The sequence below is a fragment of the Streptomyces sp. NPDC003035 genome (assembly GCF_042888285.1).
In the GTDB taxonomy this organism is placed as follows: domain Bacteria; phylum Actinomycetota; class Actinomycetes; order Streptomycetales; family Streptomycetaceae; genus Streptomyces.
This window is the reverse complement of the sequence record NZ_JBIAPJ010000006.1, coordinates 539,977-586,829: the sequence shown is the minus strand read 5'-3', so window position 1 is coordinate 586,829 and position 46,853 is coordinate 539,977. Positions and strand designations below refer to the sequence as shown.

The following is a 46,853-nucleotide window of genomic DNA, read 5'->3' as shown; positions in this document are numbered from 1 at the left end:
GGTACTGCAGGGGGGACCCTGTGGGAGAGTAGGACGCCGCCGAACAATCATTGTGGGAAAGCCCCGCACCTTATGGTGCGGGGCTTTTCTGCGTTCTGGATCAGTAGATACGGAATTGTGGGCTCCCTAGCGGGAGCCCACAGTCGTTTTCAGAGGCGGCCGGCCGCTTTCAGGGCGAGGTACGCGTCCGCCAGTGCGGGCGCGAGGTTGTCGGGGCCGGCGTCGACGACCGTGACGCCGTGGCGGCGGAGCTGTTCTGCCGTGCGGTCGCGCTGGGCCTGGGCCTGGATGGCGGCGGCGGCCTCGTAGACGCCGTCGATCGTGCCGCGGCGCGCTGCCATATCGGCCGTGTGCGGGTCGGCGACGGATGCCAGGAGGACCGTGTGGCGCTGAGTGAGCTGAGGGAGGACCGGGAGGAGACCCTCCTCGATCGGGGCCGCGTCGAGGCTCGTCAGCAGGACGAGGAGCGAGCGGCGAGGGGCCCGCGCCAGTGCGGTGGCCGCCAGGGAACGGGCGTCCGTCTCCACGAGCTCGGGCTCGATCGTGGCCAGGGCGTCGACCACGGCGGGCAGGACGTCCGCCGCCGAGCGGCCCTGGACCTGGGTGCGCAGGCGGCGGTCGTAGGCCAGGAGATCGACGCGGTCGCCGGCGCGAGAGGCCAGGGCCGTGAGGAGCAGAGCCGCGTCCATCGCGGCGTCGAGGCGCGGGACGTCTCCGACCCGTCCTGCGGAGGTGCGACCTGTGTCGAGCACGATCAGGATGTGGCGGTCACGCTCGGGGCGCCAGGTGCGCACGGCGACCGTGGTCTGGCGTGCCGTGGCCCGCCAGTCGATGGAGCGGGTGTCGTCACCCGGGACGTACTCGCGGAGGCTGTCGAATTCGGTGCCTTCGCCGCGGGTGAGGACGCTGGTGCGGCCGTCGAGTTCGCGGAGGCGCGCAAGGCGGGAGGGGAGGTGCTTTCGGCTCGTGAACGGCGGCAGCACCCGGACTGTCCACGGAACGTCGTGGTTGCCCTGTCGGGCGGCCAGGCCGAGGGGGCCGTAGGAGCGGACGGTGACGCGCTCGGCTTGGCGGTCACCGCGGCGGGTGGGGCGGAGGGATGTGGTGATCCGACGGCGTTCGCCCGCGGGCACGGTGAGCTTGTGCCGGGAGGCGGCCCGGTCGGTGCCCGGCAGCCAGCTGCTGGGCGGCCAGGCGTCGCGGAGCTGGGCGCGCAGGCGGCGCCGGGAGGTGTTGGTGACGGTGAGCTGAACGTCCGCCCCGTCACCCAGTCGAACTGTTGTGTCACCGCTTCGGGTGAACTGCAGCGTTCGCACTGGCGCGGCCATCGCGTAGTCGCACAGAATTGCGAGTGAGAGGGGCGCGTTCACCGCGAGCATCCCCGTCCAACTGGGGGCGAGGATGCCTACGGGAAGCGATCCGAGGGCGGCGAGCAGCGCGGTTCGTCCGGTGAGGGCCATGGGGCGCCGTTCTCAGCGGGGTACGGGGACGTGGGCGAGGATCGAGTTGATGACGGAGTCGGCGGTGACTCCTTCCATCTCGGCCTCGGGCCGTAGCTGGATGCGATGACGCAGGGTGGGCAGGGCCAGGGCCTTCACATCGTCCGGGGTGACGTAGTCCCGGCCGGTGAGCCAGGCCCAGGCGCGGGCGGTGGAAAGCAGGGCGGTGGCACCTCGGGGGGAGACCCCGAGGGTGAGTGAGGGGGATTCACGCGTGGCACGACAGATATCGACGACATAGCCGGCGATCTCGGGGGAGACCGAGGTCTTGGCGACGGCGGCACGGGCCGCCTCGAGGTCGGCGGGGCTCGCGACCGGACGGACACCGGCGGCCTGGAGGTCGCGGGGGTTGAAGCCGTTCGCGTGGCGGGTCAGGACGCTGATCTCGTCCTCGCGGGAGGGCAGCGGGACGGTCAGCTTGAGCAGGAAGCGGTCGAGCTGGGCCTCGGGGAGGGGATAGGTGCCCTCGTACTCGACCGGATTCTGGGTCGCGGCGACCATGAACGGATCGGGCAGCGGGCGAGGCGTGCCGTCCACGGTGACCTGGCGCTCCTCCATCGCCTCCAGGAGCGAGGACTGGGTCTTGGGAGGGGTGCGGTTGATCTCGTCGGCGAGCAGCAGGTTGGTGAAGACGGGACCGGGCTGGAAGGAGAACTCAGCGGTACGGGCGTCGTAGACCAGGGAACCGGTGACGTCGCTCGGCATCAGGTCAGGGGTGAACTGGACTCGCTTGGTGTCGAGTTCGAGGGTGGCGGCGAGCGCGCGGACGAGCAGCGTCTTGGCGACACCGGGGACACCTTCGAGGAGGACGTGGCCCCGGCAGAGCAGGGCGACGACGAGTCCGGTGACGGCGGGGTCCTGGCCGACCACCGCCTTCGCGATCTCGGTGCGCAGGGCCTCCAGGGAGGCGCGGGCGCTGTCCGAGTTCGTAGCGGTCTCGGGGGTCGGGGCGCTCATGAGGTGCGTACCTCTCTTTCGAGGGCGTCGAGGTGGTCTGCCAGGCGGATGAGGGCGGCGTCGTCGGCGGGAGCCGGGCCGAAGAGCAGCTCCCGGGGGGCTGCGGCGGACTCGGGGAGTCGGGCCGACAGCGCGGGGAGCAGGGTCTCGGGTGAGTGGGCGTCCTGGGCGGCGACACCCAGGAGCGGGGCGATCCGGCTGCGGGTCGCGCTGCGCAGCACGGCGGCAGCGCGGTCGCGTGCGTTCGCCTTGCGGTAGAGGCGGGCGCGGCCCTCGGTGGCTTCGGAGGCCCGGATGGCGACCGGGAGTCGTTCGGTCACGAGAGGGCCGAGGCGCCTGGCTCGCCAGATGGCGGCGAGGACGGCGGCGAGGGCGAGTTGGAGGGAGCCCCACAGCCATCCGGAGGGGACGAGCGAGAGGAAGCTGTCGGCGGCACTGGGGGACTCGCCCTCGGGGTCGCTCTCGGTGAGGGATGTGTCGGAGAGGGAGGGGAGGTACCAGACCAGATGAGTGCGGGAGCCGAGGAGTTGCAGGGCGAGGGAGGCGTTGCCCTGCTTGTCGAGACGCTCGTTGTAGAGGATGTCGGCGGAGCCGAGGAGCACGGTGTCGCCGCCGCCGGAGGCCGGGAGTTTGAGCAGGGTCGGCCGTCCGTCGCTGAGGTAGCAGGCGTCGGCCGAGTCGATCTCGGTGGCGTATCGCTCGCCGCCGATGTCGACGCTGCCGGCGCGGACGGCTTCGGGCAGAGAACACTGCGGTTCGCGGGCCTTCACCGCGGTGCCGGCGGCGTCGGTGACGCCGGGGGCCAGAGTGGCGAGGGATGCGCCGCCCGCGCCGAGGAGAACGGTGCGGCCGGGGGACGCCGTCATGGCCCTGTGGAGCGCGGATTGCTGATGGAGGGTCAGCAGGTCCGGGGTGGTGACCAGGAGCGTGCTGTCGGCTCCGGTGGCGGCGGTGACCTCGTCGAGGGTGGTGACCACCTGGACGGTGACGCCCTGGGCCTTGAGGAGCTCGGCGACGGCCCGGCTGCCGTTGGGGTCGGCGGAGCGGGGGTCCAGGCGGCCGTGGTGGTCGGCGGAGCGCACGGTCGCCAGGACGATGCCGCCGATCAGGATCAGGCCGAGGATGAGGAGTACCCCACGGGCCCGGGTCCAGATCTGGCGGGGGGTCAGAGAGGCGGAGGTGGTGCTGGCGCGCGTCCGGTTCATTCGGCTGCCCCGGCGGGGGTGGGATCGAGGGTGGGCCTGGTCCGCTCCAGGGACACGTCCAGCTCCTCGATGCGGCGGTATGCGGATGCGTCGGCCGTGCGGCCGCCGTATGTGACGTCGTCGAAGGAACGGGCGGCGGCGCGGAGTTCGTCCGTGTGCGAGGGCAGGGAACGGCCTGCCTCGGCGGCGGCCTCGTCGGCGGTACGGCCGGGGCGCGGGTCGAGGAGGGTGCGCTCCTCGAGGGAGCGGACGATCGCCCGCATCCGTTCCTGGACCGCTTGGTTCCAGCGACCGGCGGAGGCGTGCCGGGTGGCCGCGGCACGGTGTTGGTCGGCGGTGCGGGGGCCGTCCGCGAACAGCGAGTCCCCTGTGGTGGGGGTTCGCTGCGGAGTGCCGAGTCGCCACCAGATCGCGCCGACCAGGGCGAGCACGACCACGAGGATCACGAGAAGCCCGAGCAGGCCGCCGGGGGTCGCCCCCGAAGCCGTGTCGAAGAGGTTGCCGACCCACTCCCAGAAGCGGTCGAGGCCGCGTTCGAGCAGGCTGGGGTCGTTCTCGTGGTACATCGGCTTGGACAGTTCCCGCTCCGCCGCCTCCCGGGCGGGGACGCGGGGGATGTCCACCGGTACGTCGTCGGCGTACCGGACCGGCAGCCGCGCCGTGGTCGTGCCCCCCGTGGTCCGCACCCTGTCAGCTCCCGGTGGCCTGGTCGCCGGGTGCGGGGCCGTAGCCGGGGAGGCCGGCGGCACGGGCGAGTTCGAGGTCCAGGGCCTCGCGGCGGATGCGCTGGTCCACGTAGAGAAGGACGGTCACGCCGGCGGAGATCGGGTAGGTGATCGCGTTGGTGATGACACCGCCGATGCCGGTGATGACCAGGAACGACCAGCCGTACTCGGGGGTGGAGCCGGAGAGCAGACCGCTGAAGCCGTTGCCGTCGGCACCGATCGCGATGATCGCGAACGGGATCGCGATGATCATCGCCACGAGGAAGAGCAACAGCTGCGTCAGCAGCGTGATGCCGAAGATGCGCCACCAGGAGCCCTGGACGAGCTTGGCCGAGCGCTTCATCGACTGGACGATCCCCTGCCGCTCCAGCATCAGGGCGGGCGAGGACAGGCTGAAGCGGACCATCAGCCAGACGACCACGACCAGACCGGCGAGAGCGCCGAGGGCGACGAGCGCGCCGCCGGCCTCGTCACCGATCAGGAGTCCGGGCACCATGGCGACGAACACGATGGCCGCGCTCATCGCCGGGAGCAGCAGGGTCAGCCCCAGCAGCCGGGGCAGGCGCGGCCGGGCTTCCTGCCAGGCGGCACTCAGCGACACCGGGCGGCCCAGGACCGCGCGGCTGATGACCACGGTGAGGAGAGCGGCGCTCACCAGGGTGGCCATCAGGAGGATGAGGATCGCGGGGATCGAGCCGATCAGTGTCGCCTGCAGGGACTCGCCGAGCTGCGCCACCGCCTCGTCCGGGGAGGCGTCCGGGTTGATCTCGGGCGGCGTCGGAACCAGGAAGCGCTGGACGAGGATGTCGGCGACCTGCGAGATGACGGCGACGGTGACCGTGATGGTCAGCACCGTCCGCCAGTAGGTACGCATCGTCGACACGGCGCCGTCGAGGATCTCGCCCATGCCCAGCGGACGCAACGGGATCACGCCCGGCTTGGCGGCCGGCGGCTTGCCCCAGTTTCCGTGCTGGGGCGGACCGCCCCAGCCCTGGCCGGTCCGAGGCGCGGGGGCCTGGCCGGGGACCGGGGCCGTCGGCGGGGACCACTGTCCGGCGGGCGGCTGGTCCTTGGACCACTGGGGGGCGGAGCCGTTCGCGTCACCGGGCGTCGCGGGCCGGGGAACCCCGGATCCGTCCTGGCCGTCGGAGGGAGCAGATCCGGGCGAGGTCCAGCCCGGAGTGTCGTTCACGGTCGTCCACCTCGAGGAATGGTCGCGGGGCCGGCTCGGCGAGCCGGCACGGTCACAGGGGCCGGTCGCCTGTCCGGGCGGCGGGCCGTGAGCCATCGTGCCACGAGGGGCCCGCCGGTGGGCGGGGGCCGGTATCTCCATTCTCGCCTTCATTGTGGGCGCTCCAGGGGGCAGACTGGGCGGATGCCTGATCAGTGCGCACAAACCGCAGCGGCGGCGGGCAGAGCAAGGACGAACTCTCCGGATCATGACCGGGGCTGTGGAGGGGCTGTGTGGCAGGTCACGGCAGGTAACGATTGGCTAATGGGATGATGTCGATATGAAGGGACGCGTTCTTGTCGTCGACGACGACACCGCACTGGCCGAGATGCTCGGCATCGTGCTGCGGGGTGAGGGGTTCGAGCCGTCGTTCGTAGCGGACGGTGACAAGGCGCTCGCCGCATTCCGTGAGGCCAAGCCGGACCTGGTGCTGCTGGACCTCATGCTGCCCGGAAGGGACGGCATCGAGGTATGCCGGCTCATCAGGGCCGAGTCCGGTGTGCCCATCGTCATGCTGACGGCCAAGAGCGACACCGTCGACGTGGTGGTGGGGCTCGAGTCCGGGGCCGACGACTACATCGTCAAGCCGTTCAAGCCGAAGGAGCTCGTCGCCCGTATCCGGGCGCGGCTGCGGAGGTCGGAGGAGCCGGCGCCGGAGCAGCTCTCCATCGGCGATCTGGTCATCGACGTGGCCGGTCACTCGGTGAAGCGGGAGGGGCAGTCCATCGCCCTGACGCCGCTCGAGTTCGACCTGCTCGTCGCGCTGGCCCGCAAGCCGTGGCAGGTGTTCACCCGTGAGGTCCTGCTCGAGCAGGTCTGGGGCTACCGGCACGCGGCCGACACCCGGCTGGTGAACGTGCATGTCCAGCGGCTGCGCTCGAAGGTCGAGAAGGACCCGGAGCGCCCGGAGATCGTGGTGACCGTCCGTGGTGTCGGTTACAAGGCGGGGCCGAGCTGACATGAGCGCAGGCAGTACTGCTCCGAAGCCCGGGGAGCCGGGAGTCCGGTCGGGGCGGACTGCCGGACCGAGGCGGGGGGGCTCGCGATTCGGCCGTCTGCTCCGTGGCGGACGGCTGCTCGAGGACGGGGCGCCGGGTGGACCGGTGCTCCGGCTCTTCGCCCGCTGGGTGCGCCGTCCGCTGCTGCCCGCCGTACGGCTGTGGCGGCGCAACATCCAGCTGCGGGTCGTCGCGGGCACCCTGCTGATGTCGCTCGGGGTGGTGCTGCTGCTCGGCCTGGTCGTCATAGGCCAGGTCCGTAACGGTCTGCGCGACGCCAAGGAGCAGGCCGCCCAGAGTCAGGCCGCAGGTGGTTTCTCGGCCGCCCAGGACAAGGCGGCGACCACCCCCTACGTGCCCGGTGGGCAGGACGGCGGACGGGCCGGCGCCTCGTTGACGTGGCGCTCCACGCTGGTGGAACAGCTCGCCAGTGGTGGCCAGAGCGCGTTCAACGTGGTCGCGCTCTCGCTGGAGGACTCGGACGGGCCGGCGAGCCGGGGCGCCCGTGCCTCCGGTGAGGTCGACCCGGCCACGAGCATCCCCGACGACCTGCGGCGCTATGTGGCCCAGGGCGCGGGCACCTTCCAGACGTACACCCGCATCCACTACACCAACGGCAAGGAGTCCGAGGCCGGGCTCGTGGTGGGCAAGCGGTTGAACGACGCCGAGGGGACCCAGTACGAGCTGTACTACCTCTTCCCGCTGACGCACGAGGAGGACTCCCTCGCCCTGGTGAAGGGCACGCTGGCGACGGCCGGGCTGTTCGTGGTCGTGCTGCTCGGTGCCATCGCCTGGCTGGTGGTGCGCCAGATCGTCACGCCGGTGCGGATGGCGGCGGGGATCGCCGAGCGGCTCTCGGCGGGCCGTCTCCAGGAGCGGATGAAGGTCACCGGCGAGGACGACATCGCCCGGCTCGGTGAGGCCTTCAACAAGATGGCGCAGAACCTGCAGCTGAAGATCCAGCAGCTGGAGGAGCTCTCGCGGATGCAGCGGCGGTTCGTCTCGGACGTGTCGCACGAGCTGCGCACACCGCTGACGACCGTACGGATGGCGGCGGACGTCATTCATGAGGCGCGCGTCGACTTCGACCCGGTCACCGCGCGCTCCGCCGAGCTGCTGGGCGACCAGCTCGACCGCTTCGAGTCGCTGCTCTCCGATCTTTTGGAGATCAGCCGCTTCGACGCGGGGGCCGCGGCGCTGGAGGCCGAGCCGATAGACCTGCGTCAGGTCGTTCGGCGGGTCATCGGCGGCGCGGAGCCGCTCGCCGAGCGCAAGGGCGGCCGGATCGTGGTCGTCGGCGACGAGCAGCCGGTCGTGGCCGAGGCGGACGCCCGCCGGGTCGAGCGGGTGCTGCGCAATCTCGTCGTCAATGCCGTGGAGCACGGTGAGGGCAAGGACGTGATCGTGAAGCTGGCCGCCGCGGGCGGCGCCGTCGCGGTCGCCGTGCGGGACTACGGCGTAGGACTCAAGCCGGGCGAGGCGACCCGGGTCTTCAACCGGTTCTGGCGGGCGGACCCGGCACGCGCGCGTACCACCGGTGGTACGGGCCTGGGCCTGTCGATCGCGGTGGAGGACGCCCGGCTGCACGGCGGCTGGCTGCAGGCGTGGGGCGAGCCCGGTGGCGGTTCGCAGTTCCGGCTGACCCTGCCGCGAACGGCGGACGAGCCCTTGCGCGGATCCCCGATCCCGCTGGAGCCGGAGGACTCACGGCGTAACCGTGAGCAGGCGGCGGCCGAGGCGGCCGTCGGGCGGGGGCCGGAGAGCGGGGCCCGCCGGGTGACCGTGCCGGTGCAGCCCGCGGGGGACCGGGCCGCGCTGCCCGTACCGCCGCGGATGCCCGCGGTGCCGCGGGCCACGGCGGATCCGACGGCCCTGCCGGGCAGTGGTGCGCGGGTGGTCGCCCGGTCGGCGGCCGAGGCCGACAACGGTGAGGCGATGGCGTCGGCGAACGCCGAGGGGGAGGACGGAACAGGTGAGCGCTGACTCCCGAGGACAGCGGTCGTCCGGTGCCCTGCGGGCAGGTGTGCTGTTCGCCTGCGGCGGTCTGCTGGCGACGGGCTGCGCGACGATGCCCGACAGCGGGGACGTACGGAGTGTGAAGGCGTCCAACCCGGGCGACTCGCAGGTCCGGGTGTATGCCGTGCAGCCGCGGGAGAACGCGGAGCCGGACGAGATCGTCGACGGCTTTCTGGAGGCCATGACCAGTGACGACCCCGGTTTCGCCACCGCGAAGAAGTATCTGACGAAGCAGGCCGCGCGCACCTGGAAGCCGGGGCAGAGCATCACCGTGCTCACCACGGCGCCGGACCGTGAGCAGGCCGACCAGCTCCCGGATTCGGAGAGCCAGGGGCGGTCGTACCCGATCCGCGGGCGGCAGATCGCCACGGTGGACGCCCGGCACGCGTACCAGCCGATGAGCCCTGCCGAGTACAAGGACTTCATCCACGTGGTGCAGCAGCCCTCCGCGGACGGCAAGGGCAAGGAGTGGCGCATCGACCACCTGCCGCCGGGTCTGGTGCTCAGTGAGGCCGACTTCCAGCGCAACTACCGCTCCGTCAACAAGTACTACTTCGCCTCGGGCCAGGAGTGGGTCGTCGCCGACCCGGTGTACATCCGGCAGCGGCAGGACCCGGTGACCCGGATGGATCCGGTGACCCAGACCGTCAAGGCCCTGCTCGAGGGTCCGACGAACTGGCTCAAGCCCGCCGTGGATTCACGCTTCCCCTCCGGTACGGAGCTGAAGGAGGGCGTCACCTCGCTCGCGACGGACGACCAGTCCACGCTGAAGGTGCCGCTCAACGCGAAGGCCGATCTGGTGGGTGGGGAGGTCTGCCGTCGGATGGCCGCTCAGTTGCTGTTCACGCTGGGCGGTCTGACGTCCGTACGGGTCGAGCAGGTGGAGCTCCAGCGGGGTTCCGACGGTGGCCGGCTCTGTGTGCTGTCCAAGGCACAGGCGGAGGACTTCGCCCCGGTGCACGACACGGGCAGGGCGGAGAACCCCTTCTTCGTCGACGAGCACGGCATGTTGAAGACGCTGCCGGTCGGCGGTAAGGAGGACGCGGAGGCGGACGCGACGCTGGGGCCGTTCGGCAAGGGCGAGATGCCGCTGCGGTCGGTCGCGGTGGACCGTGAGGAGAGCCGGGCGGCCGGGGTCGACAAGAACGGGCGCGAGCTGCGCGTGGCGTCGATCCTTTCCGACGGCGAGCTGCCTCCCCCGCTCGTGACGAGCGGTGCGGCGCGGCCCGAGGACCGGTTGTCCACGCCGAGCTGGGACGGCCGGGGCGATCTGTGGGTGGCGGACCGCGATCCGGTGAAGCCGCGGCTGTGGATGATCCCGGGCGGTGACGGGGAGCCCGTCGAGGTCCGGGCGCCCTGGCTCGCGGACGGCGGCCGGGTCGAGTCGCTGCGGGTCTCCGCGGACGGTGTGCGGATCGCTCTGCTGCTCAAGGACAAGGACGGCCGCACCACCCTGAAGATCGGCCGGGTGGAGCGGGAGGGCGGCGGGACGCGGACCACCGTGTCGGTGGTGGACCTGCAGCCCGTGGCGCCGCGGATGGAGGCCGTCACCGCCGTGTCCTGGGCCGGTCCGAGCAGGCTGGTCGTGGTCGGCAAGGAGGCGGGCGGGGTTCAGCAGGTCCGCTACGTCCAGACGGACGGTGCGACCTCGACGGCCTCGTTGCTGCCGGGCCTGAACGGGGTGACGGCGGTCGCCGCGCCGAACGACGAGCGCGCTCCGGTGGTCGCCGACTCGGGCAACGACGGCATCGTGCGTCTGATGCCGGGCGCGAACTGGCAGCGGATGGTCAAGGTCGCCGGCTCCGCGCCGGTCTATCCCGGGTAGCCGCCGACAGCCGGCCGTCACCCGCTCGGCCCCCCGCGCCCGCCCCGATCGACTGTTTTTCGGTGGCGCCGGCCCGTTGTCCACAGGGGTGGCCGGGCGGGACCGGCAGGAGGACAGTGGAGCCATGCGGGGGTGGTGGCGTGTGATCGCCGGACTGGTGCTGCCGGTCGCCTGCGGAGGCTGCGGCAGGCCCCGTACGGAGCTGTGCCCGCGGTGCCGGGAGGAGCTGGCAGGCCCCGGACCACGCCGGGTGCGGCCCCTGCCGGAACCGGCCGGACTGCCGGCCGTTCATGCCGCCGCGCCCTATGCCGATGCCGTACGGTCCGTGCTCCTCACCCACAAGGAGCGCGGCGCGCTGTCCCTCGCCGGACCCCTCGGTTCCGCCCTCGCCGGTGCCGTGGAGGCGGCTGCCGGGCGCTGGGACGTCTCCGAGACCGGCCCCCTTCTCCTCGTACCCGTGCCCTCCTCCCGTCGCTCGGTGCGGGCGCGTGGCCACGATCCCACCCGGCGGATCGCGCTGGCCGCGGCGGGCCGGCTGCGCCGTCGAGGGCGGGCCGCCCGGGTGGTTCCGGTGCTCCGCCAGCGCCGGAACGTGGCGGACCAGTCCGGGCTCGGCGCCCGTGGACGGTTCGCCAACCTGGCCGGGGCACTGGAGGTCGTGTCCGGTGGCGCACGGCTCATGGAGGGCGGGCGGGTGGTGCTCGTGGACGATCTGATGACCACCGGTGCCTCGTTGACGGAGGCGGCGCGGGCACTGAGTGCCGTACATCTTCCGTTCATTCCGGGGCAGGGTGGAGCCACGGCGGAAAACGGCGGGGTGGAAAGCGGATTCGTACGGCCGATGGCGGCGGTGGTGGCATGTTCTCCGTCGTCGTTCGACCCAAACCGGAACTGACGGAGAACTTACGTCGTTGCAGGTGGTGAGAGGTGAAAACACCCGTACGGAGGTATGTGGCTGCAGCGGGTGCCGACATCCGTCCGAACGAGCTATGTTCGGTTGTGAGGAATGCCGAAAGCTACGCCTCAGCGAATGTACGGGTGCGCCTAGAGGACAGGAGTTCAGGGCGAATTAACCTCGGATCGGTGGGGTGGGGATCTTGCCGATGGGGGAGGAGGAGGTGAAAGTCGCCAAGTCCGAGACTCCGGCATTCACCGGAGTCTGGTGCAAAGGGAGATGCTCAGCGGCCCAGGTGCCGTCCTGAGCGATCCGGGAACGGAGTTCTGCGTGGACATCGTCGTCAAGGGCCGCAAGACCGAGGTGCCCGAGCGGTTCCGCAAGCACGTGGCCGAGAAGCTGAAGCTGGAGAAGATCCAGAAGCTCGACGGCAAGGTGATCAGCCTCGACGTCGAGGTGTCCAAGGAACACAACCCGCGGCAGGCCGACAGGTCCGACCGCGTGGAGATCACCCTCCACTCCCGAGGCCCGGTCATCCGGGCGGAAGCGGCAGCGGGCGACCCGTACGCAGCGCTCGACCTCGCCAGCGACAAGCTGGAGGCGCGCCTGCGCAAGCAGCACGACAAGCGCTACACCCGCCGTGGCACCGGCAGGCTGTCGGCGGCCGAGGTCGCCGACGTGGTGCCGGGCGTCGCACAGCTCAACGGAAGCGGCCAGCTGGTCTCCGAAGAGGCCGGCGGGGTGCCCACCACGATGATGGGCTCGATCGAAGTACAGGGCGAAGGCCCGCTGGTGGTCCGCGAGAAGACCCACAGCGCCGCGCCGATGAGCCTCGACCAGGCGCTCTACGAGATGGAGCTCGTCGGTCACGACTTCTACCTGTTCGTCGACGCCGACACCAAGCAGCCGAGTGTCGTCTACCGGCGTCACGCGTACGACTACGGCGTCATCCATCTGGAGAACGACCCGCTCGCCGAGGGCGGCGGTGCCGGTGGTGCCCTCGGCGGCTGACCCGCGGCCGGAGCACCACGCCCACTCTGTCCGTCACGGTGCCCCTGGAGCGCCCCTTGCGCCCCCAGGGGCACCCCCGTGCGACCCCGTGGAGTGCACGGGATCACCGCGCCGTCGTCCGGGCATGAAATCATGGCGTGCACGCCAACCGGTGCTTTGAGCGCAGTGGTTGGAGGACCGAACACGAATTCAGGCCACGGCCTTCAGGGGGAGGAACGATGGCGGACAGCTTCGGGCCGGTGCACAGCGGGCGGGAGCCCGATGGCGCAGCCGCCACCGAGGGATCGGATTCGGACAGCGGGGAGTCCCGCAAGGAGCCGATCCGGGTCCTCGTGGTGGACGATCACGCCCTCTTCCGCAGGGGTCTGGAGATCGTCCTCGCCCAGGAGGAGGACATTCAGGTCGTCGGCGAGGCGGGCGACGGGGCGGAGGCCGTCGACAAAGCGGCCGACCTGCTGCCCGACATCGTGCTGATGGACGTCCGGATGCCCAAGCGCGGTGGGATCGAGGCTTGCACCTCCATCAAGGAGGTGGCCCCCAGTGCGAAGATCATCATGCTGACGATCAGCGACGAGGAGGCCGATCTCTACGATGCGATCAAGGCGGGCGCGACCGGTTATCTCCTGAAGGAGATCTCCACCGACGAGGTGGCCACCGCGATTCGCGCGGTGGCCGACGGACAGTCGCAGATCAGCCCCTCGATGGCGTCGAAACTCCTCACCGAGTTCAAGTCGATGATCCAGCGGACGGACGAGCGCCGGCTGGTACCGGCGCCGCGGCTGACCGACCGCGAACTGGAAGTCCTCAAGCTCGTCGCGACCGGGATGAACAACCGGGACATCGCCAAGGAGCTGTTCATCTCCGAGAACACGGTGAAGAACCACGTGCGCAACATCCTGGAGAAGCTCCAGCTGCATTCCAGGATGGAGGCCGTGGTCTACGCGATGCGGGAGAAGATCCTCGAGATCAGGTGAGGGCGGCCGTCAGCGGGGCGATCAGTTCCGGACGGTCCGCCCGCTCGATCCGTACCGCGTCGCAGCCCACCCACTCGGCCGCCTCACGCAGCGCCTGGGCCATCGGAGCGACCGCCCTGGGGGAGTCCAGCGACACCTGCCGGGCCACCAGCGTCCTGCCCTCGCGCGCCGGGTCGACGCGGCCCAGCAGCTTCCCGCCCGCCAGCAACGGCATGGCGAAATAGCCGTGCACGCGCTTCTGCTTCGGCACGTACGCCTCCAGGCGGTGCGTGAAACCGAAGATCCGCTCCGTGCGCGGCCGCTCCCAGATCAGCGAGTCGAAGGGTGACAGCAGCGTCGTGCGGTGCCGGCCGCGCGGCTGCGTCGCCAGGGCGGCCGGATCGGCCCAGGCCGGCTTCCCCCAGCCCTCCACGACCACCGGTACGAGCCCGGAGGCCTCGACCACGGCGTCGAACGCCTCGCCCTTGATCCGGTGGTAGTCCGCGATGTCCGCGCGCGTGCCCACGCCCAGCGCCTCGCCCGCCTGCCGTACCAGCCGCCGCAGGCACTCGGTGTCGTCCAGGTCGTCGTGGAGCAGGGCGTCCGGGATCGCCCGCTCGGCCAGGTCGTAGACCCGCTTCCAGCCGCGCCGCTCGGTGCACACCACCTCGCCGTACATCAGCGCCCGCTCGACGGCGATCTTCGACTCGGACCAGTCCCACCACTCGCCCTTGTTCTTCGCGCCGCCGAGCTCCGTCGCCGTCTGCGGGCCCTCGGCCCGCAGCTGCTTGATCACGGCGTCGTACGCCCCGTCCGACAGCTCGTGGTGCCACTGCGGGCGGTCACGGTAGGCGCGGCGACGGAAGGCGAAGAGCGGCCACTCCTCGATGGGCAGGATGCAGGCCGCGTGCGACCAGTACTCGAAGGCGTGCCCCTCCGTCCAGTACGCCTCCTCGACCGTCGTACGGCCCACCGCGCCCAGGCGCGCGTACGGAATCAGCTCGTGCGAGCGCGCCAGGACGGAGATGGTGTCGAGCTGGACCTGGCCCAGGTGCCGCAGCACGCCGCGCACACCGGCCCGGCGGTCGGGCGCGCCCAGGAACCCCTGGGCGCGCAGGGCGATCCGGCGGGCTTCGTCCGCGGACAGTTCGGCGGCGGGAGGCGGCGCAGTCGTCATGGTCCGCACCCTAGAGGGCGGCACTGACACTCAGGCCCCGGACCGGGGATCCGGCAGATAGGGCAGCGAGCTCCGCAGGCCGAGGTCGGACGGGAGCAGCGCGCCGACCCAGGTGTCCCGCAGCACACCCTTGTTCGGCAGCGCGGCCCGCAGTGTGCCCTCGACCGTGAAACCGGCCTTCTCGGCGGTCGCGCGCGAGCCCAGGTTGCCGACCTCGGCGCGCCACTCCAGGCGCGTGCAGCCGAGCTCCGTGAAGGCCCAGTGGGCCAGGGCGAGGACGGTCTCCGTCATGTAGCCGCGGCCGCGGTGTTCCTTGGCCGTCCAGAACCCGACCTCCCACGTGCCCGAGCGGGGGTGGTGGAGCGCGGCGGCGGCGAGGATCGGGCCGCCCTCCCGGAGCCGTACGGCGAAGCTGTACTCGGTGTCGTCGCGCCAGCCGTCGGGGACGACGCGGTTCAGGAAGAACTCCGCGTCCTGACGCCCGTAGGGCGAGGGGACGGTCGTCCAGCGCTGGATGTCGGGGTCCTGGCAGATCGTGTGGACCTCGTCGGCGTCCTCCGGAGTGAACGTGGCGAGGGTCAGCCGTTCCGTGGTCAGTGTCGTCGGCTCCATGACGGAATTCTGGTGATCGGGGCGACGGGAAGCGAGCACTTTTCGGGCCCGGCGGCACCTTCGGTGCGTCTCGCGCGTTCTCATTCCGGGGCAGCGGTGACGCTCCGGTCCTTCGGGCCTCCCGGCGCGGCGGCGGTCTCGCTTACGATGGCCGTTGCGGTGGGGACCACCTGCCGTGCCCGCGCCCGAGTCCTTCACACGACCCAGTGCCAGGCCCGACCGGCAAGGAGACCAGCCTCAGTGTCCGTCTTCAACAAGCTCATGCGTGCAGGCGAAGGTAAGATCCTGCGCAAACTGCACCGCATCGCGGACCAGGTCAACTCCATCGAAGAGGACTTCGTCAACCTCTCCGACGCCGAGTTGCGGGGGCTCACCGAGGAGTACAAGCAGCGGTACGCCGACGGTGAGAGCCTCGACGACCTGCTCCCCGAGGCCTTCGCGACCGTCCGCGAGGGTGCCAAGCGCGTCCTCGGCCAGCGTCACTACGACGTCCAGCTGATGGGCGGCGCCGCCCTGCACCTCGGTTACGTCGCCGAGATGAAGACCGGTGAGGGCAAGACCCTCGTCGGCACGCTTCCCGCCTACCTGAACGCGCTGTCCGGCAAGGGCGTGCACCTGATCACGGTGAACGACTACCTGGCCGAGCGCGACTCCGAGATGATGGGCCGCGTCCACAAGTTCCTCGGACTGTCCGTCGGCTGCATCTTGGCGAACATGACTCCGGCCCAGCGCCGTGAGCAGTACGCCTGTGACATCACGTACGGCACGAACAACGAGTTCGGCTTCGACTACCTGCGCGACAACATGGCGTGGTCCAAGGACGAGCTCGTCCAGCGCGGCCACAACTTCGCCTGTGTCGACGAGGTCGACTCCATCCTCGTCGACGAGGCCCGTACGCCGCTGATCATCTCCGGCCCGGCCGACCAGGCCACGAAGTGGTACGGCGACTTCGCCAAGCTGGTCACCCGCCTGACCAGGGGCGAGGCCGGGAACACCCTCAAGGGCATCGAGGAGACCGGCGACTACGAGGTCGACGAGAAGAAGCGCACCGTCGGCATCCACGAGTCCGGTGTCGCCAAGGTCGAGGACTGGCTGGGCATCGACAACCTCTACGAGTCGGTGAACACCCCGCTCGTCGGGTACCTGAACAACGCCATCAAGGCCAAGGAACTCTTCAAGAAGGACAAGGACTACGTCGTCATCGACGGCGAAGTCATGATCGTCGACGAGCACACCGGCCGTATCCTCGCCGGCCGCCGCTACAACGAGGGCATGCACCAGGCGATCGAGGCGAAGGAAGGGGTGGACATCAAGGACGAGAACCAGACCCTCGCCACGATCACCCTGCAGAACTTCTTCCGCCTCTACGACAAGCTCTCCGGCATGACCGGTACGGCCATGACCGAGGCGGCCGAGTTCCACCAGATCTACAAGCTCGGCGTCGTCCCGATCCCGACGAACAGGCCCATGGTCCGTAAGGACCAGTCGGACCTGATCTACCGGACCGAGGTCGCCAAGTTCGCCGCCGTCGTCGACGACATCGCGGAGAAGCACGAGAAGGGCCAGCCGATCCTCGTCGGTACGACGTCGGTCGAGAAGTCCGAGTACCTCTCGCAGCAGCTCTCCAAGCGCGGCATCCAGCACGAGGTCCTCAACGCCAAGCAGCACGACCGTGAGGCGACGATCGTCGCCCAGGCCGGCCGCAAGGGCGCCGTCACCGTCGCCACGAACATGGCGGGACGAGGCACCGACATCAAGCTCGGCGGCAACCCGGACGACCTCGCCGAGGCCGAGCTGCGCCAGATGGGCCTGGACCCGGTCGAGCACGTCGAGGAGTGGGCCGCGGCCCTTCCCGCCGCCCTGGAGCGCGCCGAGAAGGCCGTGAAGGCGGAGTTCGAGGAGGTCAAGTCGCTCGGCGGGCTGTACGTGCTGGGCACCGAGCGCCACGAGTCGCGCCGTATCGACAACCAGCTGCGCGGTCGTTCGGGCCGTCAGGGCGACCCGGGCGAGTCCCGCTTCTACCTCTCGCTCGGTGACGACCTGATGCGCCTGTTCAAGGCCCAGATGGTCGAGCGCGTCATGGCCATGGCCAACGTGCCGGACGACGTGCCGATCGAAAACAAGATGGTCACGCGCGCCATCGCCTCCGCGCAGTCCCAGGTCGAGACCCAGAACTTCGAGACGCGTAAGAACGTCCTGAAGTACGACGAGGTCCTCAACCGCCAGCGCGAGGTCATCTACGGCGAGCGCCGCCGCGTCCTGGAGGGCGAGGACCTGCACGAGCAGATCCGCCACTTCATGGACGACACGATCGACGACTACATCCGCCAGGAGACCGCCGAGGGCTTCGCGGAGGAGTGGGACCTCGACCGGTTGTGGAACGCCTTCAAGCAGCTCTACCCGGTGAAGGTCACCGTGGAGGAGCTGGAGGAGGCGGCCGGCGACCGTGCGGGCATCACGGCCGAGTTCATCGCCGAGTCCGTCAAGGACGACATCCACGAGCAGTACGACGCCCGCGAGAAGTCGCTCGGCTCGGACATCATGCGTGAGCTGGAGCGCCGCGTGGTTCTCTCGGTGCTCGACCGGAAGTGGCGCGAGCACCTCTACGAGATGGACTACCTCCAGGAGGGCATCGGCCTGCGCGCGATGGCCCAGAAGGACCCGCTGGTCGAGTACCAGCGCGAGGGCTTCGACATGTTCACCGCGATGATGGAGGGCATCAAGGAGGAGTCCGTCGGCTACCTGTTCAACCTGGAGGTCCAGGTCGAGCAGCAGGTCGAGGAGGTTCCGGTGGCCACCTCGCTCAGCAAGGAGGACGCCGTGCCGGCCGGCGCCGGGCGTCCGGAGATCCGTGCCAAGGGGCTCGACGCCCCGCAGCGGCCGGACCGGCTGCACTTCACCGCGCCCAAGGTGGACGGCGAGGGCAGCATCGTCGAGGGCGACTTCGTCAGCGACGACGCCTCCGCGGGTGGGGACGGCATGACGCGCGCCGAGCGTCGCAAGGCGCAGAAGAGCACGGGCGGTCGTCGCCGCAAGAAGTGACCCCCTGAGGGGAGGAGGGGCCGGGCACCGGGTGCGGTGGCCGGCCCCTTCGTCATGTCCGGGCGACGCGCCCTTCGTCATGTCCGGGCGGCGCGCGACTGGGCCGGCACGCGCGCGTGGGAGTCCCTCTCCCGTCCGTGCTCCTGCCCGTGCGTGGGGGCGCCCCCGTGGAGGCCGTCCAGTTCGACGGCGGCGCAGCGCCAGCGGCGGTCGGCGCCGCGCTCCAGACGGAAGGCCATGGCCCGGATCCGTTCCCCGGTGGCGACGGTCGCGCAGACCTCGACGGCGTCCGTCCGGGGCGGGTGGAAGTGGCAGGTGCGCAGGACGGGGCGCGCCCCCGGGGACCTGAAGGGCGTTCCCGGGGGCGAGCTGGACGAGCTGTTCGTACGCCTCCCCGACCGTCTGACCGAGCATCCAGTGGACCGGCCGCTCGCCGCTGAGGACGGCGAGGAGGCGTTCGGCGAAGAGAGCGTGCGGCGGGAGCGCGCGGGGCGGTACGGCGCCGCGTGAGGCGGTTGCCGGGCGGGTTCCGGCGCGGCCCCGAGGGCCGGTGCCGGCCGGACCGCCCGGCCCACGCGGTGCGGGGGTGCGGGCGGGCCTCGGGCTCGTGGCGGCGGTGCTCATGGGCGGTCCCCGTTCCGTACGGCCCGGGCGGTCTACCGGGCGGTAACTTCTGTTGGGGATCTTGTACGGGCGCGCTCGGTGCCCCCGCAAGACACCGTGGGGGCCACCGCAGCCGGGCGGCGGGTTCACCTATCCGAGTGAGGGAGCGGTCCTCGGGGTCTGTCGGCGCAGGGGCGGGGGATGCCTCGGGTGGACCGGCGGGACGACGGCCTGGAGGCCCCGAAGGGGGACTCCCCACGTATCCTGAGAGGCGTTTCCGACTACGAAAGCGGCCAGCCATGCGCGTGTACGTCCCCCTGACCCTTCCCGGTCTCGCACAGGCGCACAAGGCGGGCGAGCTGGGCCCCGGTCCGCTGACCGCGTACGCCGTGACGCCCGCCCTGCGCGAGTGGTACGTCTCCGACGACATCGAGGAGCTCGAGTACGCGGCGCTCAGCCGGGCCGCCTCCGCCTCCCTGCGGCTGCTGGCCGGTGACCCCTCGGCCGCACGGCGCCGGATCGTCGTCGCCGTCGACGTGCCGGACAAGGAGGCGGTCGTCGACCCCGACCGGGGCCTGGACCCCGGCGCCCTGGGCGAGGTCCGTATCGCCGGAGCCGTACCGCTGGCCAAGGCGGCGGCCGTGCACGCCGACGCCGACGACGCCGAGGCGGACGTCTCGGCGGCGGCGGCCGCGCTGGGGGCGGCGGACCAGGGCGACGACGACGCGCAGTTCACGGTGGACGGGGCGGAGGACCACGAGCTGCTCTGGTTCGGGGTGCAGGAGATTCCGGGGCTGCTGGCCTGAGGAGCGGTCGGCCCAGGAGCGGTCGGCCCAGGAGCGGTCGGCCCAGGTCGGTTGTCGGAGCGGGCCGGTACCGTCTTCGCATGGGGAAGCACGCGAAGCACCTGGTCTGGGACTGGAACGGGACACTGCTCGACGACATCGAGGCCGTCATCGGGGCGACGAACGCCGCGTTCGCCGAGCTCGGCCTGGAGCCGATCACGCTCGCGCGCTACCGCGAGCTCTACATGGTGCCCGTGCCGAAGTTCTACGAGCGGCTGATGGGGCGCTTGCCCACGGACGACGAGTGGACGCTGATGGACGGCGTCTTCCACAAGCACTACTGGCAGCGGGCGGAGGCCTGCGGGCTCACGGTCGGGGCGGCGGAGCTGCTGGCCGCGCGCCAGGAGTCCGGGCTGACGCAGTCGCTGCTCTCGCTGGCGCCGCACACGGAACTGATACCGCTGGTGCGGCGGCACGGGATCGAGGAGCGGTTCGTGCGGGTGGACGGGCGGGTCGGGTCCTCGACGGCGGGGAAGTCGGCGCACATGGTGCGCCATCTGGCCGCCCTGGAGGGTGTCGACCCCTCGCGGATCGTGGTGATCGGGGACGCGGCGGACGACGCGGTGGCGGCGGCGCACGTCGGTGCGCGGGCGGTGCTGTACACCGGGGGGTCGCACAGCCGGGCGTCGCTCGAGAGGGTCGGCGTGCCGGTGGTCGACTCGCTCGCGGAGGCGGTCCAGGTGGCGGAGGAGCTGGTCTAGGTGGGCGCGCCCGGTGGGCGGTGCGGAGCGGGGTCGGGTGCGGCTCGGTGGGGGTTGTGCCCACGGAACGGCCGCCCCCGACCCCGAGGCCGCCCCTACCCCTTCGCGCGCAGGACCTTCAGGAACTCGCGCATCCAGGTCGGGTGGTCCGGCCAGGCCCGGGAGGAGACCAGGGTGCCGTCCACCACCGCCTCCGTGTCCTGGAAGCTCGCGCCCGCCGCCTGCATGTCGAGTTCCAGGGCCGGGTACGCCGTGACCCGGCGGCCCTCCAGGCCGCCGATCGCCGCCGTCAGGAGCGGGCCGTGGCAGATCTGGGCCACCGGCTTGTCCGCGTCGAAGAACGACTTGAGGATCTTGCGGAGCTCGGGGTCGTTGCGGAGGTACTCCGGGGCCCGGCCGCCGGGGATCACCACCGCCACGTAGTCGCCCGGGTCCACCTCCGAGAACGCCAGGTCGGCGGGCCAGGTGTAGCCCGGCTTCTCGGTGTACGTGTCGTAGCCCGGCTCGAAGTCGTGCACCACGAACCGCAGCTGCTTGCGCGCCGGGGCGGCGATGTGGACTTCGTACCCCTCTTCGAGGAGACGCTGGTAGGGGTACATGACCTCCAGCGACTCCGCCGCGTCCCCGGTCACGATCAAGATCTTCGCCATGGCGACTCCCGGATCCAGTGATGTACCCACCACGCTGCCCGCCGCGGGCCGCTTTGCCAAGAGGACATCTGTCGCTGTCCATAACGTCAAACTTCCACCCCCTCTTTTGTACACATACGGACCATGACGGCCCCGGGGTGGAGAGCGATAGGCTTTTCCCGTGATCAGCGCGATACGCCGAGGGGGCAGCGAAGCCCCCGGCTCTCGCCCGGTCCGCTACCGCGGCCGGGCCGACATGGCGTTCGCTGATCCCTTCCGTCCGGGCCCCGTGCCGAGATTGGCCGAAATCGGCTCGGACATCTCTCATCCCGGCATAACGTCGATGTCGACCGGTAACCCCGCGTCGTGGCGTTGCGCCATTTCTTCCACCGACGTCACGCAACGGCGCGCGACAGGAGCCAGGGACAATGCAGACCAAGCTGGACGAAGCCAAGGCCGAGCTGCTCGCACGGGCTGCCCGGGTAGCTGAGACCGGTCCGGTCGGGGGGCAACTTCCGACGGGACCCGAGAAGGGGAAGCGCCCGGACGGGGACACCCTGCTCGACTACCTCCAGCGCTACTACCTGCACACCGCGCCCGAGGACCTCACCGACCGCGATCCGGTGGACGTCTTCGGCGCCGCTCTCTCGCACTACCGGCTCGCGGAGAACCGCCCCCAGGGCACCGCGAGCGTCCGCGTCCACACCCCGACGGTCGAGGAGAACGGCTGGACCTGCAGCCACTCCGTCGTCGAGGTCGTCACCGACGACATGCCCTTCCTCGTCGACTCGGTCACCAACGAGCTCTCCCGCCAGGGCCGCGGTATCCACGTCGTGGTCCACCCGCTGGTCCGCGTCCGCCGCGACGTGACGGGCAAGCTCATCGAGGTCCTGACGAACGGGCCCACGCCCGAGCAGGCCCACGACGTGCTCACCGAGTCCTGGATCCACGTCGAGATCGACCGCGAGACCGACCGCGCCGACCTCAAGCAGATCACCACGGACCTGCTGCGCGTCCTGTCCGACGTTCGCGAGACCGTCGAGGACTGGGAGAAGATGCGCGACGCCGCGCTGCGCATCGCCGAGAACCTGCCCGCCGAGCCCACCGCCGACGACCTGCGTCCCACCGAGGTCGAGGAGGCCCGCGAGCTGCTGCGCTGGCTCGCGGACGACCACTTCACCTTCCTGGGCTACCGCGAGTACGAGCTGGTCGACGGAGACGCGCTGGCCGCCGTCCCGGGCACGGGTCTCGGCATCCTGCGCTCCGACCCGCGCCACAGCGGCGACGACGACCACCACGCCCACCCCGTGTCGCCGTCGTTCAGCCGGCTACCGGACGACGTCCGCGCCAAGGCGAGCGAGCACAAGCTGCTGATCCTCACCAAGGCCAACAGCCGCGCCACCGTGCACCGCCCCTCGTACCTCGACTACGTGGGCGTGAAGAAGTTCGACGCCGACGGCAACGTCGTCGGGGAGCGCCGATTCCTCGGCCTGTTCTCCTCCGCCGCGTACACCGAGTCCGTCCGCCGGGTTCCGGTCATCAAGCGCAAGGTCCAGGAGGTCCTGGACGGCGCGGGCTTCTCGCCCAACAGCCACGACGGCCGCGACCTGCTCCAGATCCTGGAGACGTACCCGCGCGACGAGCTCTTCCAGACCCCGCCCGACGAGCTGCGCGCCATCGTCACCTCCGTGCTCTACCTGCAGGAACGCCGCCGGCTGCGGCTCTACCTGCGCCAGGAGGAGTACGGCCGCTTCTACTCGGCCCTCGTCTACCTGCCGCGCGACCGCTTCAACACCACCGTCCGTGAGCGTTTGACCGACATCCTCAAGGAGGAGCTCGACGGGACGAGCGTCGACTTCACGCTCATGAGCACCGAGTCGGTGCTCACCCGCCTGCACTTCGTCGTGCGGGTCGCGCCCGGTACCGAGCTGACGCAGCTCACCGACGCCGACAAGGACCGCATCGAGGCCCGGCTCGTCGAGGCCGCCCGCTCCTGGGCCGACGGCTTCGCCGAGGCCCTCAACGCCGAGACCGGCGAGGAGCGCGCCGCCGAGCTGCTGCGCCGTTACGGCAACGCCTTCCCCGAGGGCTACAAGGCCGACCACTCGCCGCGCGCCGCCGTGGCCGACCTGGTCCACCTGGAGCAGCTGAACCGCACCGGCAAGGAGTTCGCCCTCTCGCTGTACGAGCCGGTCGGCACCGGAGCCGGCGAGCGCCGCTTCAAGATCTACAAATCCGGCGCTCAGATCTCCCTCTCGGCCGTGCTCCCGGTGCTCAACCGGCTCGGCGTCGAGGTCATCGACGAGCGTCCGTACGAGCTGCGCTGCGCCGACCGCGCCAACGCGTGGATCTACGACTTCGGTCTGCGGATGCCCACCCCGACCGCCAACGGCGCCTCCTTCAGCGACGACGCCCGTGAGCGGTTCCAGGAGGCGTTCGCCGCCACCTGGACCGGCGAGGCCGAGAACGACGGCTTCAACTCGCTGGTCCTGAGCGCGGGGCTGAACTGGCGTCAGGCGATGGTGCTGCGCGCCTACGCGAAGTACCTGCGCCAGGCCGGTTCGACGTTCAGCCAGGACTACATGGAGGACACCCTCCGCAACAACGTCCACACCACCCGGCTGCTCGTCTCGCTCTTCGAGGCCCGGATGTCCCCGGAGCGCCAGCGCGCCGGCACCGAGCTCATCGACGGGCTCCTGGAGGAGCTGGACGGCGCCCTCGACCAGGTCGCGAGCCTGGACGAGGACCGCATCCTGCGCTCCTTCCTCACCGTCATCAAGGCCACGCTGCGGACCAACTTCTTCCAGAGCGCCAGCGAGGGAAGCGACAACAGGGGCCAGATGGCGGACGGCGGCGAGCGGCCGCACGCGTACGTCTCGATGAAGTTCGACCCGCAGGCCATGCCCGACCTCCCCGCGCCCCGCCCGGCATACGAGATCTGGGTGTACTCGCCGCGCGTCGAGGGCGTGCACCTGCGCTTCGGCAAGGTCGCCCGAGGGGGCTTGCGCTGGTCCGACCGGCGTGAGGACTTCCGTACCGAGATCCTCGGCCTGGTCAAGGCGCAGATGGTGAAGAACACCGTCATCGTGCCCGTCGGCGCCAAGGGCGGCTTCGTCGCCAAGCAGCTCCCGGACCCCTCCGTGGACCGCGACGCCTGGCTGGCCGAGGGCATCGCGAGCTACAAGACCTTCATCTCGGCGCTGCTCGACATCACCGACAACCTGGTCGCCGGCGAGGTCGTGCCCCCGGTCGACGTCGTCCGCCACGACGAGGACGACACCTACCTCGTCGTCGCCGCCGACAAGGGCACCGCGACCTTCTCCGACATCGCCAACGAGGTCGCCGTCAGCTACGGCTTCTGGCTCGGCGACGCCTTCGCGTCCGGCGGTTCGGCCGGCTACGACCACAAGGGCATGGGCATCACCGCCCGCGGCGCCTGGGAGTCCGTGAAGCGGCACTTCCGCGAGCTGGGCCACGACACCCAGACCGAGGACTTCACCGTCGTCGGCGTCGGCGACATGTCCGGTGACGTCTTCGGCAACGGCATGCTGCTCTCCGAGCACATCAGGCTCGTGGCGGCATTCGACCACCGGCACATCTTCATCGACCCGAACCCGGACGCGGCCGTCTCGTACGCCGAGCGGCGCCGTCTCTTCGAGCTGCCCCGCAGCTCCTGGGCCGACTACAAGACGGAGCTCCTCTCCGCGGGCGGCGGCATCCACCCCCGTACCGCCAAGTCGATCCCCGTCAACGCGCAGATGCGCGCGGCCCTCGGCATCGAGGCCGGCGTCACCAAGATGACCCCGGCCGAGCTGATGCAGGCGATCCTCCACTCGCCCGTCGACCTGCTGTGGAACGGCGGCATCGGTACGTACGTCAAGTCGTCCGCCGAGTCGAACGCGGACGTCGGCGACAAGGCGAACGACGCCATCCGCGTCAACGGCGAGGACCTGCGGGTCAAGGTCGTGGGCGAGGGCGGCAACCTGGGTCTGACGCAGCTCGGCCGTATCGAGTTCGCCCGCAAGGGCGGCCCCGACGGCGAGGGCGGCAAGGTCAACACCGACGCCATCGACAACAGCGCCGGCGTGGACACCTCGGACCACGAGGTCAACATCAAGATCCTGCTCAACGGGCTCGTCACCGAAGGTGACATGACCGTGAAGCAGCGCAACAAGATCCTCGCCGAGATGACCGACGAGGTCGGCGCGCTCGTCCTGCGCAACAACTACGCGCAGAACGTGGCCCTGGCCAACGCGGTCGCGCAGTCGCCCTCCCTCCTCCACGCCCACCAGCGGTTCATGCGCCGCCTGGGCCGGGACGGCGCCCTCGACCGCTCGCTGGAGTTCCTGCCCAACGACCGGCAGATCCGCGAGCTGCTCAACAACGGCAAGGGCCTGAGCCAGCCGGAGCTCGCCGTCCTCCTCGCGTACACCAAGATCACGGTGGCCGACGAGCTGATCGGCACCGGTCTGCCGGACGACGCCTACCTGCGCCGTCTGCTCCACGCCTACTTCCCGACGCAGCTGCGCGAGTCGTTCGCCGACGCGGTCGACAACCACCCGCTGCGCCGGGAGATCATCACCACGATCCTGGTCAACGACACCGTCAACAGTGGTGGCTCGACCTTCCTGCACCGCCTCCGCGAGGAGACGGGCGCGTCGATCGAGGAGATCGTCCGCGCGCAGACCGCCGCCCGCGCCATCTTCCGGCTGGACGAGGTCTGGGACGCCGTCGAGGCGCTGGACAACCAGGTCCCGGCCGAGTTCCAGACGCGGATGCGGCTGCACTCGCGGCGCCTGGTCGAGCGCGGCACGCGCTGGCTGCTCGGCAACCGCCCGCAGCCGCTCGAGCTCGCCGAGACCGTCGACTTCTTCGGCGACCGCGTGGAGCAGGTCTGGTCCGAGCTGCCGCAGCTGCTGCGCGGCGCGGACCTGGAGTGGTACCAGCAGATCCTGGAGGAGCTGACCTCGGTCGGCGTGCCGGAGGAGCTCGCCCTGCGGGTCGCCGGCTTCTCCTCCGCCTTCCCGATCCTGGACATCGTCGCGATCGCGGACCGCACCGCCAAGGACCCCATGGCGGTCGCCGAGGTCTACTACGACCTGGCCGACCGGCTGCGGATCACCCAGCTCATGGACCGGATCATCGAACTGCCGCGCGCCGACCGGTGGCAGTCGATGGCCCGCGCCTCCATCCGCGAGGACCTGTTCGCCGCGCACGCCGCCCTCACGGCGGACGTGCTGTCGGCGGGCAACGGGACCTCGACGCCGGAGGAGCGGTTCAAGGCCTGGGAGCAGAAGAACGCGGCGATCCTCGGCCGGGCGCGCACGACGCTGGAGGAGATCCAGGGCTCGGAGACCTTCGACCTGGCGAACCTGTCGGTGGCGATGCGGACGATGCGCCAGCTGCTGCGCGCGCACAGCTAGGCACGGCGGCATGTGAAGGGCCCTGCCGGTTCCCTGCCGGCGGGGCCCTTCGTCATGCCGGGGGAGCCGACGGGGCGGCTGGGGCGGCCGGGGCGGTCACGAGGACGGTCGAGGTCCACAGGCGTCGCGCGGCCAGCAGCGCCGCCGCGAGCAGCAGCCCGTTGCGGAGCACCATGACGGCCACGCCGGTCCAGGAGGCGGCCACCACCTCGTCGTACAGGACCGGGTACGCGAGGGAGCTCAGCGCGGCCGCCGGCAGGAGCAGCAGCGCCACCGGCCGCATCACGGTCCGCCGCGAGGTCAGACAGACGGCGGCGAGACCGAGCAGCCAGATCATGTACTGCGGGCTGATCACCCGGCTGGTCACGGTGAAGAGCAGCACGGCGGCGAGCGCCGCGTCCAGCGGCGTCGCCTCGTTCCAGCCGCGGGCGCGCAGCCGCCACAGCACCAGCCAGACGAAGGCGAGGACCGTCAGCAGCAGCGCGAGGCGGCCCACGCTGGAGACGTACGGGCCGACGTACTCGAAGGCGCCGTAGCGGTACTGGACGGTGCCGGGCCAGACGCCCGTCGCCCTGGCCAGCGCGAGCCCGGTGCCGCCCAGCGACTCGATCTGGATCCCGCGACTGCCCTGCTGGCGCAGGAAGCCGAGCGAGTGCGAGAAGAGGAAGGCGAGGGTGGCGAGGAGGGCCGCGGCGGTGACGGCGGCGGAGACCCAGGCGTCGCGGGTGGTACGGCCCCGGGGGGTGCCGATCAGGGTGAGCACCGGCCACACCTTCACCAGCGCGCCCAGGGCGGCCAGCGCCCCGCCGAACCGGTGCCCGGCGGTCGAGCGGGACGTCAGCGCGAGCAGGGCGAGGACCGCGAGGGCGGTGACCTGGACGTCGTACCGGGCCAGCGGGAGGTGGAGGAGCAGCGGGAGCCCGCCGACCCAGATCCACGCGCCGTGTGTGACCCGGTCGCTGTCGGCCCGGGCGAGGGCCAGCGCGACCGCGGCGTCGGCGAGGAGGGCGAGGGCGACGAAGCCCTGGAAGTACGTGAGCCAGGGCAGCACCCCGGGGGACATGATCACCAGGCCCGCGCCGGGCGGGTACTGCCAGGTGACGTCGTCCATCGGGAAGGTGCCGTGGGTGAACTGTTGGTACCAGTGCTGGTAGAGGACGTACACCTCACGGCCGACCCCGCCCACGCCCAGGCTGTCGCGCAGCAGGAGCAGCAGCATGCCCGCGCGCGTGAGGGTCCAGACGATGGCGAGGGCGAGGGCGGGGCCCCGGCCGACCCAGACGAAGGTGGCCGAGGTGAAGGTGTCCGAGTCGAAGGGTGAGCCGGTGAGGGCGGGCGGCGCGGGGGCGCACGTCCGCTTCTCGCCGGGCTCGGGCTGCGGCTGGGGAGTGTGGTCACGAGGCGTCGTCATCGCACCGCACTCTATTTCGGTTTGGGTGGTTTACGGGTGTTTTGTCAGCCCTTCTTGGTGAACGCCTCGTACGCCGCCACGACCTCCTTGGCCGGTCCGTCCATCCGCAGGGTGCCCGCTTCCAGCCACAGCGCCCGGTCACAGGTCTCGGTGATCGTGGAGTTGGAGTGGGACACGAGGAAGACGGTGCCCGCCTCGGCGCGCAGCTCGTCGATCCGCCGCTGGCTGCGGCGCCGGAACGACGCGTCGCCGGTGGAGAGCGCCTCGTCGATGAGCAGCACGTCATGGCTCTTGGCAGCCGCGATGGCGAAGCGGAGGCGAGCGCCCATGCCGGAGGAGTACGTCCGCATGGGCAGCGAGATGAAGTCGCCCTTCTCGTTGATCCCGGAGAAGTCGACGATGTCGTCGTAGCGGTCGGTGACCTCCGTGCGGGTCATGCCCATCGCGAGCCCGCCGAGGATCACGTTGCGCTCGCCGGTCAGGTCGTTCATCAGGGCGGCGTTCACTCCGAGGAGAGAGGGCTGGCCCTGGGTGTAGATCCTGCCCTCGTTGACCGGCAGGAGGCCGGCCACGGCCTTCAGGAGGGTGGATTTCCCCGATCCGTTCGAACCGATCAGGCCAATCGCCTCGCCCCGGTACGCGACGAAGCTGACGCCCTTGACCGCGTGCACCGTGCGCGCGCCGGGGGTGGCGCGCCGGGAGAAGATCCGGCTGAGCGCGGCGGTCGCGCTTCCCCTGCCGGTACGGGCGCCGTTGACGGTGTAGGTGATGTGGACGCCGTCGGCGACGACGGTCGGGGTGCGCTCGGGGGGCCTCGGGGCCGGGATGGGGCTCGGGGTCGGTGTCAGGGCGGTCTGCTCAGCCACGGCCGTAGGTCTCCTCTGCCTTCCAGAAGTAGATGAATCCGCCCGCGAAGGCCACCAGCGCCCAGCCGGCGGCGAGCGCCCAGACGTGCGGCGGCAGCTGCCCGGCGGTGAAGCTCTCGATGAGCGCGAAGCGCATCAGGTCGATGTAGACGGCCGCCGGGTTGCTCTGCAGGGCCGTGACCACCGCGTCGGGGAGCCGGCCGCTCGCCGCCAGGTGCTGGATGGACCACATGGCACCGGAGACGTACATCCAGGTGCGCAGCAGGAAGGGCATCAGCTGGGCGATGTCCGGGGTGCGGGCGGCCAGGCGTGCCATGACGAGCGCGACGCCGGAGTTGAAGAGCAGCTGGAGGAGCAGCGCGGGCACGGCCAGGAGCCAGCTCCAGCGGGGGAACTCGCCGAAGCAGAAGAGGATCGCGATCAGGACGCAGAGCGAGAGGACGAGCTGCTGGAGCTGCTGGAGCGCGAGAGCGAGGGGGAGGCTCGCGCGGGGGAAGTGCAGGGCTCGGACGAGGCCGAGGTTCCCGCTGATCGCCCGGGTGCCGGTCATGATCGACTGGGAGGTGAAGGTCCAGACGAAGATGCCCGTGATCAGGAACGGGACGTAGTCCGGGATGCCCTCCTGGACGTTCATCAGGACGCCGAAGATCAGGTAGTAGACCGCCGCGTTGAGCAGCGGGGTCATCACCTGCCAGACCTGGCCGAGCTTCGCCTGGCTGTACTGCGCGGTGAGCCGGGCGGTCGCGAACGCCGTGATGAAGTCGCGTCGCGACCAGAGCTGCCGGACGTACGCGGGGAGGGCGGGGCGGGCGCCGCTGACGGACAGGCCGTGGCGCAGGGCGAGTGCGCGCGGGTCCTGGGCGGTGCCTGGGGCGACCGCGGCGTGTGGGGTGGGCTTCGTGAGCGTCTCGGTGGTCACGAGGTCGCTTTCGACGAGAGTGCGGGGCAGGGGCATCGCTGACGATGGAACGGGTCCGTATCGTCGCTACGGGGAGAGTAGGGCGGTCGAGCGTCGCAACGCAACCGTCTCGTCGTGACGTCGTCGTTCGGTGGTGGTTAGGATCGCGTCCATGACGACACCCTCCGGGTCCCCCCGCCGCGCCCCCGCGGGAGCCGCTGTGCTCCGCGAGGACGTCACGGAGGCCATTCGCACGGCCGTCTTCGAGGAGCTGGCCGCTGTGGGGTTCGCCCGCATGTCCATCGAGGGCATCGCGCGCCGCGCGGGCGTCGGCAAGACGGCCGTCTACCGCCGCTGGAAGTCCAAGCTGTCCCTCGTCCTCGACCTCGTCGGCGCCTTCGCCGCGCAGGGCCTGCCGGCGCCCTCGACCGGTTCGCTCCACGGCGACGTCCGCGCGCTTCTGGAGGTGGCCTCGCACGCCCTGCGGCACCCCGTGGCCTCGCAGGTCATCCCGGACCTGCTGGTGGAGGCCGCCCGCCAGCCGGAGATCGCCCAGGCGATCAAGGCGGCCCTGCTCGACGGTCAGCAGGGGGTCGTCGCGCGGATCGTGCGCGAGGCCGTGGGGCGCGGCGAACTGGCCGAGGGCGCGGACCCCGACCGGGCCCTCGACGTGGTCGTCGGGCCGCTCTACTGGCGGCTCGCGGTGGTCCGCGGCGAACTGCCGAAGGGGTATCTGGACGACCTCGCGCGCTCGTCGGTCGCCGCGCTCAGAGCCTGAGCTCCGAGGGCGGTACGGGTACGGAGGCGGGAACGGGTACGGAGGCGCGCCGCCCCCGTACCCGTAACGACTGCGGCGGCAGGGCTACTTCACCGCGCCGGCCATCACACCCGTGACGAACTGCCGCTGGAAGGCGAAGAAGACCGCCAGCGGAATCACCATCGACACGAACGCGCCCGGTGCCAGCACGTCGATGTTGTTCCCGAACTGCCGCACCTGCTGCTGCAGCGCCACCGTGATCGGCGGCGACTCCGAGTCCGCGAAGATCAGCGCGACCAGCATGTCGTTCCAGACCCACAGGAACTGGAAGATGCCGAGCGAGGCGATCGCCGGCCCGCCCAGCGGCAGGACGACCCGCGTGAAGAGCCGGATCTCGCCCGCCCCGTCCAGCCGTGCCGCCTCCAGCAGCTCCTTGGGGATCTCCGCGAAGAAGTTCCGCAGCAGGAAGATCGCGAAGGGCAGCCCGAAGGCGGTGTGGAAGAGGACGACCCCGAGGGTGGTCTCGAAGATGCCGATCGTGCCGAAGAGCTTCGACACGGGTACGAGAGCCACCTGCACCGGGACCACCAGGAGCCCCACGATCACCAGGAACCACCAGTCGCGACCGGGGAAGTCCAGCCAGGCGAAGGCGTATCCGGCGAGCGAGCCGATGACGACCACCAGGACGGTGGCCGGAACGGTGATCAGGACGGTGGACACCAGCGAGCCGGTGATCGTGTCGTTGGCGAGGATCGCGGAGTAGTTCTCCACCGTCAGCTGGGCGGGTGACGTGAAGACCTCCCACCAGCCGCTCTCGCTGATGTCGGAGGGCGAGCGGAGCGAGGACAGCAGCAGGCCGACCGCCGGCATCAGCCAGAACAGACCGACGAGGATGAGGAAGATCCGCATCGCGCCGCCCGCGGCACGGGCGGCGAGCCGTGAGGCCGGACTACTCATCGACGGGCCTCCCTTCGCATCCGGCGGATGTTGAACGCCATCACCGGGATCACCAGGAGCAGCAGCAGGACGGCGATGGCGGAGCCGATCCCGAGATCCGCGTCCGTGCCGAACGACGAGCGGTACAGCTGGAGCGCCAGTACGTTCGCGTCGTCCTGGGCCGAACCCGGCGCGATGATGAAGACCAGGTCGAAGACCTTCAGCACGTTGATCATCAAGGTGACCAGGACGACGGCGAGGACCGGTGCGAGGAGGGGAACCGTGATGCGGCGGAACACCTGCCACTCGTTCGCCCCGTCGACGCGCGCCGCCTCGAGGAGCTCACGGGGCATGCCCGCAAGACCGGCCGCGATCAGGACCATCGCGAACCCGGCCCACATCCACACGTAACTGCCGATGACGGCGGGGGTGACGAGCGAAGGGCCCAGCCACTCCACCCCGTTGTACTGCGCGCGGAAGTTGCTCGCGGGCAGCCGCAGCAGGGAGCCGTCGGCGGCGGCCGGAAGGCTGAACGTGCCGTCGGCGGCCACCGTCGTGGTAGCCACCACCTTCCCGTCCTTCACCGCTTCCACGCGCAGCCCCTTCAGGCCGAGCTCCTTCGGGTCGACGACGTTCGGCTTCCCGCCGCCGCCCCGGGTGAAGTCCAGCCAGGCGGTACCGGTGATCCGGCCCTCCTGGCGGGGCGGATCGACCGCCGGACGGGCGTCCTTCGGCATCTGCGCCGGGGCGACGCCGATCAGCGGAAGCCGCGCGATCTCTCCCGCGCGGACCGGAGTCTCGGTGACGTACGCGCCGCCGCCCGCCGCCGTGAGCGGGTGGACGGGCAGCGGGCGTGCCCGGGGGAAGACGGACGACTCGGCGAAGGTGTCGTGCACGCCGACCCAGACGGCGTTGGCGACCCCCCTGTTCGGATCCTGCTCGTAGACGAGCCGGAAGATGATCCCGGCGGCCAGCATCGAGATCGCCATCGGCATGAAGACGATCAGCTTGAACGCCGTGCCCCAGCGCACCCGTTCGGTGAGTACGGCGAATATCAGGCCGAGCGCGGTGGCGACGGTCGGGGCGAGGACCACCCAGATCGCGTTGTTCTTGACGGCGGTGAGGATGGTGTCGTCCGTGAAGAGCTCGATGTAGTTCGCAAGACCGGCGAAGGAATCGCCGGACTTGTCGAAGAACGAGCGGTGGACGGAGTACCCGATCGGGTAGACGACGAGCGCGCCGAGCAGGACCAGCGCGGGGAGGAGGAACCCCACCGCGACGGTCCTGCGCGTGCCGGTGACCCTGGGCGTGGACGACACGGCGTCAGCTCTTGTACGCCTTGGCCGCGTCGGCCTCCAGCCGCGCCTGGGTCCCCGCGATGTCCTTGGGGTTCTTCAGGAAGTCCTGGAGCGCCTTCCACTCGCCCTTGCCGGGCGTGCCGCCGAAGGACTGCGGCATCTGGTCCGACATGTCGAAGCGGAAGTCGTCCCCGGACTCCATCAGCGCCTTGGCGATCTCGCGCTGCACGTCGTTCGGGTACGCGGCCAGGTCCAGGTTCTTGTTGGGGGAGAGGAAGCCGCCGGCGCCGGCCCAGATCGCGGCCGCGTCCGGGGAGGCGAGGAAGGTCAGCAGCGCCTGGGCGCCCTTCGTGTCCTTCAGGGCCACCGCCGCGTCTCCGGCGGTGACGACCGGGGACTCCGCGCCCACCGCGGGGAACGGGAAGACCTTCGCGTCCGTACCGATCTTCGCGTCGGTCTGCGCGATGTTGACGGCGACGAAGTCGCCCTCGAAGACCATCGCCCCCTTGGGCTGGTCGCCGCCCGTGAAGGTCTGGGTGACCGACGCCGGGAACTCGGTCTGCAGCGCGCCGTCCGCGCCGCCCGCGATCAGGTTCGGCTTGCCGAACAGCTCGGCGAGGGTGGTGAGCGCCTGTGTGACGGACGGGTCCGTCCACTTGATCTCGTGCTTGGCCAGCTGGTCGTACTTCGCCGGGCCGGCCTGGGAGAGGTAGATGTTCTCGAACCAGTCGGTCAGGGTCCAGCCGTCCGCACCGCCGACGGAGACGGGCGTGACGCCGGAGGCCGAGATGGTCTCGGCGGTCGACAGGAACTCCTTCCACGTCTTCGGCTCGGTGGCGCCCGCGTTCTCGAAGGCGGCGTTGTTGTACCAGATCAGCGACTTGTTGGCGGCCTTGAAGTACACGCCGTACTGCTTGCCGTCGACGGCGCCGAGGTCCCGCCAGCCCTTGGAGTAGTTCTTGGCGAGCTGCGCCTCGGCCTCGGGGCCGACGGGCTTGAGCCACTTCTGGGCGGCGGCCTGCTGGATCGCGCCGACCTGCGGAAGCATCGCCACATCGGGCGGGGAACCGCCGGCGATCTTCGTACCGAGGAAGTTCACGATCGGGTCCTGCGCGGGCACGAAGGTGACGGTGGCGCCGGTGCGCTTCTCGAACTCCTTCAGGACCTTGGTGAAGTTCTCCTGCTCCGGGCCCGTCCAGACGGCCGCGACCTGGACCTTCTCGCCCTTGAGGGAGGGCAGGGTCAGCCCGGAGGAACTGCCGGTCGCGGCAGGCGCGCCGGGGTCCTTCTTGCTCTCGCCGCCGCAGCCGGTGAGGGCGAGTGCGGTGACTGTGGTGAGGGCGGTGATCGCCGTTGCGGCCCTGCTTGTACGAAGAGTTGTACGCGTTGTGCGCGTTGTACGCATTACTGCCCCGTCTCTTCTGTGCGCGTGCTCGTCCCGTGCTCGTGCCAGTGACGACAGGTCTACGCCGGGGGATCGGGCCTCGCAATACCGCCTTCCGTGTCGAACGGGGGATCGTGATCGGCTCGTGACGTCGCGTCAGGCGCGCGTCGCGGGGGTGAGGGGTGGCACGGGCGCCGCGTCGACCGAGCGGGCGGCGCGGTCAAGAGCGCTCGCGAGGAGCGCCAGATCGGTCGGGCCGTTGCCCAACTCGCGGACGGGCCGGCGGGTGGGCGGGTCGCCCATCCGCTCCCACTCCAGCGGGACGACGGTCGGCCGCAGGGTCGCCGTGCGCGGGATCCGGCCGGTGACCCGGCCGGACTGGAACGGGGTCACCCGGCCGTCCGGATGCCCGAGCCGCCCGCGGCCGGGCGCGGGTTCGTCGGGACCGGCGGCCACGGGGGCGGGGTCGAGGACGACCCGCAGCCGGGCGCCGTGCGCCAGCTCCGTGTCCGCCGTACGGTCCGGTCGCGACGAGGTCGCGACCAGGTGCACCCCGAGCCGCTCGCCGGACCGCGCCACGGCTTCGAGGGCCCGTACGACGGACCCGGCGGCGGGCCGCCCGGGTGATCCGAGCGCGGGCGCCACGAGCGCGTCGAAGTCGTCGACGAGCACGACGAGCCGGGGGAGGACGACCGTGCCGGCCGCCTCGGCTCGCGTCCGGGGGGCCGCGGGGGCGTACGCGTCCGGCTCCCCACCGGGCCGGGGCACGCGACCGGACGGCCGGTCCCCGAGGTCCTCGGCACCGGTCCCGGCTCGTGGGACGCGCCCGCTCGGGCGGTCCCCGAGATCCTCGGCACCGGTCCCGGCCCGTGGGACCCGCCCGCTCGGGCGGTCGGGGAGATCGCCGTCGCTCCGGCGCGGCAGCCTGCCGCTCGGACGGTCACCGAGATCGTCAGCACCGGCCCGCGGGTCGCGCCCGCCGGTGCGGGTGGTGCGCCCGCTCGGGTGGTACGTGAGGTCCTCGGCGCCCGTGCGGAGGGTGCGGCTGCTGGGTCGGTCGCCGGTGGCGGCGTCGCTGGTGTGGGGCGTCCGGCTGCTCGGGTGGTACGTGTCGTCCTCGGCGCCCGTATGGAGGGTCCGGCCGCTGGGGCGCTCGTCGGTCGTGGCGTCGCCCGTGCGGATGGTCCGGCCGCTCGGGTGGGCCCGCAGGTCGTCGGCGCCCGCTCGCGGGTCGCGTGCGTCGGGGCGGTCGCCCACCGGGCCGTCTCCCGTGCGGAGCGTCCGGCCGCTCGGGCGGTCGGAGAGGCCGCCGTCGCCGGTCCGCGCGGTCCGGCCGCTCGACGCCTCGGACAGGGAGCCGTCCCCCACGCGGGCGTCAGGGACGCGGACCGTCGCCCGGGTCCCGGGCCGCACCGTTTCCGCCGCACTCGGGGGCCGCTGGCCGATCAGGCGTCCCATGGGCCGGCGCTCGGAGAAGTGACCGTCGCCCAGGATCTCCGCGCGACGCTTCAGCTCGGCGCCCAGCGCCTGGGCGAACTCCCGCATCCGGACCGGGTCGGAGGCGACCAGGTGCTCGGTGACGTGAGGCAGCTCCGTACACGCGGCCAGGCCCTCGCCGCGCTCACCGCCCGCGCCGGCGACCAGGAGCAGGCCGAGCCGGTCGGGGCGACCGCCGGCCGCCAGCGACGCGGCGATCGAGCGCAGCAGCTCCGTGCGCCCGCTTCCCGCGGGCCCCTCGATCAGCAGGTGCGGGCCCTCGTCGGTCAGGTCGACCGACACCGGCCCGCGCGGCCCGGCGCCCAGGACGGCCGTCCCCTCCGCGGCAGCGGCCCAGCGGGCCATCAGCGAGGCGGGGGTGGCCCGGGCGAGACCGAGCTCGTCCAGCAGCCGGGCGGACCGGGGCAGCGCCGTCGCCGCCGTGCGGCCGTGCGCGGCGGGGGCGTCGGTGCGCAGCGGAGCCACCGCCCGCGCGAAACGCTCGGCCCAGGCGACGGAGACCGCGTCCACCACGCCGACGGTCCCGTGGCCCGCGGTCCGGCCTCCCGCCGTACGCAGCAGGCGCAGCGCCGTCGCCACGTCGCCGCTCAACAACGCCACGGCCCCGCATTCACGGAAGGCGAGCGAGGCCGCGCAGGCGCTCTCGTAGGTCGCGGCGACCGGGGAGACCGGCGAGGCGGCCGGCGCCTCGGCCAGGCAGAGGAGATGGATGCCCGCGGCCGCCCCCGCGCCGGCGAGCCGCGCGGTCGTCTCGCGCAGCGCCGCGGAACCGGGGTCGCCGTCCACGATCACGACCGTGGCCGGACCCTCGTAACGCGCCGCGGCCTCCGCGACGGCCGTACGGTCGGCGCTCGGCCAGCCGGGCCCGAGCGGCCCGTCGTCCAGCCTGCGGGTGAGCTCGGCCGTACGGGCGTGGGCCTGCTCCCGGTCGTACGCGAGGAGGAGCCGGCAGTCCTGGCCGTGCGCCGGACGCAGATGGGGGAGCCAGCCGAGCCAGCCCCAGGCGCGGCGCCGCTCCTCCAGGGGGCGGCTCCGGTCGGCGCTGATCAGCACGATCTCCAGGTCGGAGGGGGCGTGCAGGGCGGCGAGCTGGGCCACCACGGAGCGGGCGAGACCGGCCAGCCGCTTCCCCGGGCCCGCGAGACCGAGCGATCCGGCCTCGCGGAGACCGACGGTCACGGGCACCGCGGACAGGTCGGCCCGGTCGGTCGTGCCGAGCCGGACGACGAGGGACTCGGGATGGTCCGGGCCCCGCTCCCAGAGCCGCGGGCCCGGGCCGAGGGCGGTGAGCAGCACGGCGGCCGGGTCGGGCCAGGTCTCGGCCGCTTGGGGGTGACCGGCGGTCCGGTCCGTACCGGACGGGCCCGCGGCGCCGGGCTCCGCGCCCGCCTCGGCTCCGGGGACCGGCAGGTCCTCGCGGGGGCCGGCGAGCCGACGGGCCCAGGCCCCGATGCCGCGCTTGGCACGCGGGGGCGTCGCCTGGCGGGAGGTCTGCCGCGTCCTGCTGTGCGCCTCGCCGGAGCCCTCACCGTCCACGGGCTCCGCGGCGCGCGCGTGCGTGGGGGAGGGGGCGCCGCCGTGGGTCGCGTCCGGGGACACGGAGGCGTACGGCCAGGCGTCACGTCCGTGTCCCTGCCCCTGCCCATAGGGGCCGCTGGTCCCGGTGGTGGCACCCGTACCGGCGCCCGTACCCCTCTCCGTACCCGCGGTGCTCATCTCGTACGACCCCGAGCCGGAACCCGACCCGTGAGGGTCCACCCGCAGGTGTCCCTCGCCGTCCGGGGCGGTCGGCAGGGAGTCCGCGTCGCAGTCGCCCGGTCCCGCCAGCCGGAGGGCGGACTCGCCCAGCCGCAGCAGGGCCCCGGGCAGCAGCCGGACGGGGCGGTCGCCGACCGCCGCGCCGTCCAGCGTCGTGCCGTTCGTGGAACCGAGGTCCGCGACCGTGACGCGGCCGTCGTCCCCGACCGTCACCGTGCAGTGCACCCGGGAGACGTCCGGGTCGTCGAGCGGGACGTCCGCGTCCAGGGAGCGGCCGATCCTGATCGGGCCGCCGTGCAGCAGGTGCACCCCGCCCGCGTCCGGCCCCGCGACCACATGGAGCCGGGCCGAGGCGCCCTCGCCGAGGCTCTCGTCCTCGCCGGGGACCTGGAGTGTGAGGACCGCGCCGTCGACGAGCGGGGGCTCACCCAGCGCGCAGCGCCGGGCGTCGAGCCGCTCACGGCCCGCGTAGAGCACGGTCGTGCCCGAGGTGGAGGTGTCCGGGCCGGAGACGGCCGCGGCCAGACCGGAGGCCACGGCGGCCAGCGCCGTCCCCGCCGGGGCGGTGACAAGCACGTCGCAGGCGCGCCCGGCGCCGTGGCCGGCGTGCGGCGCGAGGACGGTCAGCCGGATCTGCATCGCCGTCAGCGGTCCCTTCTGCGCGTGGCGCCGGCAGGGGAACCGCCCTGTCTCTCCCCCCACCCGGCACGGACGCGTCGTCCGGTACAGGTCGGCACGGCGCGGGGGCTCCCGACCCCTCGATACGACGTGCTGTGTGCATCCTCGCACCTGCCACTGACAACCCGCCCGCGGGTCGCCTCCAAGTGATCTTGATTGGTCGGCTGTGGACCTAAAAGTGCCTGGTTGGGTCCGCCTTCCGACGCTCCCGGCAACCGGCGACAGGACAAACGCGTCTTGATTCGGACAGGTCGACAGCCGGAATCAGCCGCCTCATGGTCAACCGTTGACCCGTTCGGCGGCACTAAAGTGGGTCGGACACCGGGACGGGTCACCACTCATGACAGGGACCCCGGGAACCCCAGGACCACGATCAGCAGGGAGCGCGTGACGTGCGGCCAATCGGCAGCAAGTACCTGCTCGAGGAGCCGCTCGGACGCGGCGCCACGGGCACCGTCTGGCGAGCCCGCCAGCGAGAGACGGCCGGCGCCGAGGCGGCCGTGCCGGGCCAGCCCGGCGAGACCGTGGCGATCAAGGTCCTGAAGGAGGAGCTGGCCAACGACGCGGACATCGTGATGCGCTTCCTGCGCGAGCGGTCCGTGCTGCTCCGGCTCACCCACCCCAACATCGTGCGCACCCGCGACCTGGTCGTCGAGGGCGATGTCCTCGCCCTGGTCATGGACCTCGTCGAGGGCCCGGACCTGCACCGCTACATCCGCGAGAACGGCCCGCTCACCCCGGTCGCCGCCGCCCTGCTCACCGCGCAGATCGCCGACGCGCTCGCCGCGAGCCACGCCGACGGCGTGGTCCACCGCGACCTCAAGCCCGCCAACGTCCTGCTCGCCGAGCGCGACGGCCAGATGCACCCGATGCTCACGGACTTCGGCATCGCGCGCCTCGCGGACTCCCCCGGCCTGACCCGTACGCACGAGTTCGTCGGCACGCCCGCGTACGTCGCGCCGGAGTCCGCCGAGGGCCGCCCCCAGACCTCCGCCGTCGACATCTACGGCGCGGGCATCCTGCTCTACGAGCTGGTCACGGGCCGCCCTCCATTCGCCGGCGGCTCGGCCCTGGAGGTCCTGCACCGGCACCTCAGCGAGGAGCCGCGCCGTCCCTCGACCGTTCCCGGCCCGCTGTGGACGGTCATAGAGCGCTGCCTCAGCAAGAACCCGGACCACCGGCCCAGCGCCGAGAACCTGGCCCGCGGACTGCGCGCGGTCGCCGCGGGCATCGGCGTGCACTCCACGCCCGCCCAGATCGAGGCGGCCGACGGCGTCGGCGCGCTGCTCGCCCCCGACCCGGCGCCGGCACCGGTCCCGGAGACGCCGGGCGCCGCCGACCCGACCCAGGTGCTGCCCAGCGGTGCGGGCGCCCCGTCCCCGTACGACCCCGCCGCCGCGACCAGCGTCATGCCGACCAGCGGCCCGGCGGGCGGCGGCGCCGACCCGACCGCGGTCATGCCTCCCGTACCGCCGCAGCCGCCGCAGGGCGCCCCGGGCGAGGACCCGCACCCCTGGCAGAACCAGCTGCGCGCGGCGCGCGACCGCAACGAGCAGACGCAGGTGCAGTACCTGGACCCGAGCCAGGACCCGCTGCGCCGCCGTCCGCAGCGTCAGCCGCAGCCGCCGCAGCATCAGCCACAGCCGTACCAGCAGCAGCCCCAGCGGCCGCCGCAGCGCCAGCAGTACGCCCCGCAGCCGCAACAGCAGCAGTACGCGCCGCAACAGCAGCAGTACGCGCCCCCGCAGCCGCCGCCCCAGGCCCCGGCCCCGCGCGAGCCGCGGCCGCCGCGGCAGCGCAGCGCCAACCCGATGCGGATCCCGGGCCTGGGCTGTCTGAAGGGCTGCCTCTTCACGATCGTGCTGTTCGTCGTCGCGGGCTGGCTCATCTGGGAGCTGACCCCGCTCCAGGACTGGGTGGCCCAGGGCAAGGGCTACTGGCAGGCCATCGGCGACGGCATCACGTCCGTCACCGACTGGATCTCCGAGCTGACGAGCTCCGAAAGCGGCACGACGAGCGGCACGACGAGTGGTACTACCGGCGGTACGGGGCAGTAACACTGCCGATTTATCGACTTCCGAGGGGTGATTTCCCCTCGGAAGTGACGACCAGCGGCTGGGGACGCGTAACTTTGTCGCGACCGCCAGCCGCTGAGGGAGCAGTCTTGGCACGGAATATCGGCAGCCGCTACACGGCCCACCAGATCCTCGGTCGGGGCAGCGCCGGCACGGTGTGGCTCGGCGAGGGCCCCGAGGGCCCCGTCGCCATCAAACTGCTGCGCGAGGACCTGGCGTCGGACCAGGAGCTCGTCGGACGCTTCGTCCAGGAGCGCACCGCCCTGCTCGGTCTCGACCACCCCCGGGTGGTCGCCGTCCGCGACCTCGTCGTCGACGGCAACGACCTCGCGCTCGTCATGGATCTGGTCCGCGGCACCGACCTGCGCACCCGCCTCGACCGGGAGCGCAGGCTCGCCCCCGAGGCGGCCGTCGCGATCATCGCCGACGTCGCCGACGGCCTCGCCGCCGCGCACGCCGCCGGGGTCGTCCACCGCGACGTCAAGCCCGAGAACATCCTGCTCGACATGGAGGGCCCGCTCGGCCCCGGCGGGGCCCACCCGGCACTCCTCACCGACTTCGGCGTCGCCAAGCTCATCGACACCCCCGGCCGCACCAAGGCGACCCGGATCATCGGCACGCCCGACTACCTGGCCCCCGAGATCGTCGAGGGCCTGCCCCCGCGCGCGGCCGTCGACATCTACGCCCTCGCGACCGTCCTCTACGAGCTCCTGGCCGGCTTCACGCCCTTCGGCGGCGGCCACCCCGGCGCCGTGCTGCGCCGCCACGTCACCGAGACGGTCGTCCCGCTGCCCGGCATCCCCGAGGAGCTGTGGCAGCTGATCGTCCAGTGCCTGGCCAAGGCCCCCGCCTCGCGGCTGCGCGCCTCGGAGCTGGGCGGCCGGCTGCGGGAGTGCCTGCCGCTGCTGGCCGGGCTGCCGCCGCTGGACGTGGACGAGCCGGACGACGCGGACCAGCAGACGGAGACGTACGAGGAGGAGTCCTACGCGAGCCGTTCCGGCCACGGCCATGGCTCGGGCCACGGCTCGGGCTCCGGCCACGGCTCGGCTTCGGGCGAGGGGGCGCCGCGCCGGGCCGCCGTCCCGCTGGTCCCGGGCGCCTCGCCCGACTCCAACCGGGACACCCACACCTCCATGCGCGTCCCTGCCCCCGACGAGCTCGCCGGCGGCCCCCTGGGCACCGCCCGGGCCCCCCGCCCGGCCGGCGCCCGGCGCCCCGGCTCGGCGCGCCACAAGGCGGAGGCGGTCCGCAAGCGCCGTATCACCCTCTCCATCGCGGCCGTCGCGCTTCTCGGCGGTCTGGGGGTGGGCGGGTACCTGGCGACCGCCGGGGACTCCGACGTACCGCCGCAGGACTCCAAGCAGTCCACGCAGCCGTGAGGCGTGCGAGGACCTGGCGGAGGACCTGGCATTTGCGGGGAGCCGTTACGCTGGACGCGTGGCAGTCGTCGATGTATCCGAAGAGCTGAAGTCCCTCTCCTCGACCATGGGGTCGATCGAGGCCGTCCTGGACCTCGAAAAGATGAGGGCTGACATCGCCGTGCTCGAAGAGCAGGCCGCGGCCCCGTCCCTCTGGGACGACCCGGAGGCGGCGCAGAAGATCACCAGCAAGCTTTCGCACCTCCAGGCCGAGGTCCGCAAGGCGGAGGCGCTGCGGAGCCGGATCGACGACCTGGCGGTGCTCTTCGAGCTCGCCGAGGAGATGGACGACTCGGACACCCGCGCCGAGGCCGAGGCGGAGCTCGTCACCGTCCGAAAGGCGCTGGACGAGATGGAAGTCCGTACGCTCCTCTCCGGCGAGTACGACGAGCGTGAGGCGCTGGTCAACATCCGCGCCGAGGCGGGCGGCGTCGACGCCGCCGACTTCGCCGAGCAGCTTCAGCGCATGTACCTGCGCTGGGCCGAGCGGCACGGCTACGGCACGGAGGTCTACGAGACCTCGTACGCCGAAGAGGCCGGCATCAAGTCGACCACCTTCGTGGTCAAGGCTCCGTACGCCTACGGCACGCTCTCGGTCGAGCAGGGCACGCACCGCCTGGTGCGCATCTCCCCCTTCGACAACCAGGGCCGCCGCCAGACGTCGTTCGCGGGCGTCGAGATCCTCCCGGTCGTCGAGTCCTCCGACCACGTCGAGATCGACGAGTCCGAGCTGCGCGTGGACGTCTACCGCGCGTCGGGCCCGGGTGGACAGGGCGTCAACACGACCGACTCTGCCGTGCGCATCACGCACCTCCCGACCGGCATCGTGGTCTCCTGCCAGAACGAGCGCTCCCAGATCCAGAACAAGGCGAGCGCCATGAACGTCCTCCAGGCGAAGCTGCTGGAGCGTCAGCGCCAGGAGGAGCGGGCCAAGATGGACGCCCTGAAGGGCGACGGCGGCAGCTCCTGGGGCAACCAGATGCGCTCGTACGTCCTCCACCCGTACCAGATGGTCAAGGACCTCCGTACGGACTTCGAGGTGGGCAACCCGCAGGCGGTCCTGGACGGCGAGATCGACGGCTTCCTGGAGGCGGGCATCCGCTGGCGCAAGCAGGGCGAGAAGTAACGGACTTCGGTCCTCCCACGGTTCGACGACGCCGGGCTCCTCTCACCTTCGGGTGCGGGGGCCCGGCGTTCTTCGTGAGCGGTGGCGAGGAATTGACGGGGAGTCGGGCGGCCCTGCTGGATTCGCGGGCGCAAGCGGAATCGGGCTTGTCGGGGCGCTTTGTCGACAAGGGAACTGGCGTAGCGGGACCGGAACTTCCGCGTTTACGTCACAGTTGCATCCCCGCATGGCGGGCAACTGGTGATCTTTCGGGCATCGCGCGCGCAACGACCTTGACGCGTATGCGGAAACTCGCAAGGGTGGCGCATGGCATGCGTATCTCTGGGGCGCGTGTGAACGGGGGCCGGGTCAGTTCAAGCACGACCGCTCCCCAGTGTCCGTGCCCCTGAGCGCTGCTCCACTGACGAGATTGAGCTACTGGGGGTAGCAGCCAGATGACCAAGAAGACGCGCGTTCGTATCGCGCGCATAACCGCCGGTGCCGTGATCGCCGCGGGTGCGTCCCTCACCGCGGCCGGTGCCGCGCAGGCCGTGGGTGTCGAGATCGGCCTCAGCGCCGAGGTGACGGTGGACGATCCGCCGTGCTCCGTCGACCCCCTGGGGTGCACCCCGGAGACGACGCCGCCGCCGGTCACCACGCCGCCGCCGGTCACGACGCCGCCCGTGACGACGCCGCCGCCGGTCACCACGCCGCCGGTGACGACGCCGCCCGTGACGACGCCGCCGGTCACCACGCCGCCGGTGACGACGCCGCCCGTGACGACCCCTCCGGTCACCACGCCGCCCAAGCCCACCGAGCCGACGAAGCCGGGGGAGACCCCCGCGCCGACCACGCCGGGTGACGACTCCACCGACGGTGGCGGCAACACCTGCACCGTCGACCTCGACGGCGCCGAGTGCGTCGACAACAACCCGGGCCCGAACAACGCCGGCTCGCAGCCCGTCGAGCAGGGCAAGGCCAAGGAGGAGCTGGCCGAGACCGGTGCCGCCGAGACCTCGTTCCTGATCATCGGTGCCGCCACGATGATCGCCGGTGGCATCGGCTTCCGGATGCTCCCGCGTCTCGTCGCCGGTGGTCGTACCGCCGTCTGAGACAGCTGAGGCACGCGGAGAGGGCCGGGGGAGCACCCCCGGCCCTCTCTCGTGTCCGGCCCTTCGCGGAAGTCCTACGCGGTCTGCAGCGCCGCGAGCAGCGCCACCATCGCCACCAGGGCGATCACCAGTGTCAGCAGCGTCGCCGGGGTCAGGCCCGTCGACGGGTCGAGGCGATTCCGGGTCGCGCGGCAGACGCGGCAGCGGCCCTCTGCGACGGGGGCCGCGCAGTTGGCGCACACCAATCGGTCGTAGGTCATGCGCTCTCCTCTCCCGCGGGGGGTCCACACGGGTCCATACCGAGGACAACGCCCGGCCGTACCCGAGCGTTCCCCTACCACTGTGCCAGCTCTCGGGCGTTTCGGCGCGCCCCGCCGGATTACACCCGGATCGCATCCGTTCCATCCGGAGGGGCGAAAAGGATAAAGGACGCAAGCCGGGACCGCGACTGCGCGGCACATCCCCGGTCGCGTAAGGTCGCGCACACCTACTCCCGGCCGACCGTGGTGCATCCGTGATCCGATTCGACAATGTGTCCAAGTCCTATCCGAAGCAGAACCGCCCCGCGCTTCGGGATGTCTCCCTGGAGATCGAGAAGGGGGAGTTCGTCTTCCTCGTCGGATCCTCCGGCTCCGGTAAGTCGACCTTCCTCCGGCTGATCCTGCGCGAGGAGCGCTGCAGCCAGGGCCAGGTGCACGTCCTCGGCAAGGACCTCGCCCGGCTCTCCAACTGGAAGGTGCCGCAGATGCGGCGCCAGCTCGGGACCGTCTTCCAGGACTTCCGGCTGCTGCCCAACAAGACCGTCGCCGAGAACGTGGCCTTCGCCCAGGAGGTCATCGGCAAGCCGCGCGGAGAGATCCGCAAGGCCGTGCCCCAGGTCCTCGACCTCGTCGGCCTCGGCGGCAAGGAGGACCGCATGCCGGGCGAGCTCTCCGGTGGTGAGCAGCAGCGCGTGGCCATCGCCCGGGCCTTCGTCAACCGGCCCATGCTGCTGATCGCCGACGAGCCCACCGGCAACCTCGACCCGCAGACCTCCGTCGGCATCATGAAGCTGCTCGACCGCATCAACAGGACAGGGACCACCGTCGTCATGGCGACCCACGACCAGAACATCGTCGACCAGATGCGCAAGCGCGTCATCGAGCTCGAAAAGGGCCGCCTCGTCCGCGACCAGGCGCGCGGCGTCTACGGATACCAGCACTGAGCAGGTAGGGGATAGAACACCATGCGCGCTCAGTTCGTGCTCTCCGAGATCGGCGTCGGCCTCCGGCGCAATCTCACGATGACCTTCGCCGTCATCGTCTCCGTGGCCCTCTCGCTCGCCCTCTTCGGCGGCGCGCTGCTCATGCGCGAGCAGGTCAGCACGATGAAGGACTACTGGTACGACAAGGTCAACGTCTCCATCTACCTCTGCAACAAGAACGACGGGGCGTCCTCCCCCAAGTGCGCCAAGGGTGCGGTGACCGCGCAGCAGAAGGAGCAGATCGAGGCCGATCTGAAGAAGCTGGACATCGTGGAGACCGTCTTCCACGAGTCGACCGACGAGGCGTACAAGCACTACAAGGAGGAGTACGGCGACACCGCCATCGCCTCCATCGTCACGCCCGACCAGATGCAGGAGTCGTTCCGGGTCAAGCTGAAGGATCCGGAGAAGTACAAGGTGGTGTCCACCGCCTTCGCCGGGCGGGACGGGGTCGAATCCGTCAAGGACCAACGCGACATTCTGCAGAACCTCTTCGACCTGATGAACGGCATGAATGTCGCCGCTCTCAGCGTGATGGGTCTGATGCTGATCATCGCGTTGATGCTGATCGTCAACACCGTGCGCGTCTCCGCCTTCAGTCGGAGACGCGAGACCGGAATCATGCGGCTGGTCGGCGCCTCCAGTGTCTACATCCAGATGCCGTTCATCATGGAGGCCGCCTTCGCCGGTCTCCTCGGAGGCGCCGTCGCCTGCGTGATGCTGCTGCTCGGCCGGTACTTCCTGATCGACCACGGCATCGCCCTCGCCGAGAAGATGCAGCTCGTCAACTTCATCGGCTGGGACGCCGTCCTCGCCAAGCTGCCGCTCGTCCTCGCCATCAGCCTGCTGATGCCGGCGCTTGCCGCCTTCGTGGCGCTGCGCAAGTACCTCAAGGTGTGAGAAGAGCCCCTTGAGCGCCCCGGGCGCCGTGCGGTCAACCACCGTACGGCGCCTTTCGCTTGTCCTAGAGTGGGCGCCATGCCGGTAGGCCCCGGGTTCCGACCCGACGTCTGTCTCCGGCCCCGCGGAGTTCTCCGTGGGGCCGCTTTGACGTTGGTCTTCGCCGGAGTGCTCGCCACGGCCGCGGCCACCGGGTCCCTGCCCCGGCAGGAGAGTGCCGCCGTGAAGCGCGAACAGCCGAGCCCGCGGGGCGACACCGTCGACCGGGGCGCCCTCGCCCGCGCCGCCGCCGACGCCATGGCCGACGGCAAGTCGGGCAAGAAGGCCGCCGAGGAGTTCGTCAGCCGCAGCGGCGACCGCTGGGGCGCGGTCTACGGCCCGGCCGAGTACGAGGAGTTCGAGCAGGCGCTGGACGGCTCGTACACCGGCGTCGGACTCTCCGCGCGGAAGGCGGCGCGGGGGCGCATCGAGATCTCCCGCGTCCAGGCCGGCGGACCCGCCGCGAAGGCCGGGCTACGGCCCGGCGACCGCCTCGTCACCGTCGACGGGCGCTCCGTCGACGGACTCTCCGTGTCGCAGGTCGTCGCCCTGCTGCGCGGCGACGGCCACGCCCGGGCGGGCTCCACCGTCGCCCTCGGTGTCGAGCGCGGCCGGACCACCTGGACCGAGACCCTGAGCCGGGCCCGGCTCGCCACCGAGGACGTCACGGTGCGCCGCCTCGACGACGGCACGGTGCTGATCAAGGTGAGTGCCTTCACCAAGGGCGTGGGCGAGCGGGTCCGGGGGGCGGTACGGGATGCCCCGGCCGGCGCCGGAGTCCTGCTGGACCTGCGCGGCAACGCCGGCGGCCTGGTCGCCGAGGCCGCCGTCGCCGCCTCCGCCTTCCTCGACGGCGGTCTGGTCGCCACGTACGACGTCGACGGCGAGCAGCGCGCCCTGTACGCCCAGAGCGGCGGGGACACCGAACGGCCCGTGGTCGCGCTCGTCGACGGCGGCACCATGAGCGCCGCCGAACTGCTCACCGGCGCCCTGAAGGACCGGGGCCGGGCGATCACCGTCGGCTCCCGCACCTTCGGCAAGGGCGCGGTGCAGATGCCGAGCACCCTGCCCGACGGCTCCGTCGCCGAGCTCACGGTCGGCCACTACCGCACGCCCGCCGGACACGGCGTC

At 71.5% G+C, this 46,853-nt stretch carries 34 protein-coding genes and 1 pseudogene (1 of these 35 running past the window's edge); 18 read left to right on the top strand and 17 right to left on the bottom strand.

All coding sequences use genetic code 11. The features are described from left to right. Positions 1–149: 149 nt before the first annotated feature. The 5 genes from ACFYV5_RS22465 to ACFYV5_RS22445 are packed head-to-tail and all read right to left on the bottom strand — an operon-like array spanning position 150 to position 5,578. Positions 150–1,460, bottom strand: coding sequence for a DUF58 domain-containing protein (locus ACFYV5_RS22465; RefSeq protein WP_389171076.1), 1,311 nt, complete (start codon positions 1,458–1,460; stop codon positions 150–152). Between the two features lie 12 nt (positions 1,461–1,472). After that, on the bottom strand, positions 1,473–2,456 hold the full coding sequence (locus ACFYV5_RS22460; protein ID WP_355112570.1) for a MoxR family ATPase: 984 nt from the start codon (positions 2,454–2,456) through the stop codon (positions 1,473–1,475). Continuing rightward, positions 2,453–3,661, bottom strand: a complete 1,209-nt coding sequence (locus ACFYV5_RS22455) for a DUF4350 domain-containing protein (RefSeq protein ID WP_389171073.1) — start codon at positions 3,659–3,661, stop codon at positions 2,453–2,455. The genes ACFYV5_RS22460 and ACFYV5_RS22455 overlap by 4 nt, the downstream gene beginning before the upstream one ends. Then, positions 3,658–4,347: a DUF4129 domain-containing protein gene (locus ACFYV5_RS22450; protein WP_389171070.1), complete on the bottom strand. Its 690-nt coding sequence runs from the start codon at positions 4,345–4,347 to the stop codon at positions 3,658–3,660. Before ACFYV5_RS22450 ends, ACFYV5_RS22455 begins: the two co-directional genes overlap by 4 nt. A 4-nt stretch (positions 4,348–4,351) precedes the next feature. Beyond that, entirely contained in the window at positions 4,352–5,578 is a 1,227-nt protein-coding gene (locus ACFYV5_RS22445; RefSeq protein ID WP_389171067.1) for a hypothetical protein, read from the bottom strand. A gap of 319 nt (positions 5,579–5,897) precedes the next feature. Here ACFYV5_RS22445 and mtrA point away from each other — a divergent pair, with 319 nt between their 5' ends. The 6 genes from mtrA to ACFYV5_RS22415 all read left to right on the top strand — a co-directional run bounded on the left by mtrA (position 5,898) and on the right by ACFYV5_RS22415 (position 13,336). Continuing rightward, the gene (gene mtrA, locus ACFYV5_RS22440) at positions 5,898–6,575 is read left to right on the top strand and encodes a two-component system response regulator MtrA (RefSeq protein WP_355112563.1); all 678 of its coding nucleotides are present in this window, start codon (positions 5,898–5,900) and stop codon (positions 6,573–6,575) included. Between the two features lies 1 nt (position 6,576). Then, positions 6,577–8,598 (top strand): MtrAB system histidine kinase MtrB, encoded by a 2,022-nt coding sequence (mtrB, locus tag ACFYV5_RS22435; RefSeq protein WP_355112561.1) that lies wholly within the window; start codon positions 6,577–6,579, stop codon positions 8,596–8,598. Then, positions 8,588–10,456 carry an LpqB family beta-propeller domain-containing protein gene (locus ACFYV5_RS22430; RefSeq protein WP_389171062.1) on the top strand — a complete coding sequence of 623 codons (1,869 nt, stop codon included), beginning with the start codon at positions 8,588–8,590 and terminating at the stop codon, positions 10,454–10,456. The genes mtrB and ACFYV5_RS22430 overlap by 11 nt, the downstream gene beginning before the upstream one ends. Before the next feature lie 124 nt (positions 10,457–10,580). Next, a complete protein-coding gene (locus tag ACFYV5_RS22425) occupies positions 10,581–11,351 on the top strand; it encodes a ComF family protein (protein ID WP_389171059.1) in 771 nt (256 codons plus the stop codon). A 330-nt stretch (positions 11,352–11,681) separates the two neighbouring features. Next, positions 11,682–12,362 (top strand): ribosome hibernation-promoting factor, HPF/YfiA family, encoded by a 681-nt coding sequence (gene hpf, locus ACFYV5_RS22420; protein WP_389171126.1) that lies wholly within the window; start codon positions 11,682–11,684, stop codon positions 12,360–12,362. Positions 12,363–12,580: 218 nt separating this feature from the next. After that, on the top strand, positions 12,581–13,336 hold the full coding sequence (locus tag ACFYV5_RS22415; protein WP_389171056.1) for a response regulator: 756 nt from the start codon (positions 12,581–12,583) through the stop codon (positions 13,334–13,336). On the opposite strand, the gene ACFYV5_RS22410 is transcribed toward ACFYV5_RS22415, so the two are convergent. Further along, positions 13,329–14,492 carry a winged helix-turn-helix domain-containing protein gene (locus tag ACFYV5_RS22410; protein WP_389171053.1) on the bottom strand — a complete coding sequence of 388 codons (1,164 nt, stop codon included), beginning with the start codon at positions 14,490–14,492 and terminating at the stop codon, positions 13,329–13,331. The genes ACFYV5_RS22415 and ACFYV5_RS22410 overlap by 8 nt on opposite strands. 30 nt (positions 14,493–14,522) lie before the next feature. Further along, positions 14,523–15,104 carry a GNAT family N-acetyltransferase gene (locus ACFYV5_RS22405; RefSeq protein WP_355112553.1) on the bottom strand — a complete coding sequence of 194 codons (582 nt, stop codon included), beginning with the start codon at positions 15,102–15,104 and terminating at the stop codon, positions 14,523–14,525. Positions 15,105–15,344: 240 nt separating this feature from the next. On the opposite strand from ACFYV5_RS22405, the gene secA reads away from it, so the two are divergent. Next, the gene (secA, locus tag ACFYV5_RS22400) at positions 15,345–18,146 is read left to right on the top strand and encodes a preprotein translocase subunit SecA (RefSeq protein WP_355112551.1); all 2,802 of its coding nucleotides are present in this window, start codon (positions 15,345–15,347) and stop codon (positions 18,144–18,146) included. Between the two features lie 173 nt (positions 18,147–18,319). On the opposite strand, the pseudogene ACFYV5_RS22395 reads toward secA, so the two are convergent. After that, positions 18,320–18,770: pseudogene (locus ACFYV5_RS22395) on the bottom strand (Rv3235 family protein); the annotation flags it as partial. A 278-nt stretch (positions 18,771–19,048) separates the two neighbouring features. Between ACFYV5_RS22395 and ACFYV5_RS22390 the strand changes: the two are divergent. After that, entirely contained in the window at positions 19,049–19,555 is a 507-nt protein-coding gene (locus ACFYV5_RS22390) for a DUF6912 family protein (protein WP_355112547.1), read from the top strand. Positions 19,556–19,635: 80 nt separating this feature from the next. Further along, the gene (locus ACFYV5_RS22385) at positions 19,636–20,295 is read left to right on the top strand and encodes an HAD family hydrolase (RefSeq protein ID WP_389171049.1); all 660 of its coding nucleotides are present in this window, start codon (positions 19,636–19,638) and stop codon (positions 20,293–20,295) included. A 95-nt stretch (positions 20,296–20,390) separates the two neighbouring features. Here ACFYV5_RS22385 and ACFYV5_RS22380 read toward each other — a convergent pair whose 3' ends face one another. Continuing rightward, positions 20,391–20,945, bottom strand: coding sequence for a DJ-1/PfpI family protein (locus tag ACFYV5_RS22380; protein WP_355112543.1), 555 nt, complete (start codon positions 20,943–20,945; stop codon positions 20,391–20,393). A gap of 407 nt (positions 20,946–21,352) precedes the next feature. On the opposite strand from ACFYV5_RS22380, the gene ACFYV5_RS22375 reads away from it, so the two are divergent. Then, entirely contained in the window at positions 21,353–26,347 is a 4,995-nt protein-coding gene (locus ACFYV5_RS22375; RefSeq protein ID WP_355112541.1) for an NAD-glutamate dehydrogenase, read from the top strand. A 52-nt stretch (positions 26,348–26,399) separates the two neighbouring features. Here the strand turns inward: ACFYV5_RS22375 and ACFYV5_RS22370 are convergent, their stop codons facing one another. The 3 genes from ACFYV5_RS22370 to ACFYV5_RS22360 are packed head-to-tail and all read right to left on the bottom strand — an operon-like array spanning position 26,400 to position 29,579. Beyond that, positions 26,400–27,758, bottom strand: a complete 1,359-nt coding sequence (locus ACFYV5_RS22370) for a glycosyltransferase 87 family protein (RefSeq protein WP_389171045.1) — start codon at positions 27,756–27,758, stop codon at positions 26,400–26,402. Between the two features lie 44 nt (positions 27,759–27,802). Further along, positions 27,803–28,585, bottom strand: coding sequence for an ABC transporter ATP-binding protein (locus tag ACFYV5_RS22365; protein WP_389171123.1), 783 nt, complete (start codon positions 28,583–28,585; stop codon positions 27,803–27,805). Between the two features lie 31 nt (positions 28,586–28,616). After that, a complete protein-coding gene (locus ACFYV5_RS22360; protein ID WP_389171042.1) occupies positions 28,617–29,579 on the bottom strand; it encodes an ABC transporter permease in 963 nt (320 codons plus the stop codon). Positions 29,580–29,694: 115 nt separating this feature from the next. Between ACFYV5_RS22360 and ACFYV5_RS22355 the strand changes: the two genes are divergently transcribed. Beyond that, positions 29,695–30,300: a TetR/AcrR family transcriptional regulator gene (locus tag ACFYV5_RS22355; RefSeq protein ID WP_389171039.1), complete on the top strand. Its 606-nt coding sequence runs from the start codon at positions 29,695–29,697 to the stop codon at positions 30,298–30,300. A gap of 84 nt (positions 30,301–30,384) precedes the next feature. On the opposite strand, the gene ACFYV5_RS22350 is transcribed toward ACFYV5_RS22355, so the two are convergent. From ACFYV5_RS22350 to ACFYV5_RS22335, 4 genes are all read right to left on the bottom strand, one after another. Further along, a complete protein-coding gene (locus tag ACFYV5_RS22350) occupies positions 30,385–31,236 on the bottom strand; it encodes a carbohydrate ABC transporter permease (RefSeq protein ID WP_355112533.1) in 852 nt (283 codons plus the stop codon). After that, a complete protein-coding gene (locus tag ACFYV5_RS22345; RefSeq protein WP_389171036.1) occupies positions 31,233–32,534 on the bottom strand; it encodes a carbohydrate ABC transporter permease in 1,302 nt (433 codons plus the stop codon). Before ACFYV5_RS22345 ends, ACFYV5_RS22350 begins: the two co-directional genes overlap by 4 nt. A gap of 4 nt (positions 32,535–32,538) precedes the next feature. After that, positions 32,539–33,918: an ABC transporter substrate-binding protein gene (locus ACFYV5_RS22340; RefSeq protein ID WP_355112529.1), complete on the bottom strand. Its 1,380-nt coding sequence runs from the start codon at positions 33,916–33,918 to the stop codon at positions 32,539–32,541. Between the two features lie 135 nt (positions 33,919–34,053). Then, entirely contained in the window at positions 34,054–37,791 is a 3,738-nt protein-coding gene (locus ACFYV5_RS22335; protein WP_389171032.1) for an FHA domain-containing protein, read from the bottom strand. Positions 37,792–38,222: 431 nt separating this feature from the next. On the opposite strand from ACFYV5_RS22335, the gene ACFYV5_RS22330 reads away from it, so the two are divergent. The 4 genes from ACFYV5_RS22330 to ACFYV5_RS22315 all read left to right on the top strand — a co-directional run bounded on the left by ACFYV5_RS22330 (position 38,223) and on the right by ACFYV5_RS22315 (position 43,540). After that, positions 38,223–39,887, top strand: coding sequence for a serine/threonine-protein kinase (locus ACFYV5_RS22330; protein ID WP_389171030.1), 1,665 nt, complete (start codon positions 38,223–38,225; stop codon positions 39,885–39,887). 107 nt (positions 39,888–39,994) lie between these two features. Further along, positions 39,995–41,284 carry a serine/threonine-protein kinase gene (locus ACFYV5_RS22325; protein WP_355112523.1) on the top strand — a complete coding sequence of 430 codons (1,290 nt, stop codon included), beginning with the start codon at positions 39,995–39,997 and terminating at the stop codon, positions 41,282–41,284. Positions 41,285–41,342: 58 nt separating this feature from the next. Next, positions 41,343–42,449, top strand: coding sequence for a peptide chain release factor 2 (prfB, locus tag ACFYV5_RS22320; RefSeq protein WP_355112521.1), 1,107 nt, complete (start codon positions 41,343–41,345; stop codon positions 42,447–42,449). Positions 42,450–42,883: 434 nt separating this feature from the next. After that, positions 42,884–43,540 (top strand): LPXTG cell wall anchor domain-containing protein, encoded by a 657-nt coding sequence (locus ACFYV5_RS22315; protein WP_389171027.1) that lies wholly within the window; start codon positions 42,884–42,886, stop codon positions 43,538–43,540. 74 nt (positions 43,541–43,614) lie between these two features. Here the strand turns inward: ACFYV5_RS22315 and ACFYV5_RS22310 are convergent, their stop codons facing one another. Next, positions 43,615–43,800, bottom strand: coding sequence for a hypothetical protein (locus tag ACFYV5_RS22310; RefSeq protein WP_355112518.1), 186 nt, complete (start codon positions 43,798–43,800; stop codon positions 43,615–43,617). 254 nt (positions 43,801–44,054) lie between these two features. On the opposite strand from ACFYV5_RS22310, the gene ftsE reads away from it, so the two are divergent. The 3 genes from ftsE to ACFYV5_RS22295 form a co-directional block, all read left to right on the top strand. Beyond that, positions 44,055–44,744, top strand: a complete 690-nt coding sequence (gene ftsE, locus ACFYV5_RS22305) for a cell division ATP-binding protein FtsE (RefSeq protein ID WP_355112516.1) — start codon at positions 44,055–44,057, stop codon at positions 44,742–44,744. 21 nt (positions 44,745–44,765) lie between these two features. Continuing rightward, positions 44,766–45,683: a permease-like cell division protein FtsX gene (gene ftsX, locus ACFYV5_RS22300; RefSeq protein WP_355112514.1), complete on the top strand. Its 918-nt coding sequence runs from the start codon at positions 44,766–44,768 to the stop codon at positions 45,681–45,683. Positions 45,684–45,761: 78 nt separating this feature from the next. After that, on the top strand, positions 45,762–46,853 hold the 5' portion of the coding sequence (locus ACFYV5_RS22295) for a S41 family peptidase (RefSeq protein ID WP_389171022.1). It continues 105 nt past the right edge of the window; the window shows 1,092 of its 1,197 coding nt (coding positions 1–1,092); it begins with the start codon at positions 45,762–45,764; its stop codon lies beyond the right edge, outside the window.

Coding starts and splice junctions, on each gene's coding strand:
- ACFYV5_RS22410 (WP_389171053.1), bottom strand. CDS start 14,492: ATGACGACTGCGCCGCCTCCCGCCGCCGAACTGTCCGCGGACGAAGCC.
- ACFYV5_RS22360 (WP_389171042.1), bottom strand. CDS start 29,579: ATGCCCCTGCCCCGCACTCTCGTCGAAAGCGACCTCGTGACCACCGAG.
- mtrB (WP_355112561.1), top strand. CDS start 6,577: ATGAGCGCAGGCAGTACTGCTCCGAAGCCCGGGGAGCCGGGAGTCCGG.
- ACFYV5_RS22425 (WP_389171059.1), top strand. CDS start 10,581: ATGCGGGGGTGGTGGCGTGTGATCGCCGGACTGGTGCTGCCGGTCGCC.
- ACFYV5_RS22385 (WP_389171049.1), top strand. CDS start 19,636: ATGGGGAAGCACGCGAAGCACCTGGTCTGGGACTGGAACGGGACACTG.
- ACFYV5_RS22375 (WP_355112541.1), top strand. CDS start 21,353: ATGCAGACCAAGCTGGACGAAGCCAAGGCCGAGCTGCTCGCACGGGCT.
- ACFYV5_RS22310 (WP_355112518.1), bottom strand. CDS start 43,800: ATGACCTACGACCGATTGGTGTGCGCCAACTGCGCGGCCCCCGTCGCA.
- ACFYV5_RS22370 (WP_389171045.1), bottom strand. CDS start 27,758: ATGACGACGCCTCGTGACCACACTCCCCAGCCGCAGCCCGAGCCCGGC.
- ACFYV5_RS22455 (WP_389171073.1), bottom strand. CDS start 3,661: ATGAACCGGACGCGCGCCAGCACCACCTCCGCCTCTCTGACCCCCCGC.
- ACFYV5_RS22350 (WP_355112533.1), bottom strand. CDS start 31,236: ATGAGTAGTCCGGCCTCACGGCTCGCCGCCCGTGCCGCGGGCGGCGCG.
- ACFYV5_RS22315 (WP_389171027.1), top strand. CDS start 42,884: ATGACCAAGAAGACGCGCGTTCGTATCGCGCGCATAACCGCCGGTGCC.
- ACFYV5_RS22460 (WP_355112570.1), bottom strand. CDS start 2,456: ATGAGCGCCCCGACCCCCGAGACCGCTACGAACTCGGACAGCGCCCGC.
- ACFYV5_RS22340 (WP_355112529.1), bottom strand. CDS start 33,918: ATGCGTACAACGCGCACAACGCGTACAACTCTTCGTACAAGCAGGGCC.
- ACFYV5_RS22465 (WP_389171076.1), bottom strand. CDS start 1,460: ATGGCCCTCACCGGACGAACCGCGCTGCTCGCCGCCCTCGGATCGCTT.
- mtrA (WP_355112563.1), top strand. CDS start 5,898: ATGAAGGGACGCGTTCTTGTCGTCGACGACGACACCGCACTGGCCGAG.
- ACFYV5_RS22405 (WP_355112553.1), bottom strand. CDS start 15,104: ATGGAGCCGACGACACTGACCACGGAACGGCTGACCCTCGCCACGTTC.
- ACFYV5_RS22335 (WP_389171032.1), bottom strand. CDS start 37,791: ATGCAGATCCGGCTGACCGTCCTCGCGCCGCACGCCGGCCACGGCGCC.
- ACFYV5_RS22390 (WP_355112547.1), top strand. CDS start 19,049: ATGCGCGTGTACGTCCCCCTGACCCTTCCCGGTCTCGCACAGGCGCAC.
- ACFYV5_RS22415 (WP_389171056.1), top strand. CDS start 12,581: ATGGCGGACAGCTTCGGGCCGGTGCACAGCGGGCGGGAGCCCGATGGC.
- ACFYV5_RS22355 (WP_389171039.1), top strand. CDS start 29,695: ATGACGACACCCTCCGGGTCCCCCCGCCGCGCCCCCGCGGGAGCCGCT.
- ftsX (WP_355112514.1), top strand. CDS start 44,766: ATGCGCGCTCAGTTCGTGCTCTCCGAGATCGGCGTCGGCCTCCGGCGC.
- ACFYV5_RS22380 (WP_355112543.1), bottom strand. CDS start 20,945: ATGGCGAAGATCTTGATCGTGACCGGGGACGCGGCGGAGTCGCTGGAG.